The following is a 56517-nucleotide window of genomic DNA, read 5'->3' as shown; positions in this document are numbered from 1 at the left end:
AGGTTTTCAATGCCCGTTTTGCCCGAGAAACCCACGACAGCACTCCCTTGATTGGCAATGTCGAGGGGCTTAAAGCCATCTTCAGTGGCTGGAACGCGGTACCACAAGTCGATGTGATGTCGCTGCAACAGCTGCTGGCGTTCTACAGGGAAAAAACTGCCGAGTATGGCTATACCTTTCCGTTGTCGGCACATCAATTCAATGTATACGGCCTAAAGGCCGCCTATGAGGGCCAAACTGCCTGGGGCGTTGCCATATTGGAGCAAGGAGTAGAGAAATTCGCTCGCTCGGAAATCCTTTGGGACAGCCTGGCAACGGCCTATACGCTTAACCAACAGCTCGATAAGGCTATGGCGGCGTCTATCAAGGCGCTGCAATTGGCCAGGCTGCATGGTTCGGTTTTTCTCGAAGAGATTATGGCTCAGAACCGGGCGCTTGAGCAAAAACTGAGTCAGCCCTAACTCAGGTCTTTTACCTACCAAGCCCGGGATTTCCCGGAGAAAATTTACACCTGTTATGAGAGGAATGCCGTGTTTCGTGGATTAAATGAGATAAAACAACATATTGAAGAAGGCAATCTGGACTATTTGCGCCAGCACATGCCGAAAGCCTGGTCCCAATATATGTTCAAGATAGAGAAAGACCCGGCCTGGCTTGAGATCATCTCTTATCTCAGAGCGAACGCCGTTATCAAGGACTATCAAATCTATTACCTTATGTATTGCCGTGTGGCGTATTATTCCGAGCCGAAGCAGTTTACGCCGCTATTTGACATCATCAAAGTCAACGGCCCGGATGGCAGCTTGGTCGAAGACGACCCTGAACATCTTTACCGGCTGTGTCACGATGTTTATCTCGGTTTTATTAGCGCGTTTATTTCAGTGGGTGGCCGCCTGGACCATAACCGGTTGTTGGAATTGGTCTTTGCAGGAGAGTCTGACGCTTACGCCATTTTTAATTTTCTACTGCCCAGATACGCCTTCTCCCATAAGGCACTGGCTACGGCGGCGGCCTGTTTGTTTTACAATGAATACCATTTGAATGGAGCCGGTGAACAGGCTTTGGCTGCCTTGCTAAGTCGGGGCATAGCGTTGGATTACTGCTTTGATGATGACAGTGAATTCGGCGAATATGCTTGCTTGGCGGCATTGATCTTCGGTCACAACCCAAAAAGGTTTAACCAGCTGTATGCCGATGGTGTCGAGCAGGCGCTTGTCGACAGTTTCGATTGGTCGCTCTTGCTTACCGAGCATGAACTGACTCTTGAGCATATTGAAGCCCTTAAGCTGTTGTCCCGCAGCGCTGCGTTACCCATAGATGAGATTGGCGAGTGCCTGTTAGAAAGAGAAGATGAAGCACTGCTGGCTGCTTTTGACTCCCTGCGCTGATGTCTTGGGCTGAAGAACTTTATCAATCACGGCGCGAATGGCCGTTGAGGCTGTGAGCGGGAAACTCTGGGTGTTGCAAGAAACTGCCGACTTTCAAGGAGCGAAAAAGTATGAATCTACTGCTGCTCAGTAATCACCAAAGCGCAACCGGCCATAAGGCGCTAGCGTTTGTTATTGAGGCTTTGGGGCTTAAAGGACAAGCGGGTGGTTACATAGGTTCAGAGCCTGACCCCGAGGGGGATTTCTACCGGGCAACACAGGCGTTTTATCAAGGCCTTGGCATAGGTCTCAACACCTACCTGGATTTTGAGCAGGGTTTTAACGACACTGTGATGCAGACGTTACTGGATAAGCCTTTAGTGCATCTCTCGGGCGGGGAGACTTACCGTTTTTTGCGCGGCTTGCATAGTCGCAATCAACAGCAGAAACTCAAGAGCTATGCTGCATCCGGACATCTCTTGGTTGGTGTCAGTGCCGGCGCCATGCTGCTGACCGCCAACATAGAAACCGCGGCGCTTTGTGGTGACAGCAATACAGTGGGCCTTGAAAACCTGAAGGCGCTGTGCTTGGCCGACCTTTTATTTGTGCCCCATGTGGTTCATTCGCAGAGCCGAGACCAATCCCATGGCCTCAGCCAAAAACAGCGTGCAAAGCAATTGGCTAAGCGGCATGGTTTGCCCGTTTATCTCTGCTCGGATGAAGACGCTTTGGCCATTATTGATGGCTATCTTCACTGTTTTGGCGCGCCGGAGCTCATCCTGCCAGAGGCTATCGCCTGAGTTTTGCAGTGCAGCAGTGCCCGTTCATCGGGATGACAAACCTCATCTATTGAGGTAGTTTGAACATTATTGATGGCTTATGCCAACAAGGCCTTAAGGAAGCAAGGCATTACCCAAGAGGAAGCAAGGATGGCAGCAGAACTGATCAAATCGTCAATGACTACAGTGCAGAATGGAGTGGCCAAAGCCGATGGCAAAATCTCCTTGACCGGCAATGAACTTAAGTTTGTGCCTTTCAATCAGCAACTGGGGCTGGGGCCCTACACACTCAAGCGTGATGATATCTGCGCGGTAGAAAAGTGTCTGGCTACTGGCGGCGGTATTTTCCCTATATCGGCAGATGCGCTGCGGGTCATTCTCAATGATGGCAAACGCTATGAGTTTATTCTGGCAGATACCTCAGAGTGGCTTACGCTGCTGTAATTTTATGCCTCTTTCGGTAAAAGCGGCATAGTCGGGAGCTGGGTATGAAAGTATTGGCAATGTCTCAAGCGCAATGGTACCTGTTGGAGCATGAAGGACAACTATATCTGGATGTGCTTTGCCGACATAACAACCGCTTTATGATCCAGCTCAATGGGCAAGAAATGGCGGAATATCGCCGTTCCGGCAATCTATTTCTCGAGCGACTGGCCCGTGATATTCAATATGCGGTACCTATCCTCAAGGGGGCTCGTTCCAGTTTCCAGGGGCGGGATCAGCGTCGTCAATTGGGGGAATTGGCCACCACAGCCGAATGTGAGTGGCTGGCGGCCAAAGAAGCTGAGCAGTGACCAGCTGAGAAACAGCCTCAAAAAAGAATTTTATAAGGAAAACCGTGCAAGCAGTATTTAAGCAAACCGAGGGCGATTACCTCGAAGCCGTTATTGAAGTGGCGGGGCAGTCGCTTACTGTGATGGATGAATTCGGTGGTGACAGCCTGACTTATGGTGAGCTCATTGATATTGAGCTGAGCATCGGTATCGCCTGTGAACAGGAGGATCAAAACACCATGTTGGCCGGCAACCCGGAGGGATTAAGGCAGCTGCAGCATATTCAGGGATGGAGCTACCGCGCATTTGGCACCATAACCGATATTACCCAAGGTGCTGTCATAGATGTCGGCCTGTGTCGGCTGGAGGCACCTTTCGATAGCAATATTAGCGGCGAAAGCATCGCCTTCACCATTTTACGGCTCGATGCTAGGGTTGTACCACAATAAGCTCAGACTGATACCTTAAAGCTTGTCGCCGAGAGTTTTGCGATCGAATAGATATTGCGGACAAATATCGATACTGTCTCAGCGATTTTTGGGCTTTGTGTATAGCCGGTGCGTCTCTCGGGATTGCAATCATGCTATCAAAGGCCGCATAATCGGCAACGGGCTTATCCTCGCCCCATGTCTAAGTGCCTGCTAAGGCTTTCAAATCAAGGTCACGGAAAACCCAAGGTTTTGTGACAGTTATTCTGATAGGAAAAGGAATTTTACCTCAATGCTTCTGCAATCTTTTATCGACCATCTGCCACCCGGTGCAGATATTAAATCAGTATCGGCGCCAACTCTTGCCAAATATCAGGACCATTTGCCCGAGTGCTTGTTGGAACTGTGGCAACAACATGGCTTTGGCCACTATGGTGATGGTTTAATCCAACTTATTGATCCGGATGAATACCTGGACAATCTCTGGGGCTGGCTGATGTTGGATGAAGACATGAGTCGCATCCCGTTCGCTATCAGCTGTTTTGGCGACATTTTTTATTATCGGCTCCTGAGCGATGAAGGGGATGAAGATATCGCCTTTATCGATCCCCACACTTCGCAGACAGATGTGCTCACCTGGAGCATGGAAGATTTCTTCAACGACTGGTGTTGTGACGATGAAGTGCAAGCCAGCTTCTTCAGGAAGAAGGATCTTCAGCAAGTCAGTGATCTGCAAGGTAAGCTGCAGCAGAACCAGATCTATTTTTACACCCCGGCACTGCGTCTCGGTGGTGAACCTGCCATTGATAAGACTCAAAGAGGCGATGCCAGGGTTCAGCTGGACTTACTACTGCAATTGGCACTTGAAGCCTAACTTCGAGAACAGGAGGAGAAATTGAACCGGGCAGCAGTCATAGTCTACTGGTTGGTCTGTTTGTATACGCTTGGCAAGCTGGTTTTGTCGGCGCACTGGGCCATATTTATCGATTTCCCCTCCATGCTTGGCATTATTGCGCCCGCCCTGGCTTGTTGGTTTACCCCTTTGGCTGCGACAAGGCGCGCCAAATTACGGGGTGCCATCAAAGTATGCTGGTTGGCCGCCGGGCTTATGTTTATTTACGGTTTGCTGCGGGTTTTGATGCAAAGCTTAGGCGGCGCCGAAACCATCATGGCCGGTTTGGGCGTGGCCTTGTTGCCGCTGTTTTACAGCTTAATCATCAACTTATTTGCCGCGCCATATCTGTTCTTTGGTGCCGCTCGGCAAGTGGGCTCCAATTAGGCTCTGAGCACAAAGCGGCATATTGGAGAAGCGAGCCAAGCAGAGTGAGTTCTTATGTTTGCCCATCTGTTTCGAAAACGAAAGATAAGGCAATATGCCCGTAAGCTATCCAGGGATTTGCTAAAGCATTATGGCAAGAAGAGATATTACTCCAGAAATCAGCTGGAAAGGGCCTTAATCAGACAAAAGCTCAGGCGTCCTCCCAGAGCCGGTGACAGCAATGGCGGGATTTCGACCAACGAATATTATGCCTATGCCATGTACTGCTCACCGGCCGAGTTTTCCCGCATTTCGATGCAAACTTCCATCGTCCAAGGTTCCAGTGAGCCGGACTATGGGCAACTGAGAAGGGAAGCTGCGGAGGTTATCTTTGGCCGGCCACAGGATTTTTCTATCGCGAGCCTGCATGATGCCAGCACAGACCATAGTGCAGCGGAAACCGCCGCTGTGGAACTAGGGTGTGATTCTGGCAGTGATTAAGCTGAAAGTGAGCGAGCTGGTCGTGGGCGCTTGGCCTTTGCTTCTGCGATGACCACTCCTGGCTGACAGGAGAGCTCCGGTCAGCGCTGTAAATCGGGCAAACGGGTTAGAAGCTTATACTCAGGGAGAGGGCAATGCCGGAACTATTGATCCAGCTTGTGCTGGGTTTTGCGCTGCTGACGGGCGTTTTGGGCTGGTTTGCCTTGATGTTTGCCTCGCTTCCCGGTGCCGAGCTGCGTCGCAGTTTGTCTATGCGTCTGGTGCGAGGGTTGTTTTACAGCTATCCCCTTTGGGTGTTGGTGCCGGTATATCAGCTTAAATACACCTTGGTGGCAAGTTCTGTGGATTTGCTCTGGGGGATAGTCCCAATACTGCCTTTGTTGTTGGTCTGGTCGATATTCACCCTTCAGGGGCGGGAGCTTAAACGGCGGCAACAATCAAAAGTGGTATCAAAGCCCACGACCAAACAGGAGTAGAAGGGCAAACAAGGCTAAACCAGAGGCTGCCAATGTCCAAGTAATACCCATGCCCATTGATACCCGCAACGAGTGGCCTAACAATCAAGGAGGTTTAGATGGTGACTATCGCCGAGCTGCAAGCTTTTATTAACTATGAGCTGCCACATAGCGGCATTGTGATTGAACATCTGGGAGATAAGTCGGCCAGAGTGCGTAAGCCGATAACTCAGGCGCACCTGCGCCCCGGTGGTACTGTTTCAGGGCCGACCATGATGGAGCTGGCGGATATTGCCATCTATGTCGCCTTGCTGGGGGAAATAGGCATAGTGCCGCTGGCGGTAACCACTAACCTGAATATCAACTTCCTGCGTAAACCCAGTGCCGAGTGTGACATTGTCGCCGATTGTAGGCTGCTGAAACTGGGTAAATCACTGGCGATTGCCGAGGTGTCTGTGTTTTCGGACGGACACAGCGACCTGGTGGCCCATGCCGTGGGCACTTATTCCATTCCGCCGGCGAGCTAGCCTCTAACCCCATTCAAAAACAGTTGTTTTCCTCCGCGCTGATAGAGATGTCGCATCATGCATATTCCTCCTGAAATCAATCTATTATCACCTTTTGCTGCGGACGAGCAGCCCATGGGACCCTATCCTTCATTGGGCTTTCTGCCTCTGTTCGATGCCGAGCTCGGCAACGGTGATTATTTTGGGCTCTATTGGCCCTTGGGCCGGGAGACAGAGGCGCCGATTGTCTGTGACATGTGGCACGATGAGGCCAAGTTGGTACCGGCCTTTTCCGGCGCCGGTAAATTTGTTGCCTGGCTCGAAGCCAACGACTGGGAGCGCGGCGATGAAGAGCCGCAAGACGCAGACTTTGCGCCAATGTTGGTTCAGAGCGCCAAGGCGTTTTTTCGCGGAGCAGAGGAGGGGCCAGCCAAGCAGGACGATATTGAGGCAGGCATTGTTTTACTGCAGCAGGCCTGCGAGCAATTACCGGAAGTGGGTGACTATTGGTTTGCACTGGCATCGCAGTTAAGGCGTTTGGGGCGAAATGAACTGGCGGCTCATGCTGCTCTACGGGCGTTTCACAGTAATTGGGCCTTCGGCATCCCCTCCGATGGCGTAATGCGAATGCTCAGCCAGGTGCAGTTGCAAACTTATCTTGAAGATGATCCCTTCATCCGCCGGCTCGATGGCTTTAAGCCGGGATTCGGCGGTGAAAAGCATAACGACAACTATCCCATCATGCTGGCGGCATCCAGGGAGTATCTGCAGGCTGGCCAAGTGCTGCCCGGATTGATGCTGTATCAAAACTATGCCTATTCCATGTACTTTGAGACTCAGGCCTTTCAAGAGCGCTATGGGTTTGAGCTGACTCGTTGGCAAAGCGAGTTTTCCGCCTTGTGTTTAACGCACTTAGGGGATGATCGCCGCGTGAGACTCAGTCATGAAACGGCTTGGAAGCCGTAACTCTTGGTCAAAGGGGCTTCAATAAAATTAAAAAGGCTCCCTTGGGAGCCTTTTGGCTTATCTAAGGTTAAAACTGGTAGGTGACTGAGACCCCAAAGTTACGGGGATCGACTATCGCCGCATAGCCATCCGGGTAGTTACGGGCTGCCGGAGAGCGGCTCAACACGGCTTTCTCATCAAAGGCGTTGTTGACGAAGGCGTTGAAGATCCAGTTGTCTGTCTCATAATTGAGCGACATACGTGCCAGCACATAGTCACCGGCAACTCGTTCCTCTGTGTTCTCAAAGTCACCATAGTACTCACCGACATAGTTGGCGGAGACACTGAAGGTAAGCTGATCTGTCAGCCAATACTGGGCACCGAGATTGGCGGTCATTGAGGGGGCCGAATCCAGTTCATTGCCCTTGGCAGAGGCATAACCTTCTCCAGGCTCCTTGATTTCCGAACTCAACAGCCCAAGGCCGCCGTGCAGGCGCAGATCCCGGGTCACCATGGCTGAGGCTTCAAACTCGGCACCATAGGTAATCACCTTGTCCATGTTGATAACCCGTCTGGCAGAACCTGTGGCCTGATATCCGTCGTAGTCGTTGTAGAACAGGTTGGCGCTCAGGTTGATATTACCGCCATCCAGGCTGGTTCTCAGCCCAAGTTCATAGGCGTTAACGTACTCTTCATCGTAGAAGTAGAACTCATTCTCCGGAAAGCCTATCGCCGCACCGGCGGCGTTGTAACCACGGCGACCGCTTAAGGAGACTGTGGTCTCGGCATTGATATCGTATTGCAGCACCAGCTTGGGCAACTTGATGGTCTTGCTGTTGTCCAGGGTATCTTCTATGGGCGTTTGCGGCTGCTTCATCCAGAAATTACGCAGCTGCGATTCCCGTTCGACCCGGCCTCCGGCGGTGATCCTGAAGTCATCGGTGAAGTTATAAGTAAATTCGCCGAAAACCGCTTTGGAGTCACTATTGTCGTCGCCGCGATAAACCGAACCGCCGATACTGTTGAAGTCTTGATCGCGCTTGAAATAGTAGAGGCCGATAAAGCCGCTGTAGAGTTCGCTGTTAAGGCCAAAATGCAGCTTGGTTTCAGCCGTGGTGTTGGACTCCTCCATACTCACCACTTGCTCGGTAGCAGGATCCTTGTCATAGGTATCCATCACCCAGTTGTAGTTCATTCTGGCCAGCAAGAAGTCGACCGAGAAATTGTCACTGATCCTGTAGTCCAGCTTGATGCTGCCGGTATCTGATTCAGTGTCCATGTTTCTGGGATTGATGGGCTGATACTTCCAGGGATCGTCACCACTGAAGTACAGCCGTCCCGTGTTGCCGCGCTCATGGTTTTTGGCATAGCTGAGCATGGCCTTGAGGCCGTCAATGGCTGCGGGCTCCCACAGAAGTTTGGCTCTTATTCTATCTGTGTTGAGCTTATTCAAATCAAAGCCCGGCGGATTAGCTTCATGGATAACCGGGTTGGCGTAAGTTTCGCCATCGGTATGCTGCGCCGACAGGCGAAAGGCCAGTTCATCTTCAATCAAAGGGCCGGAGATAGCGGCGGCCGAGTCTATATATTGGCTCTCACTGCGGTAACCCACCCGAGCGGCACCCTGCCAGTCAAAAGTCGGATCCTTGGTCTTGATAAACATGGCGCCGCCTATGCTGTTGCGGCCATTGCTGGTGGACTGGGGACCACGGAACACTTCAATCTGCTCTATGTCCCACATGCCGGTATCGCCGGTCAAATCCGCCATAAAAGGTTCTGCCACTCCATCGGTTATGGTCGATACCCGGGTCTTGGCGCCGCCGGAAACCCCACTAAAGCCGGTGGCGGCGCCGTTACCGGAAACCCCGCGGATATTGGGCATCTGCCCCGACAGCACTACCAGGTTGGGGATTTCAGAGATGGCGTCGTGCACCGACAGGTATTGCAGTGTCTTAAGCTGCTCTTCCGTGATGACAGATACAGATGAACTCACGTCTTTCAATGATTTCTCTGTCTTTTCCCCCAAAACGACAATTTTTTCGATTGATTGATTTCCGCGCTCGACAGCATCATCGGCAAAGGCCGGTGATGCCAGCATAGCGAGCAGCAGGGCGTTGAGCTTAAACTTGTAGCTAGGCATGAGTATCTGTCCTGATTAACAAATGAAGCGATTGAGAAAATAAGCTTTAAGTGGGGGGCAAATTTATATTGTTACAAATATGAGTGCAAGTGATAATTGTTATCATTTAATAAATTGTGATCGAATGCAGGGAAATCTTTTGTAGAAGGGACAAATTGGATACACGAAATGAGTGGCCGCAGACGTTGGAATAGATGGGGCAAGTATCTGAGCGCTCACAAGGTGAGTTGTCAGAGTTAAGTTTGCTCTTTGAGGGAAGATACGAACAAAAGGCTTGCCGTCGCTTTGATAAACTGGCCTTTACAATTAACCGGGCGCAGTTGAAGTTTACGGCTACTTGAAGGCCACACTTCGGATAAGTGAGCATGGCTTACCTGAGGGGTTATAGTCGTTTGGCGCCCGAACTCCATTTCGGGGCAGGCCCAAGGAAAACAGACAGTTATTAAACCGTCTGCTCGGTCTTGGGCGCGCGTTTGTGCCGTTTATGCCTTGATTGTTTATCATTGGGAGGCCGATTCTTTGACGGTTTTCCCATTGGTCTGTTGGGTGAATGTGTCGCTTTTTTGCCTGTAGCTTGTCTTGGGCTTTTGCCGTCGGCATCCGGTTTTCTTCGTAATCGGCAATGTTTGGGAATTCTGGCTATCACTTCGGCAAACAGGTTTCTGTATTTCCCGGCGGCGCCAGGGCGACTCAGAAACTCGAGATCGCCGAAGAAGAGCAGGCTTTGCTTGGCGCGGGAGCAGGCCACATTGAGTCGTTTCCAGTCGAGAATAAAGCGCAGGTTGCCCCGGGTTCGCACTGTGGAATAACAGACTATCTCATCTTCGCTGCCTTGAAAGCTGTCCACTGTATTGATGCGGATATTGAACTGACCCAGGCGATATTCCCCACTTGCCGCGGGCGATGATAACTCGCTCATCAGGGCACGGATCAGTCGTTTTTGGGCGCCATAGGGGGTGATGACGGCGATGCCCAGAGGCGTGGCAGGCTGATGAGTCACCCGGCTCTCAGTGGTGTTTTCCTGGAGATTATTTTTGTCTGCCAGATTCTTGATAAAGGTGACTATCGCCTCGGCTTCTTCGCGATTGTACTTACTGGTGCCTTCTTGTTGCTGTTGACCGGCGACATCTTTCCAAATCAAGGTGTGCGGCAGGACGAAGTCTTGTTCATTCAGTTGTCGGCCGTTGAACAGTTTTCGCTCACCGTCCGGGCTGTAAAAGAGCTCGGCGACCAGATCGCCTATCTTTTCCGGCATTCTGAACTGTTCAGCCAAAAAGCTTTTGCTTGTGGGCGGCAATTGTTCATAAAGGCCTTCAAAGAAACTGGTTTCCAGGAAACATTCGTTCAAAAAGGGTAATTCGTCATTGGCTTCATCTGTTTGCAGTAGCGGCGCAACGCTGGGAGGCAGTTGGAAATGATCGCCAATCAGTATCACCTTGCGGGCTCTGAGCAGAGGAATCATGAGTTCGGGTACCGTGGAGCGACCGGCTTCATCAATGATCACGAGGTCGAACCTGAGCTGATCTATGCTTTGACGTCTGGAAGCCAGTCCAACGCAAGTCGCGCCAACCAGATTATGATCTGCCAGTAACATCCAGTTGAGCTCTTTATCAAGCCTTTGTTGTTCCTGCTCTGTGCCCAAAACGCCGTAAAGCCAACGGTGAGCTAGCTCAGGCAAAGGTTCGGCTTCGGTTGTACAGGCCAGGGCACTGCGGCGACTTCGCTGTTCAAAGTCATTCAGCTTTTGTTTAATGGTGTAGTCGCTGAGTTTGCCACTGACCTTGTCATCGGCCCCAATTCTCAATAGCCGTACCTCTTGCTGCTCCAGCAAGGCTTGGTGTAAATCAATAAAGCGTGCCAGGGCGTTGTCCACCGCCGCATGTTGCTGCGATACCAATAATACCCGGGTCTCTGGACTATGGTGGAAAATCTGGTGCAGCATCTCCACTATGCAGGTGGTCTTGGCGGTACCGGGTGGCCCCTGGATCAGAGCAAGATACTGCTCACTGAGTGCTGTGCGGATAACCTGCTTCTGGCGTTCGGTCAGTTGGGTATTTTGCCAGCAAAGATCTGCGCGCAATCTGTGTTGCCAGAATGGATCCTGTTGCGGCGTATAGCTGCCCGGTGCCAGAAGTATCTGCTTTAGCCTGGGCTCGACCAAGGCATCGTTACGAAATGCATCCAAAGCCGCTTGTTGTCGCTGAAGCGCATCGTCAAACAGCTTGAGACTGAGCCGCAGGCATGTTTTTGTTGAACCGACCTGAGTGGATTGCAGCTCTTGTGCCCATTTTTGCGGCAACCTCAGCTGCATACTACCGGAATCGATAGTCACTTCGAGGCGGTTTTGTTGCCGGGCGGGAAGGGGATTGAGCCAGACAAATTCGCCTGCGGCGGTTTCGCCCCAGTATTCGAGGGTGCAACGAGGCGAAAAACCACTGCTTTGCTGCGCTTTGAACCCGGCTTTGAAATCCGCCAGCAGCTGGTGCTGACTGCCATCGACGATAAAGTGCAGCAGTAAGTCCTGCTCTTGCTCCTGCAGCTTGTCGGCCCGTCCCACTAAGGTGATATCCAACTGCGCCTGCTGATAATCGAGCACGCTTTGCCACTGACACAGCATTTTCAGTTGCGCCATCCGCGTCTGGCTGTCGGCTTCACTGCTGCTCAAGTGGTTGATAAAGGCGACAAGGGCACTGATACCATCCGGATTGGCCAGCACACTGGACTCAAGAGCACTGTCTGCCGGGATCAACATAAAGGGCAGCTCATACCCCTGACCTCTGTCTTCAAAGTCTTCGACATCGCTGACCCGCAAACAGGCTTGCTTGGTATCAATTTGGCAGTTCAGCGCCAGAGTGTGGCGGGCCAGTCGCAAGTCACCGCTGTGCTGTTCCATATCGGAATGGAGCAAGCGCCAGGGCGTTGGATCATCCGCCCGCAGCGCCATGAGCTCCTGCTCAGAAAATAGCTCTGAAGGCAGGTAAAGATAGAGTGAGCCTTCATCTGTGCCGCCGAGTTCGGCCGTGTCCAGCATATTGAGTTGAATTCTTCCCCGGGATTGCTGCTGGCCAGGGCTTGCATCCAGCGTCAGGTTGTAAAGCTCTGGCCAGGCTTGTATCTGTTGGCCCGGTAGCAGTTCCAACATGGGGTTGGGGGTCATCTGCCTTGGCAGAAAGGCGGATATGGCCTTGCCTTGAGTATGGGCCAGATAACCTTTGGCTACCCGGCGTTCAATTTCGAATGCCATTGGCCTGGCAGACATTATCGCCTCTACCCAGGCGACACCTCTGGCGACACAGGCATAGAATAACCGGGTGCCATTCTTGCCGCTGCGTTGGTGAGTTACTTGCAGCGGAATGGCTTGTGGATCGTCATAGCTGAAAAACAGCTTGCGCTGCAGGTCGTTGCTCCAGCCCTGCAAGCCCAGGTTATTGCCAAGATGCAGCCTGCTGTTGAAGGGCAGGTCTGTATCCAGTTCATCTTGCTCTACCAGCACCACTTTCCCGACATAGAGCCATTCTGTGGGTAAGGTCGGGCTCGGTGGCGTAAGCTCATCCAGGTGTTTTTTGAGTTCAGATACCGAAGGCTCGGTGTCGAGCGTATCCCGCACGGCTTTGAGTTGTGCCAGATACCAGTCGAGATAGTCTTTGTAGGCAACCAGGCGGCTGCGGGCATCTTCTACCTGACAATAACTTTGCTGCAGCGCCCGGCGCCGATAGGGGCTCAGCCCCTCATCATTGAGCTCTGTGGCTATTTGCTCGGGTAACAGTTGGAGTTCGGCGTCTATCAGGCTGACTTTATTCAGCAGCTCATGATATTGAGCTTCCATTTTGGAGAAGAGTTGCTGCAACGATTGACTCAACTGTAGAGCTTGCTGCCTGTCGTGCTCTGCCGCCATGCGGCTATAACGCCGATTGAGAGCGTCTATGTCTCCGCGCAACTCGTCGTGGCGCTGATGCTCTTTAGCTGTGGCTCTATCGAACAACCAAGCGGTCGCAGTTGCTGTGACAGTAACCCCTATGCCTATGATGATGGCTGGCAGCACTCAATACACTCCTGGATTAAAGGTTTGGCAATTTATGCAACAGTTGCAGCAGCTGATATTCTTCATCGCTGGCTTCACCCAAACTCACCTTACGGCGCAAAATCTCAATCGTTTGCTCGCGACTTTGATGATTCTGTTGCCAGCGTTGATGGGCCTGTTCATTGAGTTGATGTTCATTGTCGGCTTTGAGCCTGTCGAGGGCGATTTCCTGACAGCGCTCCTGATGTTTGAGTTGCGCCTGACGTAATTCGTTGTCGGACAGCTCTATCTCTTTTAACGCTTCGGCTTTTACTCTTTCAGTTTCCGCTCTGGCAGTTTCCAGTTGGTTGTAACTCTGATAAGCACTGACCGCCTCTTTGGCTAGTGCAACGACTTCTGCGCCGCTTAGCTCCGGGGTTTTGCTTTGTGGTTTGGCCGGGGACTTGGTGCCAATTCGGCTGGGAGTTTTCATTTGTGTATGCCCTCTGAACTTCAATAGCCTTGATTTAGGTGAATTAGGGTTGACGATAATGAATCGTAAATCTTTAACTAAGCTTGGTGTTACTCAAAAGCGCTGATCAAGCACAAGAGTTGTGCCTTCATTAACTCATCGGTCAGTCTGCTGAGTCGTCTGAGCTCTGGGCACTCACGGCGAGCGGTACTTCTCAGATGCTGCAACTGTCCAAGAAATAGCTCCAGACTCTGGCGGCGACTCTGTAGTTCTGTGACAAGTAGAGTCGTCAGGTGATTGTCGTGCTGTAATCTGTGTTGCAGCAGTGTCATGCGATCCTCGGCCTCCATTTGCCAGAGCGTTTGCTCCAGTGCCATCTGTTTGCTGAGGTTTTTTAATTGATGCTGCAACGTACGTTTTTGTGCTTGCAACTGCTCGGTGACTTCTTTGGCACGCTGCAGCTTAAAATAGGAGTTGAGGCAGTCAAGTACCGAAATGGCGGCATCGACCCACACCAATACAGGGTTAACCCCTTTGGCGCCGCGCATCAGTTGGTAACCTATTCGGCCAGCCTGGTAGAGCCTCGCCTGCCGGGCACTGCCAATTTCCAGGGTCTTACTGGCAAACAGTGAAACAGTTTTCATTGGTTTGGCTCCAACGAGGTTTCAAATTGTGCCTTGAGTGCCGCCATCAGCTGCGGCTTGTCGAGTCGCAGTGGGCGCAGGCTCTGGTTCAGCGTGATGTGACGACTAATGCCGGTATCAAGGGGCTCATCTTTCGTGCCGATGACCTGCAACAGTTCGCTTATGGGCTTTTCAGCGCTCTTGGGCCAACTAGCGTTGCCTTCAACTCGCTCGCTGGTGTTGATAATGGCGCCGCTTAACTGGCACAAGTGGAGTCGACTGGGAGGGGGACTTGCCAGTGTTGAATCGAGCAGGGGCGGCACAGTGTAATTAGCTTGATATTCGAGTGTCGGGGCTTTTAATAGCAGTGTGCCGCGTTTTTCCGAAGTTAATGATGTTTCGCTATCAAGCTCGACCCAGGCATAACGAAGCTCTGTTTCATCGCCGATAATCTCAAGCAGTGGCTGCCAGGCAGTACGCTGCTCCTGGAGCATTCTGTGATACTTGGTCGGACAAAGCTGTTGCATCAGCTCTGTTAGCTCCCCTTGATTTTCCAGGCTGGAGGCCAATCGGCGGTTCAGTCTTTGCTGTTGCAGCACCGTCTGAATATTCCAGTCTGTTTCGTACTCTCTCAAGGTCATCCAGGGTTCGGAGGGGTTATTTTTCAATAATAGTTGTTCATCGTGGCACCAAACGGGATTGAGTTGCGGATCCATCACATCAAGCCACAGCACAAAGCTCAGCTCGGTCAGCTCACAAGCCAGCGCCATTTGACTCCCTTGTGGGGTCAATTGGCGCAGATCATCTTCCAGCCAGCCGAGCGCACATAAACGTTCGAGCAGTGGCGTCAGTTGTGAGCTTGTCAGTGCCGTAACTTGCTGGATCTGTTCCTGGGTTACACCGTATAAGGTAAAAGATTGCAGCAAAAAACGTGAGACATTACCCAGGATCTCCAACTGTTGATGACGAAAGCTCAACCGATAACGACGCATGGGCAGAAGAATATTCAAAGGGGCTGGAAGGCTATTTGTATGGGCCACTGTTGGATCTTACTTATCTGTTTGAGCTGGAGGTTTATGTCATGAGAGACGGCGCAAACCTTAACACGAAAGTTGAAATAAAAAACCAGATATTGAGTGTTTTTTGGAAAAAATATTAATATATGCAACAGCTTGCATAAAATTGATTCAATATGATTTCAAAGCTTGTCAGCGAGTGTGTTATTGCGCCGGCTTTGGATCTGCAGCGACAAGAGTTGCCAATGAGGCGTCAGGTAACGGGCGAACATTCTTTGTGCCAGGCGCTGCTTCAATCTTTGCCAAAGACCGGGATGAGTAGCGAGCTGCAACATAATACTCTCCTTGAGCCACTGCTCATCGAAACCGGCCCATTCGCCACAGACATCGAATAGATTGGGGCCACACACAGGGGCAACCTCGCGGTAGAGAATATGCTCCAGTTCCGGCAGGGAATAGGGTGAAAGTGCACATACTCGGGTGATGCCGGGGTAGTGCAGGGCGACATCTGTATCAAGAAACAAGTCCGACAGTGCGCTCCATACCGCCTGGCGGGTGTGGAGCGTTTCTGCGTCTTCAAGCATGATCTGTGCGGGGGATTCAGCCATAGGGTCCTTCCTTTGGGGCTGCAGTCTGTGCCGTGAGGTTAACCAAAGCGGCAATCGACATCAAGTGTTGGCTGCCTGTGGTTCGCGGCGCCAACTCAGACTCATGGCGAGGAGCAAAGCCATCAGCGCCAGCAAGGCCCCGGCCAACGGAAGCTCTTTCAGTCCTGTGCCCAATGCCAGCAGAGTCCCGGCAATCCAGGCACCGAGGGCATTCCCCAGATTAAAGGCACTTTGGTTAAAGGTTGACGCTAACAAAGGCGCCTTGGCGGCACTCTTGACCACTAACATCTGCAGCATGGGGCAAAGTGCAAAGCCGACAACTGACCACAGCATCAGCAGCGGCACGGTTAACAGCAAGCTGCCGAGGCAAAAATGCAACAGGGTTAGAATGCCAATCAACGCCAGACTCAGGAATGTGAGCGAGGGCAGAAGTTTTCTGTCGCCGAGAAAGCCGCCAAGCAAACTGCCAAGAGACAATCCCAACCCCAAGGCAAACAGTACCAAAGTGATCTCCTTGGGAGAGGCGCCGCTAACTTGTCCCAAGGTTGGGGCAATATAAGTGAAAACACTGAAGAGGCTGGCGTTGGCCACCACGGATAAGGCCAGGCCGCTGAGGACTTTGCGGTTCTTTAGTACCTTGAGTTCATCTTTAAACCTTACCGTTTGCTGAACCAGATTGGCTGGCAGGTAAAACCACAACGCAACGAGTGCCAACAATCCTATTGCGGCAACTCCCCAAAAGGCGCTGCGCCAACCCAGTGCCTGACCTATGGCTGTACCCAGGGGCACTCCCAGGATATTGGCCAGGGTAACGCCCATAAAGACCAACGCAATGGCTTGGGTCCGTTTTTCCGGCCGGGACAAATCGGCAGCCACTATGGAAGCCAAACCAAAAAACGTGCCATGACATAAAGCGCTCAGTACGCGAGCCAGCATCAAGGTTTCATAGCCATTGGCCAAGGCGCAGCAAAGGTTACCGCCAATAAACAGTAACATAAGCCCGAGTAGGGTGCGCTTACGTGGGATCCGGGCAGTAGCCATCGCCAGTACAGGGCCACCGAATACTACGCCAAGGGCGTAGAAAGTCACCAACAGGCCGGCCTGAGGCAAGCTGACATTGAGTGACCCGGCGACTTCGGGCATTAAACCCATAATGATAAATTCGCTGGTTCCGATGGCGAAACTGGCGAGAGTCAACGCAAGAATAGCCAGTGGCATCTTGACTCCTGTGGATAGTGGCAAGCGACGAAAGATAGTGCTGTAGTCATAGTTCGAAAATAATTCAGCAAATGCGATTTTACGACCCGTCTGTGCTGCCACGCTCATGAAAACTTGTTATGGGGCTATGCCATACGGGAATTGCTGGGTGGGGGCACCTTTGAAGCGACACAAGCGGGCTGCGCTTATGTCAGGGCCGGGGAATATTTTGATAAGGGTTAAAGCGATAAAAAAGGACCAGCATTGAGCCAGTCCTTATTAAGGGGGTTAACGGGTTATTTACGAACCCACTTGCCGGAAGCATCCTGCACTATATGGCCTTTGTCGGCGGCAGCAATCGCCTTGGCGCCAGCGAGTTTGGCAACATCATCCACGGAAATCCCGTTTTGACGGGCGATTTTTTCATAGTGTGCCCGACGTTTGGCATTGATATCCTTAACCAGTGCCGTCACCTCGGCGCTGGATTTGACCACGCCCAAATAGCCGTTTTGCTGTTCACCCACCAACCCTTGGCTCTTGGCGTCCTGCAAACCTATGGCAAAGACGCAGAAACTCATCAACAGGGCGGCAGTCAGGGTCATCAACTTGGTTTTCATCTGTGTTTTCCTTTCGCGAATTCTGGCACCTTAGAAGAGTTCATCATTGGTCAGCAGCTGATCCAACTCTTTATCGACCTTAATGCGAATTTCATGTTCGATTTTCACATTCAAGTTGATAACGATTGGTTTATCCGGTGGCTCAATCTTGACCGTTGGGGTACAACCCGACGCCAGCAGCAAGGCTGCAGCCAGCGGCAGCAGAAATTTAGTCTGTTTCACATTCATGTCCTTTTGTGTCCTCACTGCATGGAAGCTTCAATTTGGGTTTGAAGCTTGTCACCTATGGTCAGACTCCTGAGGAGCTGCAGCATGTTCTCCTCATGAGAGTAGTTCAAGTGGATAGGGCGTTCAATCCCCTCGGCCTTACCTTTTACTTCAACCTTGAGCCAGGCCTCACCATCCGTTGCCATATCGTAAGTGCTGGCCAGGGTAGAATATTGCAAGTGTTCTAGGGTGGAAAAGGCAAAGTCCAGATAGGGTTGCCCAGCACGCATTTGAGCTACAGCCGGATTATTGCCGACCTTGATAAGTCCGCCTGGGGCACGGGCCGCCAGGCGGCCGCCTTTGACCGACACCTGGCCGTCGGTAATAAATACCGGCAAGACACCATCGAAAATACCGTCGGCGTAGATGCCTTCCTGAGGCTGGATGGCCAACAGTTCTTCCAGGCTCAGGCCCTGCAACACCAAATAGGCATTGGATGGCGCGTTGAGCCGCAAGCGGAAGCTGGGCAGCAGCATTTGTCCCTTGAGTAACTCGCCTTGGCCGCGCACCTGAATATCGGCATCCCGAAACCCGGGCAACAGCTTGGCTTGAGTGCTTTGGTTGCTGTCGAGTTCAGGGGTCAGGCTGAGCTGGCCTTCCAGTCCCAGGTTGGTCAACAGCACTCCGGGGTTGAAGGCCTGTACCGAAGCTTTGAGCTGCTGACAGTTGAGTTCGGCCTCTGCCGGCGCCTTGGCTTCCTTGTCAAGGGTCAAACGGCACAATGCCGACAGGTTGGCGCCTTCAAATGGTAACTGACTGATACTGCCAGAGAGATCCGACAGCAGCGGGTTGAAATCCAGTTGCAATTGCAACGCTCGTCCAAGCCCTTCGAGCTTGAGGTCGGCAATCATATGGGTCTCGCCCCTGAGTACCAACTCAGGAGGCAAGGGCAGGTTCTTGGCCGCCAGCGCCTTGATATCTGCGAGATCCGTATCCAGGGTCCAGCGACTGTTCAAGCGATAGCCAAGCGGATCTTTGGCCCGCTTGGGCCAGATGGGCATAAAGTCGTGGCGGCTGTGAAGCGGGATATTATCCAGTTGCCAGTTTTCTTCACTGATAAGACGGTTATCCTGCCAGTCAATGGCCTGGCTGAAGCTGCCATAGCCCAGATTGAGCAGGGTTTCGGTGCGAGGTCCGAGCTTGGTATGCCGGGTTTGGCTTAAGTTGAGCCCATCGAAGGCCAGATTCAAACGACTGGCAAAACGCTCATCCAAGAGTTGGCTCAAGAGTGGCAAGTGCCGTTTTTGATTTTGGTTGGCATCCAGGGTTCGACTGAGCCCGGGGCTCAGGAGCGAGGTTTGGGCAATCGACAGTGCCAGCGGCCCGCTTTTAGCCTGCAATTCACCCAGCTGGCTGCTGACCGCGGGCAAAGACAGCTTAAGTTTGCCTTGGTTGAAGCTGCCACTGAGCGGGGCCAGCAGTGACAACTTAAAGCCCGAGAGTTGGATACTTTTATCCTCTATACCGGCTTGAATGGCGCCAGTGCTGAACCCGGGATTGGCCGCGAGGCTGAAGTTCAGTTGTTGCCCTTCGCTTGTCGGCTCCAGTGCCAGCTTACCGCTAAGCGCCATTGATGCGCCCTTATTGAGTGATGCGCCCTCATTGAGTTGCAATTCAGCAGCAGCCGACTGCCAGCGAAAACCGCTCGGCAGGGAGGCTTCAAGGCGCCAGTCTGTGCTTGCTTGTTCCAGTGGCAACTGATTTAGGCTGAGTTGCAGCCCTTGAATGGCCTGTTGCAGCGCCAGTTCGAGTCGCTGCTCGGCCGACAAGGGCTTTGAGTTTGGTGAGCTTGAGCCTGATGAGCCAGAGCTTGATAAACCAGAGCCCGGTGAATTTAATCCTTGAGGTTTGGCGCTTTGCGGCAAAGAAACAGAAGTGTCTTGCTGTGCTCCTTTGGCCTTTGGCAGTTGCAATTGCAGGTTTTCAAGGGTCAGCAGCAAACTCGGCCGCTCGCCACTACTGAGCGCTGCCGGGCTCAGTTTCGCAGCACTTGGCTGATTAATTGGCGTACCGAACGACGCTTGCTGCTTCTCTGTCATCAGGGCGGGCAGTAACGGCCGCACTGTCAGACTCGGCAGCGACACTCGCATGGATGTCTCATTGCCTTTTGTATCATTGTCCTTGGCGGGTTTGAGCTCGGCGTCGAGGCCCTGATCAAGTGTCAGCTCAATTGCGGCGATAAGGGGTTTTACTTGTTTTTTTTCAGCTGGCTCTTGCGCCAAGACTTGCTGCAGCTGCGCCAGTTGCAACTCGAGTTCCGCTGCCTTGGTTGCTGATGTTTGTGCGGATGTTGCTGCGAGCAAGGCAAGCAGCGCTTGGCGCTGAGCCGGAGTGGTTGAAAGCGTGAGTCTCAGCGGCGCCAGCTCAAAAAACTGCTCGCTGGTGGAGCCCGAGAAGCGAAAGCGCAACCCTGCGCCATGACTATCCTTAACCTCAGCCTTGGCATTTGCACTGGCCTTGGGATTGGCATTGAAACTGGCAGCAGCGCTGGAACTTGGGCACAGAGGGCTATCGGTCAATGAATTGTGTGCCTTAGCTCCCACAGGCAGTGACGTTATCTTAAGCGCCACTTGCTCGAGTCCCGGCATGGCAATAGTCGGCGCCGCCCAGCAATGGCGCGAGTCTATGTTGCCTTGGGTCAAATCCAGAGTCAGTTGCGAGAAGAGATCTCCGCCAAGGCTCGGCATCAGCTCGGCATGCAATATTTCATCAAGCTTAAAGGCGCTGATGAGGGGCGCTGCGGACGGGTCCTGCTCAACACTTGCCAGCGCCTGTTGCAGCGCTTTGAGATGCAGTTGACTGGTCAGTCGCCAGGCGGGGGCACCGTTGGCGAGTTTGGCTTTCAAATCGGCGGTTAATGCCAGCAGGGGCGTCTCTTGTCTTGTTTGAGTTCCTGAGTGAGCCTCTTGTTGCCCTCCTTGTAACCGGGTGGCCAGCTCAGTAACCAGTTGCCCGGAAGCGCTGAGCTGCAGCTTTTGCAGCAGCAGAGTAAAGCTTGGGGTATTACCTGCCTTATCCAAGGTCAGCGACGTATTGGGCGTATCGGATACGCCCGCCTCGGGTTGCAGGCTTATTTGGGTCGGGCCCAGGGCTATTTCGGGCACAGAGTTCAAGTCCAGCGCCAGACTCTGACCGCCATCATCACCGCCGGGCAAGAGTAGTTCAGGCGTCAAACTAAAGCCGGCGTCTCGATAGCTGACTTTTTGAAGTTGCGTCATCAACCAGTCGATGGAGCCAGGAGGCGGCGTCGATGCTTCGCCTGTCAGCAATTGCCAAATCCGTTTTGCATTGACAGGCGATTTGAGCTGAAGCCTGAGTTGATGAAACTCAAGCTCGCTGCCCTGGTAATCAAGCTTGAGATAATCGAAGCTCAGTCTGTCCCAGCCTTCAGGCGCCAGGCGCAACTCGTCGATACGAATATCTTGCGCAGCCAGATATTGATTAATATGCGGCAGCAGCCACTGCGGCCTTTCATACAGGGACCAAGCCAGCCCCATCAGCAGGGCACTCGGAAGCAGCACCAGCAGAAGCAACAGGCCAACAGCCCATACCGTTAGGCGTTTCTTGCTTGGGAGTCGATACCTCATTGGTGTTTCCCGGCCTTGGCCGCTCACTCCTGCCAGCGGATTTCTGTGGTCAGAGTGTGACTCTGTTTGGGGCCGAGCACCAGTTTATCTTCCAGCACATTGGCGGCTTCCAGGCAGACCATGGACAGGTAATCCTGCTCTTGGAAACGGGCCAGCCGCTTGGACTTGTCTATCCAGGGATTCCAAAGTACTGCCGAGTGGCTCTGCTCACGTCTGACAAGAATCGTGCCGTTGGGGGTATGCAGCTTTTGCAGCTCGGACAAGCCGGTGTAAACCCGGTCGGTCTCGCGCTCAAAGCGCACTTCGTCCTCGACTTGTGCATATGGGCCTTCACCAAACTCGATATATTGGCTGCCGGCAAAGCCTGTGGCGCGCAGCTGGTGGATATCGCCGATGGGGAAATAAGTGTGCAGCGCCTGGGTCAGCGTCACGCTTTGCTCTCCGAGGTTGCGGTTAATCAGGCTGACTCTGAGGCTGTCGCTGAGGACAAAGTCCAGCCGCACCTCGGTATCGTGGGGCCAGTAACCTTTGTCCTCGTCGCTGAGTTTAAGGGTAAAGCTCAGCTCTACCCGTTCATTGCTGATATGAGTTCGCTCAAGTTGCCACAGCCGGGTGCGGGCAAAGCCATGCTGGGGCCAGCTCTCATTGGCATGCATGCCAAACCAGGGCCAGCAGACGGGAATACCGCCGCGAATACCACTGCCCGGCAGATAGTCATCGGCAGGAGAAACCCACAGCAGCGGCGCCTTGCCCTTGGGCACAAAGCTGTCTATCTGGGCACCCTGTAAAAAAATACGGCCGTAGCAGAGTGGAGTATCGATTTCGATATAGTCCAGACCATTGGGGTGTTTGCGGGTGTTGACGCTGGCCATGCAGGATTCCTTTAGCGGGCGAACAGGATAATGCCCCTAGCTTACAAAGTTTTACAGCCCGAGATAAGGGGCTGTTCAAGCGAATTTACGCAGAGCGCTGTTCTTGTATTCAAAAAAAGTGATATAAAACTGGTCAGAGGTGCTGAGTTTTTACTCAGAATTGGCTAAGGTGAGACATCAATCACAGGGAAAAGGAAATAAGCATATGGCAAGTTATCAGCCGCCGATGCGGGATTACCGCTTTATTCTTGAACAGTTACTGGATATTTATCAGCAGCCAAAGCTGCAGGGGTTCGATGAAATTGACCCTGAGTTGGTCAATGCCATTCTCGAAGGCATGGCCGATTTCAGCACTGGGGTGATGCTGCCGCTTAATAGTGTCGGCGATCTGCAGGGCTGTCGACTGGAAGCCGACGGGGTGAAAACCGCCGAGGGCTTTATCGATGCCTATCGCCAGTATGTGGGCAACGGCTGGCCAACGCTGACCTGTGATCCTGAGTTCGGTGGTCAGGGCTTGCCGGAAGTGGTGGGTATTTTTGCCACCGAAATGCAGACCTCCTCCAATATGGCCTTTGCCATGTATCCCGGGCTGACCCACGGTGCTTACAGTGCCATTTTTGCCCATGGCTCCGAGGCGCTCAAGGCCAAATATCTACCCAAACTGGTGAGCGGCGAGTGGACCGGCACCATGAATCTGACCGAATCCCATGCCGGTACCGATCTGGCGCTGCTGCGCACCAAGGCCGAGCCCAGCACTGACGGTTGCTATCTTGTCAGCGGTGAGAAAATCTTTATCTCCAGTGGCGATCACGATCTGGCTGAAAACATAGTGCACCTGGTATTGGCCAGGTTGCCCGATGCCCCGGCCGGGGTGAAGGGGATCAGTTTGTTCGCCGTGCCCAAGTATTGGGTCAAGGAAGATGGCAGCCTGGGCGAGGCCAACAATGTCAAGGCCAGCGGCCTCGAGCATAAGATGGGCATTCACGGCAATTCCACTTGTGTGATGCTGTTCGATGGCGCCAAAGGCGAGCTGGTGGGCGAACCCCATCAAGGCCTCAGAGCCATGTTCACCATGATGAATCAGGCGCGCATGGGCGTTGGGGTTCAGGGGCTGGGCGTCTCTGAAATCGCTTACCAGAACGCGCTGGCCTACGCCAGAGAGCGGGTTCAGGGAAGGGCACTGTCCGGCACCAAGGCGCCGGAGCAAAATGCCGATCCTATTCTGGTGCACGGTGATGTGCGGCGGATGCTGTTGTCGCAAAAAGTCTTCAATGAGGGCGCCCGCGCCCTTATCGGCCAGCAGGCGCTGTGGCTCGATGAAGCCGAGCGGCATCAGGATGCCGAGCAAAAGGCCAGAGCCAAGGCGTTGGCGGCGTTGTTTACCCCTGTGGTCAAGGGCTTTATCACAGATAGAGGCTTCAGCGCCTGTGTCGATGCCCAGCAGGTGTTTGGCGGCCATGGTTATATCCATGAGTGGGGGATGGAGCAGTTTGTCCGTGATGCCCGTATCGCGATGATTTATGAAGGCACCAATGGTGTGCAAGCCCTGGATCTGGTGGGGCGCAAGCTGATGGGTGACAAGGGTGCGGCGCTGAAACTCTGGGCCGCAGAGGTGGAGGCCTTTATCGAAGGCGCCAAACCCAAGGCCGCTCAAGATCCCCGGTTTGCCAAAGTGCTCGAAGGTTTGGGCCAGGCGGCAACGGATCTGCAGCGCGGCACTCAGAGCCTGATGGAGTTGGCGATGAAGAATCCCGACAACCTGGGCGCGGCCTCCATGCCTTATATGCAGCTGTTTGGCACAGCTGCGCTGGCGTGGATCTGGGCGCGGATGGCCGAGCTGGCGCTCGATGGGCTGGCAGATGATGCCGACGGTTTCTATGCCGGCAAACTGGCCTCGGCGGGTTTCTTTATGGACTACTATGTCAGCAGCGCCAGTGGCTATCGGCGTCAAATCGCCGCGGCCAGTGAATCCATCATGGCCTTCGACGACAGTTACTTCGGCTAAGCTTCAATACCAAAGGGTCGGTGCAATCGGCCCTTTTTTGTGGTACACCAATAGCTTCCAAGCCAATCGGTTCGTCAGTATGGAGTGACAAGATGGATCTGAATTACGACAACAACAATATTTTCGCCCGCATTCTTCGCGGCGAGTTGCCCTGTATCAAACTCTATGAAGACGAGCATACTCTGTCTTTCATGGATATCATGCCGCAAACCAAGGGCCACTTATTGGTGTTGCCCAAGGAGTCGGCCGTGACCCTGTATCAGTTGTCTGATGAAGCTGCCGCGGCCTGCATGCGTACCGTCAAACTGATGGGCAAGGCGGTGGAAAAGGCCATGGGAATCCCGGGCTCCACTGTGTTCCAACACAACGGCAGCGCCGCTGGTCAGAGTGTGCCCCATGTACATTTTCATGTGTTGCCCGGCCCGCTCAAAGGCCTGATGGAGCACGCGGCTCATCAGGGGGATATGGATGAGCTGCACACCATAGCAGACAGAATTCGCGCCTGTATCGAATCTTGAGTTGTTCCCCCCAAACAACCGCCTCTTGGCGGTTGTTTGCTATTAGTGCCATCTTAAGCGGGATTGGTTTTAGCGGCATAAAATCTCAATCAGCTTAAAGTCAGTTTGCCGTTGATAAGCAAAGAGAGGTTTGATTGCATAATCGCATTGTATTTACCGGTGGGCCGGGTTCAGGCAAGACGTCTGTCATCGACTTTTTGCAAAGCCTGGGTTACCCGAGTGCGCCGGAAGTCGGCCGTAAGGTGATAAAGGCTCAACTGGCGCAAGCTGGAAGGGCGCTGCCCTGGGATGACAAGAGCGCTTTTCGTGATGCCATGGTTGATGAAGAGCTGACGCGTTATCAAGCCTTCGGCGGCGATGACGGCATTATCTTCTTTGACCGCAGTATGCTGGATTCCTACGGTTATAGCCTGCTTGAGAACTTAACTATTCCCGAGAGTTTGCTGAGTCATTGCCGTGAGCTTGTTTATCACCCCAGGGTATTCATCTTTCCGCCCTGGCAAGCCATTTACGCCAATGATATGGAACGTAAGCAGGACTTCAGTGAAGCGGTGGCAACTTATCATGAGATGCAAAAAGCCTATGAGGCTTTCGGTTATGAGTTAATTGAAGTGCCCAAATGGTCGGTTGCGAAGAGAGCCGGTTTCATTTTGGCCAAGGTGAGCGAGGCACTGCAAACGCCCTAAGCCGTCGCTGTGAGTTTTCTCAGCCATTCAACCAGAGGTTCCGGTTGAATCCCCGGCCCGACCCTACCAAACGCTCAGTTTGAATATTGCCAATATCACAGCAGAGGTCAGCAGTCCAAGACCGCCCAAAATACAAACCACTTTTTCAGGGTAGCGTGAACCCAGTTCGGGAAAGAGGATAGCGCCCAGGCTGAAGCTTGGGATCATCTCGTACAGTAACCCCATTCTCTGGTTGCTTGCCGGTGCAAATGGCGGCAGGTAGAAGTAACAGAGCAGATAAATAGCCAAGGTGACAATCGCGAGCCATTCATAGCCCTGAAAGGGCTCATCGGCCTTGAGCAGACGACGCAGCAGGACAATCATAATCGCCGCGATTAAAAGTAGCATGACACTTCCCTGTAAATAAAATGGCCGCCACAAACTACGGGATCCGAGATGAGCTGACAAGCGCAAAAGAGAAAAAGCGCCGCAGGGGCGACGCTTTTTGCCATCAATTACCAGCTCAGGTGGTAATTGATGGCAAAAGTGCGGCCACGGCCGTGATAGTCAAACATCTTCTCCGGGCCGTAAGTCGGGCTGTAGAAGTAAGCGGCTCGCTGGCCCCAAAGGGTGCTGTAGTCCTTGTCAAGCAGGTTTTCTATGCCATAGCTCAGGGTGCCGACCGGCAGTTCGACGGAGCCGAGCAGATCCAAAGTGGTATAGCTGTCTAACTCACTTCTCTGGCCATCATTTGCTTTGAAGCGATAGTCAGAGTCGGCGCTGAAGCTGTGCTCGGCCTGCAATCTTAACTGTTGGCTGTCACCGCGCCAGGCGATAAAGGCCGTGGCCTTGGAAGGTGAAGCATAGGTGACTGTCTCATCAATCCAGTCGGCGCCATTTTTGATTTCACTGCGAACCAGATGCAGGTTGCTGCCCACCTGCCAGGCGCTGCTGATATCGAAGTTCAGCTGGGCTTCTAGGCCATAGGTGCGTTTATCGTTGTCCTTGACTTCTATGGTCAGATCGCTGCGATTGACCTCAATCACCTTATCCGAGATGGCGTAATACAGACTGGCCTGGGCCTGCCAACGGTCGGCCAGATAGCGCCAGCCCAGCTCAAAGGAGTCGGTCTTGATGCCATCGAGGCGGGAATCATTGATATTAATGCTGTTGGTCAGCTGCAGATAACCATCGGCATTGGCCTGATAGCTGCCGCGACCATAGTATTTGGACAGATCCGGCAGCTCAAAGCCCTGTGAGTAGGCAAGCCACAGTTGCTGATCCCGACTCAGTTTAGCCACCAATCCCAGGTTAACCAGGCCGACATGGTAGTCTGTGCTGCCGCCCTTGATAACATCGGCGCCCGGCGCCTTACCCTGGGCAATCGCCACCTGTTGGTTATAGCCGATAAAGTCATCGACGCTGTTGTCCATCTGCTGATAACGATAACCTGCGTTGAGCACCAGATAGTCGTTGATATCCCAGCTGCCCTGCAGGAAGGCTGCGATGGACTCGACACTGAAGTCGACATATCGGCCTGTGGTAAACAGCTCCTTCATGGTCAAACCGCCACTCTGGTTGGCGGCGTCGAGATCAAAACTCATCTGATCCGAGTCGAAGCTCTCCTTGTCCCAGTCGATGCCCCAGGTGAGTTTGAGGCTGTCGCTGGGCTTGGATTCCAACACGGCTTTCAGGCCATAAATGCCGGTGTTTTGTGACGAGGCCGAGAAGTTGTAAACCCCGAGGGTTTCACTGACGTAAGGGAAGGGGTGAAAGTCGAGATCTTCCTTGCGATAAAAGCCTTGCAGGTACAAGGTTTGGCCGAGAAAATCAGCCTGGGTATAGCTGAGGTTAAGTAAGGTACGATCGGTTTTGGGACTGCGATCGGCATTCAATCCCTTGCGGCTTTCGAGCAGGGAAGCATCTGAGGTGACACCGCTGAAGTTTTCCCCCATATAGAGGCCGTGGTCGCCATCGGACTCATTGTTGTAAAACTGCACCATGGCACTGAGGGTGGCATTGTTTGGTAGGCTCCAGTCCAGATTGGCCATCAGATCATAACCTTGGGTGTACTGCATGCCGGTTTGAGTGATATCCGGCATCACCTGATTGCCGCTGCCGTCGAACCATTGGCCATTTTCCTGCCAGGCGGCACTGAAACGTCCCTTGAGGGTATCGCTGCCTCCGGCCACGGCAAAGGCGGCGCGGTAATCCAAGTCATCACTGCCGTTAAAACCCGATTTGAAACCTGCTTCGGCTTCAAAGGTATCCTGGCTGTCGGCGGCTTTTTTGGTCACTATATTGATAGCGCCGCCCAAAGCACCACCGCCATAGAGGGCTGAGGCGCCGGCCAATACTTCAATGCGGGCGATGTTAAAGGGATCTATGCTGTCCAACTGGCGGCTGATCCCTCTGGAGGTGTTCATGGATACGCCGTCTATCAGCACCACCATGGCGCGGCCGCGCATGTTCTGACCAAAGTTGGTTCGGCCCTGGCTGGATACGTCCATGGAGGGAACCAGGGCGGCCAGCATCTCTTTCACGCCTTTGCCGCTGTCTATCTGCTCGCGGATGCTGTTTTCATCGATTAACCAAACCGTGCTGGAGAGCTCGCTTATCTGGGTAGGGGTACGGTTGGCACTGACCACCATGCGCTCCATCTGGGTTTCTTCGGCCATGGCGGCCCCCATCAGCAGCAATTGACTGCTGACAGCAGCGGCGACAAGGCTCATCCGAACCATGGATTTGGGCATAACATTCTCCTAAACAACTCAAGGGGTTAAATGAGGCACCAGACAGGGATCCAGCAGGCAAACACCAGGCTGAGCGTCTTCTTGCCGGGTTGGTATCCCAAGGCTAAAGACAGCACCAAGCCTGGTGCCAACAGCAGGATCAACAGCCGGGCATCCAGCCCAAAACTGGCCAATACCAGCATGATTGCCAGCAAGACCAATCCCTCACACCAAAGCAGTTGGTTACAGCGCAACAACAGCGGGGACGTTTCCATATTATTTGGCCTCCTGAAAGATGTTGCATTTTAATTGCAAACAAGAATGGTTCGCAATTGAATTTACACTGAGTGATGGAAAAGTGAGCTTATGGAGGTATGAATATTTCCATAATTAAATCATGGGTATGTGAAGATATCTTCGAATAATGCTTTGAAGGAGGACCGCAGGTGGGACACTTGGTTTTGACTGTCGGAAAAATAGGGGCTTGCTATTGGCCTGGAAAGTCTCGGCCGGGCTTTCATGGTTGATTTCAGCCGCTGATAGGGCATAGATTACGGCAAGGTAGAAAGGGAAATACTGAGAAAGGTTGTATTCAACACTATGGACAAGTTACTGGAAAATCTGTTTTCAAAGCGCGCTGATGAGCTGGATGCCTTGCTGGATAAAAGAGATGAAGCGGCATTTGATAATGCTTGGGTGCATTTAAATCAGCAAGTAGGCGAGGTTGATGCTCACTTGGATAACAAATTTGATAGCAAAGCGTTGTTTATAACATTGTCCGAAGCGACCAATTGCCACGAGATATGCTGTTATATCACAGATGACCTGGAGCTGATTGAGAAAGCTCGGACCATGGGTTTGGAGTCAAGGTTTCTGGATTATTTAAAGCAAAGCTATCGGCAAGGTCAGGTGCCATACGAATGGTTAGGCTAAAAAACAGACTCGCTCTTGCATATCGGCGGCGTTGCCGGCTTGAGCAGATTTCAGGAGACTTGCTTGATGAAAGTGAAACGAATCGTAGCCAATGTGGCCGCTGCCGACCTGGACGCAGGCCAAGTATTTTATGAATCGATTTTTGGTCTTGAGCTGGTTATGGACCATGGCTGGATTAAAACCCTTGGCTCAGCTGAAGAGATGAAAATTCAAATCAGTTTGGCAACCGAAGGCGGCTCAGGGACGCCGGTGCCAGATCTCTCTATTGAGGTGGACAATCTTGATTTGGTGCTTCATCGGCTGAGAGCGCAAAACATAGAGATTGAATACGGGCCAATCTCAGAGCCTTGGGGTGTGCGCCGCTTTTATATCAGAGATCCATTTGGGAAATTGCTCAATGTACTTCAACATGATCCGGATATACTCCTAACTTCAAATTGAATAGTGGATGATTTTACTTAAATAACCCATTGATTTCACTATGGCCACCCCAGGAGAATTGCTTTTACCCCGGGGCAGAGCGTCGGGACAATAAGGAATTAAGCAGATGCAGTTACCCATAGAATATTACTGGTTGAAAGCGCATAAATTTGCAGGACTCATGCCTTGGTGGTTTATCGATGAACCCGGCGGACCCGGGCTGAGAATGGAATACCAAAAAGAAACCGGGGAGGACTTCTATCCCATCGCCAGGCGGCAAGACAATGACAGCGTGGCCGGGTTTAAAGTGATTGACGGCGAAATACAAAAAGAGCTGGTCTCTGTCCATTTAACCTGGACAGGAAAGCGCGAACAGCAAGGTTTTCCGGCCAGGGCCGTGTACAAGGATATTTTTTCCTGGTTGTCAGAAGAAGTCCTTCCCGAAACGGCTGACTGGGTAAGTGAAGAATTCCTGGCGGAGCTTGAGGAGGAAAATAGATAGCTGCGCTGTGTTTAGTTGCCTTGTTCAATCGCCTTGTTCTATCAACTTTGCCCAATCAAGCTTAGTTAATCATGCCATTACCCACAGAGGGTTTGCAGCCGACAGATGACTTGGCTAGAATTACTGTAATTTTATCCAGTAATACTGTTCAGTGACAGCCAAAGGACGCAGTGGATGATCCTCTATATCGCCGAAAAGCCCAGCCTTGGGCGCGCCATCGCCGAGGTGCTCCCCAAACCCCATCGCAAACATGAGGGCTATATCGAGCTTGGCAACGGTGATTGTGTTTCCTGGTGTATAGGTCATCTGCTGGAGCAAGCTGAGCCGGATGCTTACGATCCCGCCTACAAGTCCTGGCAGTTGGAACATCTGCCGATTGTCCCGTCCGATTGGCAGATTAAACCCAAAGCCAGCAGTCGCGGCCAACTCAGTGTCTTGCGTAAATTGGTCAAGCAGGCCAGTGAGTTGGTCAATGCCGGCGATCCGGACCGGGAAGGGCAGTTGTTGGTGGATGAGGTGATTGCCCATCTTGGGGTCAAGGGCGATAAGTTGGCAGCGGTTAAACGCTTGTTGATAAGCGACCTCAACCCGCAGGCGGTAAAACGTGCCCTGGGGCAGATGCGCAGCAACCGCGAGTTTGTGCCATTGTCGACTTCGGCACTGGCGCGTAGCCGAGCCGATTGGCTCTACGGCATGAATATGACCCGTGCCTATACCCTGCAGGGGCGCAAGGTGGGCTATCAGGGCGTGCTGTCGGTCGGTCGGGTGCAAACCCCTGTGCTTGGTTTGGTTGTCCGGCGCGATCAGGAAATCGCTGCCTTTGTGCCCAAACCTTTTTATGAAGTACTGGCCCATCTTAGCACCCAAGAGGGGAGCTGTTTCAGCGCCCGCTGGCAGCCCAGTGAGGCCTGTCAACCTTGGATGGATGAGGAGGGGCGGGTGCTCTCCCGCGGTTTGGCGATGAATGTGGTCGGCAGGATCACCGGCCAACCCGGCCGGGTAGATGAGCTGGAGCGCAAGCAAAGACACCAGGCACCGCCTTTGCTCTACAGTCTGTCTGCGCTGCAGATTGATTGCGCTAAACGCTTCGGTATGAGCGCCAAAGAGGTGCTGGATACGGCGCAGTCTCTGTACGAACGGCATAAATTGATAACCTATCCGCGCTCCGATAGCCGTCACCTGCCCAAGGCGCAGTTACAGCTGGCCCCGGCAGTCTTGAATGCCATTACCCAAGGGGCGGCAGAGCTGCTGCAAGGCTGTGAAGCGCCCAATCCCGCCCTTAAGTCCAAGGCCTGGAATGATGCCAAGGTGGACGCCCATCACGCGATAGTGCCTACGGAAAAGACGGCTAACCTCGGTGTGTTATCACAGCGTGAGCGTCAGGTGTATTTGCAGATCGCTCGTCAGTATTTGGCGCAGTTTTACCCTAATGATGAGTACCTTGAAACCCGCGCCGTGATCGACATTGTTGGAGGTTGTTTCGTGGCCAAGGCCAAACAGCCATTGAAACAGGGTTGGAAGCAATTGTTTGGCAAACAAAAAGCCGACGATGAAGCGGAAGATATTCAAACCAGCTTACCTGAGTTGACTCAAGGGCAGATACTGGATTGCCTTAAAGGTGAATTAGTGGAAAAGATGACCCAGGCCCCCAAGCATTTTACCGATGCCACACTGCTGGCGGCGATGACAGGAATAAGCCGCTATGTGAAAGACCCTGAGATCCGCAAAATCCTCAAGGAAACCGATGGTCTGGGCACAGAAGCGACCCGCGCCGGGATCATTGAACTCTTGTTTAAACGTGGCTTTTTGAAACGTCAGGGCAAGAGTATTTTGGCTACCGAGGCCGGTAGCGGGCTTATTCAAAGCCTGCCTGAAGTGGCCACCACGCCGGATATGACGGCGCTGTGGGAAAGTAGCCTGGATGCGATTTGTCACCGTGAGCTTAAATATCAGGCCTTTATGCAGCCCTTGACGGCTAAACTGGGCGAGCTTATTGAGCAGGCCAAGGCACAACTGCCTACGGCCTTGAGTGGCGTGAAAAGTACAGGCTTCAAAGGACGTAAACGTCGCAGTGGCGCTTATGCCGGCAAGGCAAGTGCCCCCAAGGGCACAAGCACCAAGAAGAGCACTGGCGTTAAGACCGGCACCGGCAAGCGCAGCTATCGCTCAGCGACCAAGAGCAAAACCAAAGCCCAGTCCGCAACGTCCTGAGAACTTGGGGTTATTTCAAGCGTCGGTATTGGTTGGACAGGGCATGGTACTCGTATCCCAGCGCACTGAGCTTATGCTCGAGCTGGGCAGGTGACAGGTCAAGTTCGTAATAAAGTGCATCTCTGTCCGGGCAGTGCAGTCTCAGTTTCTCATTGACTATGCCCAGCAGTATTTCGGCGGGCAGATGTTGCAGGCTTTCCATATTCCCTCCAGGTGTCAGCGGTTGACTGTTTCATAATGCAATAGAGTTGGCTTGGGTTGCAAATCTTGCCTGAATATATTTAAAGTTTCATAAAATCAATATCTTAATAAAGCAATTTCATTTTCTATTCCCGGCGGTTTTGCCTTTGTTTTATCACCCCTTCTTTATCAACTCTTGTTACATCAAGCATTCGTGATGATTCGAACCGAGTCAGCTTTAACCGTATAAAAATCAAACCATTACTCTTGCCTGTGTGGCAGTAAACTCTGCTCTTGTCGATACGCATGCATCTCTTTTGCTGCATAAACTGCTCGCTTGTTACAACGATATTTAATTCTTCTCACGGCATTTAACGCCCGCCAACCACGATATTTCACGATTTGTCGATCCAGCTCAGGAAACCAGGGGTTGGGATTGGCTTTTTAACAGCTGGCACGCAAACTGCAGCCCTCGAGTAACACATAGAAATATGTCTAATAAATCAGCGTATTAAACGCGTTTTACTTATAAAAGGGTAATGAATATGAACAAGAAGATCCTGGCACTTATGATCCCGGCTATGCTGGCGAGTGGCGCTTCTCAGGCTGTGGAACTGTATAACGATCAGACCAACAGTGTGAACATGATAGGTTGGTTGGGTTTTGCCGCCTTCAATGATGGTCATGAAACCTCTGTTATTGATAACTTCTCTCGCGTAGGTTTCCGTTTTGACCGTCAGGAGCGTAATGGCTGGCGCGCCTTTGCCCACACAGAGTGGGGCATCAACATGGTGACCAGCGATGACGGCCTGATCTACACCCAAGGCCAGGGCGGCGGTCAGATGCGTGCCGAGAAGAACAGTGACTTCTTGTTCAACCGCTTGGGTTATGTGGGTATGGCTCACGATAAGTGGGGTACTCTGACTTTCGGTAAGCAGTGGGGTGCATACTATGATGTGGCTTACACTACCGACGTGCTCAATGCCTTCACAGGTTGGTCTGTAGGTGCCTACACCTTTGGTGACGGTGGCCTGACCGGTGCCGGTCGTGCCGATGCTGCCTTCCAGTATCGCAATACCTTCTTCGGCAAGCTGCATATCGCCCTGCAGTATGCTTCCAAGCAAAATGACGATGTTGCCCTGTTTGACGAAAACGGCGCCGCTCTGAACGATGGCTCTGAGCTGAGCTTTGACTCCAGCTATGGTGCCAGCGTGACTTACTATGTGACCGATAAGTTCAAGGTTCTGGCCGGTTTCAACCGTGGCGACTTTGAAGGCAACCTGGCCGGTGTCGCCGTTGATGATACCAACCAGATCGTCGGTATCGGTGCCCAGTACGGCAGCTTCTACCAGTATGCTCCAGGCCGTGACGCCGATGGTCTGTACGTGGGCTTCAACGCTCACAAGAGCAAGCAAAACGAACTGGTTGGCGGCAGCCTGTACGATTCCACCGGCGGCGAATTCATCCTTGCTTACCAGTATGACAACGGCTTTGTTCCTTCTCTGTTGCTGAGCTATCAGGATCTGGACACAGATGCCAACACCGCCATCCAAGGCGATTGGACCCGCCAGTTTGCGGTTCTGGGTCTGCACTACCGTTACAGCCGTGACACTGTGATGTATGCCGAAGCCAAGATTGACTTCAGCAGCATGGATGACAAGTCCTGGGAAGATCTGCAGGACAACAACTATGCGGTAGGTATCCGTTACTTCTTCTAAGGGGCTCCCTGTATTTCCCTGCACAGGCCACCTTAGGGTGGCCTTTTTTTTATTCACTTTATTCACGAGCTTATCCATTGCATTGGACAAGGGAAACTAGATGCCATCACGGACATGAGTCCAGGGTGTGAAGGAGACTCTGATTGAACAAGGAAAAGATGAAACTCAATAGTAAAATAGTCGGGTTAGCCGTTACCTTGCTTGGCGGTTTTGGCACGACTGATGCCGGCGCATCGACTCAAATAGAGGCCGGTTATCTGGGGTTTACGAGTGCCACCCGTGACGATAATCCCGGGGCTTTCAACCAAAGCTTTGCGGCGCTCAGTCATTTTAGTCGTGACGAGCGCAATACTTTTTATCAGATGCTCAAGGTGGAAAACCCCGGTAAATGGGTGGCGGATAAACGGGTCGCCTTCAAGTCATTGACAGTTTGGCATTATCGGCTCAACGAAGAGCGTACCGCCCTGTGGCTGCAAAACTTTCTCGGCACCCATAAGCACCTGACCGAGGACAATTTTTATCTCGGCTTGAAGCAGCATTTTGACTGCGGCGCGCTGCGTTTCAACCTGGGGTTGGCAGGGCATTATACTGTGAGTCAGTCCAATCTGACCGATAAAGATTACTCAGGATTATCCGGCGTGGTGCTCAATGGCAACAGTTACTACGATTTGCCAGTGCTCCCCAAGGGCTGGAAACTGAACCTGGATTATACTGCGGCTTTTGGGCGTGACCACGAGCATGCGGCTGTCTTTGGTTATGACGACGATTATGGTCATCAATTGTTTGCCGCTGTTTCCGGCCCATTGGCGCAAGACTTGAGTCTCAAGCTGCAGCTGACGCACTACAAGAGTTGGGGCACTGCACCCAACGATGGCCTTGAGTACAGCTTCTCGCTGCGCTACGCTTTTTAACGCCACTGGTATATGCGCTTTCAAGTCCGTCGATGCGAAAAGATGCAACAGCCAGACCCGGCAGCAAGGTGCAATAAAAAGGCCGAAAGTGATGACTTTCGGCCTTTTATGTTATTTTTCCCCGCCGGAATTAGCTTGCTCCTGCCCAGAGTCGTTTGCTATGTCCTGTTTCTAAACGATCCCCAGTTTTTTCATCTTGCTGCGCAAAGTATTGGGGTTAATATCCAACAGCTCGGCAGCGCCGCCGGGGCCGTAGAGCTTGCCGCCGGTCACTTTAAGGGCGTGCTCTATGTATTTACGGGTCATGGTTTCCAGCGGTACCAGTTGATTGCCCGCATGGCTGGGGTCGACCACTATGGTCTGGCCGCTGGCGGTGGCCACGGCTTCGGTTTGCGGCGCCAGGAAACTGAAGTCCAGTGGTCCGGCCGGGTTTTGAATGATGGCCCGCTCCAGCACATTGATCAGCTCCCTGACATTGCCGGGCCAATTGTACTGACTGAGAATGGCCAACTGCTCAGGGCGGATACAGGGCAGTTTGATCAACTGGAATCGGGCGCTCAGCTGTTCAATAAAATGCTGCACCAACAGAGGGATATCTGTGCGCCGCTGGCGTAAAGAGGGGATGTCTATCGGGAATACCGCCAGCCGATACCAGAGATCCTCACGAAAATCCCCCTGATGCACCATGGCTTGCAGGTGCCTGTGGGTTGCCGCTATCACTCTGATGTTCAGGTGTACCTGTTCATGGCCACCGACTCGGGTAATGGTGCTGTTTTGCAGTACCCGCAGCAGTCTCACTTGAGCCGAGAGTGGCAGTTCACCAATCTCATCGAGGAAGATGGTGCCGCCGTTGGCCTGTTCAAAATAACCGGCCTTGCGCGATTCGGCGCCGGTAAAGGCGCCTTTCTCATAGCCGAACAGCTCTGAGTCGATAAGGGTCTCGGGAATGGCGCCGCAGTTGACTTTGACAAAGGGTTTGCCGGCCCTGGCCGAGAGTTCATGAATGGCGTTGGCAATCACCTCTTTTCCGCAACCGGTTTCCCCCAGCATCAGTACTGTGGTGTTGAGATGGGCGATGGATTGCACTTGTTGCATCACCTGTTTCAGCCCCGAGTTGGCACCGACCACACCGTTTTGCACATCCAGCGTGCGTTTGAGGCTAACGTTTTGTTTGGCCAGCGCCTGATTTTCCAGCAGCAGATTACGACCTCTGAGGTTGAGGGCAGTGATCAGGGCAAAGGTGCTCATCTGCGGCGCCAACATATCTGCGTGTCGGGGGCGGAAGGTACCGGCACTCTTGGAGTAAAAACCTACTATGCCCAAATGGGTATCTTCCATCGACATACGTAAAATGATCAGCGAGCGGATCCCGGGGATCACCTTGGGGGCAACCTGGGATGTCACGGGATCATGATCAATGTCGTTAACAATCCTCACCCTCGGCCTATCGGGATCTTCCAGCGTTTTGGCCAGTCCCTCTGGGAGGGAAACCTGGACATCAAGCGTGCTTGCCTGCGTTTCGCTGGCCTGGGCGATAAATTGTATATCATTGAATTCTTTTCGATAAATATTAATGAACAGGCCATCGAGTGGCACTGAGTCACGTACATAGTCGAAGTAGTGTTTAAGCGAGGTTTCCAACTGCAGGCTACTACAGAGCCGCCTGGTACACTCGTAATAAAAGTGTTTTTCCATTGATATTTCAAATAAACCGCGAAGTTTCGTGATTGTAGATCTTTATATTTCGTGATTCTGTGGCCGTAATCATAAATCTCCCCCTGAGCACCTCTTTTTGGTTAGTTGGCATGGGCAGTGCAACTGGTTGACTGAGTTCTTTCCCTGCATGAAAGGAAAATAAGTACATGACAGAAAAACAGAAAATAGACAGTGGTCGTCGTCAGTTGCTCAAGGGCGGCGCCGCTCTGGCAGTGACCGGGGTGGGGATGGCTGTCAGCAGTGGTGCCATGGCCCAGTGCCGCGAACAGGCGCCGGAATCCTTTGATGAACTGGTAGACGTATTGGTAGTCGGCAGTGGCTTTGCCGGTATGGCAGCAGCCCTGCAGGCCCGTGAAGCCGGTGTCAGCGTAATGGTTATCGACAAGATGCCGGTTTTTGGTGGCAACTCAACCATTAATGGTGGTGCCATGGCGGTTGCCGGTTCTCCGTTGCAAAAGCAGGCCGGTATTGAAGATTCAGTAGATGCCATGGTGGCCGACATGTTGCGCGCAGGTCGTGGCATGAATGATGTTGAAATGCTCAAGCTGGTATGTAACGGCACGGCAGAGTCCTGCCAGTGGCTGATTGACTATGGCGTTAAGTGGAAGCCTTTCGTACAGCATTTCGGTGGTCACAGTGTGCAGCGGGTACTGCAGACAGTAGAAAGCTCCGGCGCCGGTATCATACGTCCGCTGGTCAAGGCTGCCCGTGCCAAAGGCGTGATCATGAAAAATCAAACCAAGCTCGAATCTTTTATCCGTGATGCTGAAGGCCGCGTGATCGGGGTCGAGGTTCGTGAAGGTTATTATTTCCCACGGGAGCGGACAGGTAAGATACGCACCATAGGAGCCCGCAAAGGGGTGATCATGGCGACCGGCGGCTTTGGCCGGGATATCGAATATCGCATGATGCAGCTGCCTGAGTTGAACAATGACCTGGACTCAACAAACCATCCGGGGGCGACCTCTGAAGCACTGAAGCAGATGATGCTTCTGGGGGCCAACCCTATCCATCTGGATCAAATTCAGCTGGGCCCATGGGCATCACCCGATGAGAAAGGTTTTGGTACTGCATCCCAGTTCAACACCATTGCCACTTATCCTCACGGCATAGTGGTGGATGTGCGCACCGGTGAGCGTTTCTTCAATGAGCTGGCCGACCGTAAGGCGCGTGCCGATGCCATCATGACCCGCAGAGATGAGCACAACAACCCTGTGTATCCCATTGGCTTTACCAATGCCGAAGGTGCCAAGAATGCCCAGACGCTGGATTGGGGTATCAAGTACAAGGTGATCACCAAGGCCGACACCCTGGATGAACTGGCCAAGGCCTATGGTATGCCGGCCGACAAGCTCAAGGCGCAGGTGGCCCGCTGGAACGAAGCGGTCAAGAGCGGAGAAGACAAAGAGTTTGGTCGTCCAATGCAGGAAGCCATAGTGCTGGACAAGGGCCCATGGTACGCGGTGCGTATGTGGCCGAAAGTTCACTACTGCATGGGTGGTGTCAAGGTTAATACCAATTCTGAAGTCCTGCATCTGGTCAGTAACCAGCCGATTGCAGGCCTGTATGCGGCCGGCGAATCCACCGGCGGTATTCACGGTGCCAGCCGCCTCGGTGCCTGTGCTGTGGCTGAAGGTATTGTCACCGGCCGTAATGCCGGCCGTAATTGTGCCGCTGCCAAGCCGGTAGCACTGAAGCAAGCGTAACAAATTCAATAACAAGGAGTAAGATGATGAACAAATCTCTAATGCTGGCGTCGCTGACGCTGGGCCTGATGTCAGGTAGTGCTCTGGCAATGGAACAAGTGGTTCTGGATGGCAAGCACATGACTCAGGAACAAGCCTGGGCCATTGCCGATGGCGCCAAAGTCAAAGTAGCCTCTCAGGCACGCACCAAACTGGTTAAGTCTCACGAGTTGCTGATGGAAGCTGCGCGTCTGGGTAAACCTGTCTATGGTCTGACTGTAGGTGTGGGCCTGAACAAAGACCACAAGCTGTTTGATGCCAATGGTGAGCTGAGTGCCGCCGTTATGGATGCTTCCCGTAGCTTCAACTACAGCACGCTGCGCGCTCACAGTGCCGGTGTCGGTGAGCCTATGCCAGTGCGTCTGACCCGTGTGGCTCTGGCCGTGCGTCTGAACACTATTCTGGCCGGTCAAACCGGGGTTCAGCCTGTGGTTGCCGACCTTTACGAAGCCTACCTGAACAAGGGTATTACTCCTGTCATTCCTTCACAGGGTACTGTGGGTGAAGCCGACATCCTGCTGGCCTCTCATGTAGGTCTGGCGATGATTGGTGAGTGGGAAGTGTTCTACAAGGGCAAGCGTGTCAGCAGCCGTGAAGCCATGGCCGATGCCGGAGTTCCTTTGCTGGAGCCTATGGGTAAAGATGCCCTGTCTATCCTGTCCAACAACGCAGTGGCTGTAGCCTATGCGATGAAGGGCTATCAGGATGCCAAGCACCTGCTGGAAGTGTCTCCAACCGTATTCGGTTTGAGCCTTGAAGGTTTGAACGGTAACGTGGCGCCTTTCCTGCCACAAACCAATGATATCCGTCCTTTCCCTTATATTCAGGCAACCACCAAGGATATTCTGGCGCAGCTGGATGGCAGCTATCTGTGGCAACTGAATGATGAGCGTCCGCTGCAGGATCCTCTGAGCTATCGCACTACAGCCTACACTCTGGCCAGTGCCAAGAAAGCCCTGGTGGATCTGGGCGAAGTGATCGACATTCAGATCAACCACTCAGACGATAACCCAGCCGTAGTACTGGGCGCATCCAAGGACTACAGCCAGTTCCCTCAGGTAGCCAAATACATGGTTGAAGGCAAGGGTGGTGTGTTCCCAACCACCAACTTCGAGCCTCTGCCTGTTGCCTTGGCGGTACAGAACCTGAGCACTGCCCTGACTCACGTGTCTCATAACAGTGTAATGCGCACTATCCACCTGTCTGATGCCCACTTTACCCGTCTGAGCCGCTTCCTGGCCGGTCCGGAAAACAATGGTCATGCTTTCGGTGCTATCCAGAAAGCCTTCGTTGACATGCAGGTGCGTAACAAGCAACTGGCTAGCCCGGTTTCATTCGATGGTATCCAAATTGCCGGTAACATCGAAGACACGTTCACCAACCTGAAACTGGCTTCTGACAACCTGATCCAGATTGTTGACAACACCAACACCATCTATGGCCTGGAGCTGTTGCACTCTACTCAAGCTATCGATCTGCGCAAGATGCACGACAAGAGCCTGAAGCAGGGTAAAGCCACAGGTGCCATGTATGAAGATTATCGTCAGAAAGTGCCTTTCGTAAGCAAAGATCGTCCTTTCACTCCTGACATTCAGGCGTCACACGACTTTATTGCCAACTACTGATAGAAGAGCGGGGCAGGCAACTGCCCCGCAACAGGAAGCCCAAGATGTTGAAGATGATATCCACTGTTCTTGTAGCCTGCGCCTTGTTGCTGCCTGGAGCGGCCAACGCCATGAAGATCAAGGACTACCACAAAGAAGTCATGACGGCTGAAAATGGTCGTGTCGATTGCGCCGCCTGCCATGGTGATGCCAAGCGCAAGACCATTCCCGATGCGACAGCCTGTGAAGCCTGCCACGGCACTCCTGAAGATGTTGCCAAGCAGACAGCACGTCCGGCCAACGCCGGTCATGATGTTGAACCCAACCCCCATGACAGCCTGCACTATGGCACGGACTTGCCATGTACTTACTGCCATCAGGAGCACAAAGAGAGCAAGGTTTATTGCAATCAGTGCCATGAGTTCACCTATCCAGCAATGAAGCGCTAAGTCGGCGGTTCGAGTCTCCCTGTATTCTTTGGATTGGACCCAGTCCGTTATTTCCACCGCAGCCTTGGCTGCGGTTTTTTTTGGATAAAAAAAGGTCTGCCAAAAGGGCAGACCGGGACGACACCGAAACAAGCGTTTAAGCAAAGCGTCAATGGATGTGGAACCAAGTTCAGTGTGCGCTTTTAAAATTAACCCAAACTGAATTCACCTGAGCGCCTGGCCGCGATTGAGCGCAATCAGCTTATCGAGGATCCGCTCACCATCCATGCGTATGCCATTGTGCTCATATTCAGAGGTCAACCAATACTTGAGGTTGCCGACTCTTGCGGCGGTTTCCAGGCTGTAGGCCTGCTCGACATACATATCTTCGCTGTAGATGGCCGCGGCGACAGGTACCCGGTTATTGGCGAGAATGTTCGGGTCATAGAGTGAAGGCCAATCGGCTTTGGCGGCCAGCAATTCGGCGCAGGCTTTCAGCGGCTTGAGGTTGGCAAACTGTTCGAACATCCAGGGGTAAATCATCTCACCGCTGAAAAGCAGCTCTTCGGCGTCTGGGGCAAAAGCCGGATATTCGCCCCGCACCCTGTGGGCGGCCCAGTTTGCGGCTTGCTGCTGGCAGTAGATGGACTCGTGCATTATGGCAAACAGCGGGTTGGTATTGTAATCCAGCATTTGGCAGAACTGCGCCTCAAACAGGGGATTGAGCGCCTTGCCACTTGGGGTATCTATCAAGGCTTGCTCCAGCAGATAGTAGACGGCTTCCGGCCCTTGCTCCATGCCTAAGTTGACCCCTAAAAGTTGCAGCATTTCCTGGGTCAGCCGTTCTCCTGTGGCCAGGCGCGCCTCATGGCTATTGATAAAGCCTCTGAGCTCGGCCAATAGGGCTTTGGCATCTTTGAAGCGGGCAAAGAAATCCTGATTTTTGGCCAGCAGGCGTTGATAAGTTGCCCGGTAAACCTCGGTAGCGGGGCGCTCAAGGGAAGGGATACCGCCGGTAATAAAGGCTTCCTTGAGCCCTTGCGGCGCGGCGCTCAGGTATCTGAGTACGCAAAAGCCACCGAAACTCTGACCGAGAATGCTCCAGGGAGTATCAGGGCTCAGTTGCACCCGAATCGCCTCGGCATCGCGGATGATGTTGTCGGCGCGGAAATGGCTCAGGTGCTCAGCCTGCTCGTCAGGCGTCATGCCGTCCAGTGTCTTGAAGCTGACCGGGCTTGAAAGACCAGTACCACGCTGATCCAGCAAGAGTACCCTATACTCCTTGAGCGCTCTTTTAATCCAGCCGCCATTGGCATGGGGGCGGGCGGCACCAAAGCCCGGGCCACCCTGAAAAAACACCAGGAGTGGCAGGGTCGCGGCGTTATCCTGGGTGCCGATAAGCTCCCTGGCAAAAATTTGCAGTTGTTCCCCGGTGGGATGCTGATAATCCAGTGGCAGAGAGAAGAAGTGTTTGCGGCTCAGGATGCCAGCAAGACGGCTGTCTGTTATCATGTAGGGCCTTGGGCTTGAAGGTTGGATGGCTCAAAATTGTATACAAAAATCCCTGCGCTGCAAACCGGCGCCAGAAAAGCCGCTTATCTGTCGCTTTCCTGCCCGGGATCAATTTTTCTGTTGCCGGGTTGGTGGATCATGCATCGAGACGATCTATCGATCATGGAACGATAACAGCCTGCGAGTGTGTGTAATGAAATACCAGATCATCCCAGTGACCCCTTTCCAGCAGAATTGCAGCCTCATCTGGTGTGAGAAGAGTGGCAAAGCCGCTGTGATAGATCCAGGCGGTAACCATGAGCGCATCATGGATGCCCTGGCGCAGCACGGCCTGCAGTTGCAATATATTCTTTTGACTCACGGACACATAGATCATGTTGGTGCCGCCAAGGCTTTGGCCACCGAGTGTGACGTGCAGATTATTGGCCCGCATATCGACGATAAATTCTGGCTGGAGAACCTGCCACGCCAAAGCCAGAACTTTGGTTTCCCGGCCTGTGAAGCCTTCGAGGCAGACCGTTATCTCGAAGATGGTGACGAGGTTACATTGGGAGAGCAGGCATTGCAGGTGTTTCACTGTCCGGGGCATACACCCGGGCATGTGATCTTCTTTGACCGCGAAGAGAACCTGGCCTGGGTGGGAGATGTCCTCTTCCGTGGCTCTATAGGCCGTACTGACTTTCCCGGCTCCAACTATCAGCAGTTGATTGACTCCATTCGTTACAAACTCTGGCCCTTGGGCGAGCAGGTCAACTTCATTCCCGGCCACGGCCCTATGTCGAGCTTTGGTGAAGAGCGGCGAAACAACCCTTTCGTTGCCGATCAGCTACTGGCCGATTGAGGCTATCCCTGTTGCAACTGACCCGGGTATGCCCGGGTTTTTATTTGGCTGAAATTCACTCCATTATTGTTTTTTTACTACTAAATGTTTGCAAAGTGAGCCAGGTCTCGGCATTAATAGGCCCTTTTTTGGTGTAGATCCGGTTTTTGTTATCAAAAACGGGGTAATTTAACCAATAGTTACATTTTGTGGAGATACTCCTATGCAACAGCGTTGGCATGCAGCAATATCTGCCGGCCTCTTGGCCACTGTCTGGTGTGGGGTTGCCGACACCTTTGGTCTGATCACCTGGATAGGGTTTCTGGGGTGCAGTACTTTCTTTGCTCAAGGACGCAGTGGGTTCGCCGGTTTGCTTCAGGCCTGGTGCACCAATACATCGGGAGTATTCTGGGCCTGGCTTATCATCAGCGGCAGCAGTTTCTTTGTCTCGCCGGTATTTGGCTGGATCTTCACCGGCATAGCCACCAGTGCCATGTGCCTGCAGGCCTGCTTCGGTAAACTTAACTTTATTCCCGGTGCCTTTATTGGTTGTTGCATCACCTTTGCCATGTCGGCGGATATTGCGGCTATTATGCCGCCGCTGCTGATTGGCGCCGTATTCGGTTATGCCATGAGTCGCTTGACCGATCTCATGGGCTATTGCCAAACCAGCCGCAGTCGTCAAACTCAAACAAAACCTCTGCCGGCCGAAAGAGTGGTGGAGTAATAGATTATACTGCCAGGGTCCTGTCCCGGCTTTTAGCTTCGCGCTGAGGAGCACTGATGAAGCAGATCCAGTTTAGAAAAGTTGATGCCATGCTGATTAAGTTCAGTCTCAACGGTAAATTCTGGCTTGTGTGTTCGCTGGTTACCGCCATAACCGCCGCTATCGCACTGGCCAACTGGTGGCAGTTGGATGCCAGTGTAACCCAGGGCGCTGAGGCGCGTTTACAAGCCAAAGCCGAGACCCTGCTCCAGCTGGCGCCCGAACAGGGGCGCGATCTTTGGCTACAGCAGCAAGGTCTTAGCCGCAATGAACCGCTCGCCGAGGTAAAAGTCATGCTCAGCAGCAGCGACGGCAACTACTGGCTCGGTGACAGCTTAATACTGCAGGAGCAAGAGATGCTCAGCCGGGCAAACTGGATGCTGCTGTGGGCTTTTGTCGGGCTGTTGCCACTGTTTCAACTCAGCTATTGGATCTCCACCTCTCTTGGCGGCGGGCTCTGGGATATGTATATGGCAATCAAACGCCTGGCTGACGGCGATTTGAGCTTCAGGCTCAATTTCTTCGGCACAGATGATTTCAGCCTGATAGCCCGCGAGATTGATCGCTGCGCCGATAACATGAGCGAAATGGTCACCGCCATCAGCAGCAATGCCGAAACCTTGTCGATGGCGGCTTCCGAATTTGCCGAGCAAGCCGCCGCCGGTGATGAGATGGGCAAAATTCAGTGGCAGTTTCTCGATACTGTGGCCACGGCGATGGAGCAGATGAGCAATGCCATTACCGAAGTGTCCCACAACGCCGCCGAAACCTCTTCCCAGACCCGGGACAACGCCTCTCAGATGGGCCAGGGCGCCAGACACATAGCAGAAACGGTTGCCAGTATAGGTGAGTTGTCGGGCCGGATTGCCGAGGCTTTCTCTTCGGTATCGCAACTGTCGCGGGATGCCACCGAGATTGGCGCCGTGGTGACCACTATTGATGGTATTTCCGAGCAGACCAATCTGCTGGCGCTCAATGCCGCCATCGAGGCTGCCAGAGCCGGAGAACAGGGGCGCGGCTTTGCCGTGGTTGCCGACGAGGTGCGGACCCTGGCGGGGCGAACCCAGGAAGCGACAGTGGAAATTCAACGTATGATTGAGGGTTTGCAGGCGGGCAGCCGCAATTTGTCTCAGTTGACCGAGGCGATAGTGTCGCAGGCCGACGAAAGCCGCCAGGCGATCATTCAGGTGGGGACGGATGTCGAGGGGATGCGTGGCTCAGTGGATGCGGTATTTGATCGCAGCAGCCAAATCGCAGCCTCGGCCGAAGAGCAAAGCGTGTCGGCCCGGGAGATCAGCTCGCAGCTTGGCGATATCCGCAGCCACTCGGATCAGATGCGCCAAGCCAGCGAAAGGGCGATAGAGCTGAGCCAAAAACTGGCCCAGGCTTCTGCCGCTCTGACCCGGCTGTTGGCACAGTATAAAACCAGTTGAACGGCTAGCATAAAAAACGCCGGCATCATCAGATGTCGGCGTTTTGCGTTATAGCGTTTCTTGAGCTTTGTTTTTTGCTTCAGGCGTGCCGCTTGCTGTGGTCAGCATCCGCAGCGCCATCCAGCGCTAGCGACAATGTCAGCGAAAACAGCTCCAGATAGGCGCGTGATCCGAGGGCTTGTCGATGCCGCGAAGCGCGTAATCCACATCGGCCTCACTCAAGCGGCTTGCCAGCGACTCGGTTGCCAGGATCACATCGATACGCAGGCCGCGGTTATCATCAAAGCCACGGCTGCGATAATCAAACCAGGAGTAGCGTTCGCTGCGCTGCGGGTGCAACTGGCGGAAGGTATCCACTAAACCCCAATCCAGCAGGGTTTGCAACCATTCACGCTCTTCCGGTTGGAAGCTGCATTTACCCGTCTTCAGCCAACGTTTGGCATTGGCATCGCCGATGCCGATATCCAGATCCAGCGGCGAGATATTGATATCCCCTATGATGGCAATATCCTGATCCGGGCTGAATGAGTTTTGCAGATACTGCATCAGATCGGCGTAAAACTTACGCTTGGCCGGGTACTTGGTCTCGTGATTGATATTCTCTCCCTGGGGGAAGTAGCCGTTGATCACTGTCAGCACCCGGCCGTTGTCCTGGATGAACTTTCCGGCGATAAGCCGGCGCTGGGCATCTTCATCGTCGGTGGGAAAGCCTTTTTGAACCTCAATGGGGGCCTGTTTGGATAACAGAGCCACACCATAGTGGGCCTTGCCACCGTGGAAATGTACCTGATACCCCATGGCTTCCACTTCGGCCAGAGGGAAGGCTTCGTCGTGCACCTTGGTTTCCTGCAGCCCTATGATGTCCGGCTGGTGACTGTCGATCAACTGTTGCAGTTGATGCAGACGAGCTCTCAGTCCATTGATATTGAAGGAAACGATTTTCATCAGGGCAGCACTCGTTTGAAGGGTTTAACGATAACACTCAGATAAACGCCGGCGGCAACATAAGGATCGGCATTGGCCCAGGCCTGGGCGGCTTCCAGCGACTCAAACTCGGCCACCACCAAAGAGCCGCTGAATCCGGCGTCCCCCGGGTTTTCACTGTCCACGGCGGGATGTGGACCGGCCAGCATCAATCGTCCTTCATCGGCCAGCAATTGCAGGCGCTGCAGATGGGCCGGACGAGCGGCAAGACGTTTTTCCAGGCTGTTTTCAACATCTTGGGATGAGATCATATACCACATTATTTGAGTTCCTTGCGTTGCTCTTCGGGGATGTGTTTAAAGAGATAAACCACGGTTGCTATGGTGTTCAGCAGCGTCACTGCGGTCAAGCCAAAGACCTTGAAGTTGACCCAGGTTTCCTGACTCAGGCTGAAGGCGACATAGATATTGATAAGGCCGCAGATAATAAAGAAACTGACCCAGTACCAGGTGACTCTGGCCCATATCTTGTCGGCGACCTTGAGTTCCTGCCCCAGCATGCCCTTGAGTACAGGCTTATTCAGCAATTGGCTGACACCCAGACCCAAGGCGAACAGGGCATAGACTATAGTGACTTTCCATTTGATAAAGGCATCGTCGTGAAACACCAAGGTCAGGGTACCGAATACGGCCACCATGGCAAAGGTGATGAGATGCATTTTCTCAAGCTTGCGGTACAGCAGGTAGGTCACCACGAGTTGCAGAGCCGTTGCGGCTATCAAGGCGCCACTGGCGACATAGATATCGTAAAACTTATAAACGGCAAAGAAGATGACCAGCGGCAGGAAATCCAACAGTTGTTTCATAGTAATCAGACTGAGTGAAAATTGCCTGTGAGTTTAGCACGGCGGGCTTTGAGGGATAAACCTCTTCGGCCCTTGCGTGGGGCAGTGCACAATTATTACAGGGAACCTGAGTTGATCTTGCCGGTTTCCGGGAGAATTTCCACTATCACCCAGGCCCGGCCCCGTTTATGCAGGCGAATGGTTCTGTCATCGACCCAGGGGCGGCCACCTCTACGGCCGGTAAATTTGACCACGACAGTCACGTCATCGGTGAACTTGCGAAAGAAGTCGATATCTATCTCTTCAATCTCCAGGGTGACATCTGTCATCTGTAGATTGAGCATATGGCGCTGTACAGAAGCGGCTATATAGTAACTTTTCAGCACCTCCTTCATCGGATCATCGACATAATGGGTTGCCTTCTCGACATCCTTATCTACGTAGATGGCCTGAAAGAATCCCAGGGCGACTTGTTCCGGGCTGTCTATGGTGGCTTTACTCGGGTCATCATTGCAGCCAAATAGTCCTAGCAGACAAAGAAAAAGTAAATATCTCATAGTGTTGACCCTGATGATTGGTGCCAAACAGTATCGGTTTTTTTAGTATTGATCGCAAGCCGATGCCGCACGCTTGACGGGATCGGCGATCCTGTGGCATATAAAGAGGATAGCGCAGAGATTCTTATCCACAGAATCTGTGGACAAGTGTGTTGAAGACTCGATAGATACTTCCTAAGCGATTGATATCGTCGTTAAATTGTCGCTGGTTATTTTTTGACGCTTGGCACTTTTCCCTATCCGTTTCTCTCCTGATGACTCATTCCTGGCTGAATCATAACTGGCGTAAAGGATCCTTTGCGTTGATTTTGTACAGCTTTTGCTGATAAAAGCCGCAGTCAGTATCCAATATCAGTTCTTATAGAGGTTTGAGCTGCCAGCTCCAAAGGGTAGGTTGAAAAGGCGCGCATGTGCGCAGGCCGGCATCGATTTATCCCGATAAACCTTTCATTAACCAATCTGTTCTTCAGCTTTTGATGCTCGCTGAGTGAGTACACTCCTATGTGAAATAGACCACAAAAAAGCGCCTGCCGGAGCAGACGCTTTTCTTGAATTGGCTATCTGGCCATTAATTACTCTGAGTGGCCTGAATGGCGGTCAGGGCGATGGTGTAGACTATGTCATCCACCAAGGCGCCACGGGACAGATCGTTCACCGGCTTACGCATACCTTGCAGCATAGGGCCTATGCTGATCAGATCGGCGCTTCGTTGAACGGCCTTATAAGTGGTGTTACCCGTGTTGAGATCCGGGAACACAAACACAGTTGCCTTACCGGCAACCGGACTGTCCGGCGCCTTGGAGCGAGCCACGTTGGGCATTACTGCGGCGTCGTACTGCAGTGGGCCGTCAATCACCAGATCCGGACGCTTCTCTTTGGCAATCCGGGTGGCTTCACGCACCTTATCCACATCCGAGCCTGTCCCTGAGTCACCGGTTGAGTAGCTGATCATCGCCACTCTGGGCTCAATGCCGAAGGCTTTGGCCGACTCGGCCGATTGAATGGCGATATCGGCCAACTGTTCGGCATTGGGATCCGGGTTGATGGCGCAGTCACCATATACCAGCACTTGATCCGGCATCAGCATGAAGAAGATGGAAGAGACCAGGCTGGAGCCGGGCGCTGTTTTAATCAGCTGTAGTGGCGGACGAATGGTGTTGGCCGTGGTGTTGACCGCACCGGAAACGATACCGTCCACTTCATTCTGGGCCAGCATCATGGTGCCCAGCACCATGTTGTCTTCCAACTGTTCACGGGCAACCACTTCGGTCAGGCCCTTGTGACGGCGAAGATCCAGCATAGGTTCGACATAGCGCTCACGCACTTCATCGGGATCGATAATCTCGACATCCTCTCCCAGAATGACATCCTGCTGGGCTGCGATACGCAGAATCTCGTCGCGTTTGCCTAGCAGTACGCAGCGGGCAATACCGCGCTCGGCGCAGATGGCGGCGGCTTTGATGGTGCGCGGCTCATCGCCTTCAGGCAGCACCACAGTCTTACGGGCGGCGCGGGCCAGCTCGGTAAGTTTGTAGCGGAAAGCCGGTGGCGACAGGCGGTGCTCGCGGGGCGAGTTTTCGGTGACGCTTTCAATCCAGCTCTGATCGATATGACCGGCAACATATTCCTGTACCAGTTCAATACGCACTGCATCGTCCACAGGTACTTCGTGGTCAAAGCGTTGAATATTGAGCGAGGTTTGCCAGGTATTGGTATCGATAAGGAACACAGGCAGGCCGGTTTCAAAGGCCTGTTCACACAAGGCCATGATCTCAGGCTCAGGTTCATAACCGCCGCTCAGCAGCAAGGCACCAATCTTGACGCCGTTCATCGCTGCCAGACAGGCAGAAACGATAACATCGGAGCGATCGCCAGAGGTGACCAGCAGCGAGTCTGTCTTAATGTGTTGCACCATGTTGGGAATAGAGCGGGCACAGAAGGTTACCTTGCGCAGACGGCGAGTGTTCATCTCACCGGCATTGATGATGCGGGCACGCAGGTGTTTGGCCAAATCGGATGCTCTGGGGGACACCAGATCCAGGTTGTAAGGCACGCTGCCGAGGATCCTCAGTGGGCTCTTGCCCGGCAACTGGAACATACCGGCAGTATCGCTGCGCTGAACGTCCTGATGGTCGAATACTTCAGACAGATCCGGACGGGCACGGCCTTCGTCGTCCACCGGCGCGCCAATCTTGTTGATGATGGCACCGATAAGACGTTTGTTCTTGTTGCCACCCCAAGAGTTAAAGGCGATTTCGAGGCGGTTCATCAGCCCGGTCGGGCTGTCGTTGCCTGGGGTTGCCACAAAGATCACATCGGCGTCGAGCGCCTTGGCAATGGCATAATTGACATCATCGGCAAACGGATGGCTACGGGTGTGCACCAGGCCTTCGATGATCAGGGTTTCAGTGTTATCGGCAATTTCACTGGCGCGGGCGATGATTTGCTCCATCAGCACATCCGTCTGATCGGCGCGGATCAGCGCTTCGGCGTGGGCCATTTCAAACGGCTCAAGCGGGTTGACCGTGGGGGACTTGCTGAGGATGGTGGTTGAGCGCTCAGGGCCGTGATCCTGCGGGCGCAACTGGGAAATGGGTTTAAAGAATTGCACTTTAACGCCGTGGCGTTCCAATGCACGAACCATCCCCAGGCTGATAGACGTCAGACCGACGCCAGTGCCTATGGGGATCAACATAATGTTACGGGACATAAAAACCTCTTCGGAGTCGATGGTTTTCCGGTGAATCTTGTAAAGTCAAAAAACATGAAAGCCGCCAGGCTAACCAGGCGGCTGATTGGTCATATTATTCTTCTATCAAACTAATAGCGTCTTCGGCGATAACCCACTCTTCATTGGTGGGAATGACCATGGCCAGAGTGCCTTCATCTTTAGTGATAATTCCGCCATTGCCGAAGCGGGCGGCCAGGTTGCGTTCATCATCGACCTGGAAGTTGAAGATGGACAGTAGTTCCAGCACTTTCTTGCGGATAATGTCGGAGTTTTCACCTATGCCGCCGGTAAAGACCACGGCATCCAGACGGCCCAATGGCACAGTGTAGGAGGCGATATATTTTGCCAGACGATAGCAGAAGATTTCCAGTGCCAGTGTGGCACCTTTATGACCTTCGGCGTATCCTTCCTCAATACCACGGCAATCATTGGTCAGTTCGCTGATCCCCAAAAGGCCGCTCTGCTTGTTCAGCAGGTTGTTGACCTCCTCCAGGGTGTAACCCAGTTGGTGCACCAGATGATAGATGATGGAGGGGTCGATATCGCCGCAGCGGGTTCCCATCACCAAGCCTTCCAGTGGTGTCAGGCCCATGGAAGTATCCATGCTCTTGCCGCCTTTAACCGCCGTGACCGAAGCACCGTTGCCCAGGTGAGCACAGATTACATTGGTGTCGGCCAGCTCTTTACCCAGCACCTTGGCCGCTTCACGGCTGACAAACAGATGGCTGGTGCCGTGCATGCCGTAACGACGAATGCCATGCTCACGGTAAAGCTTGTAGGGCAGGGCATAGACAAAGGCGTGCTCAGGCATACTCTGGTGGAAGGCGGTGTCAAACACGGCAACCTGAGGCAGGCTTGGGAACGAGGCCATGGCAGCGCGAATACCTATCAGGTGCGCCGGATTGTGCAGCGGTGCCAGTGAGGCACAGTCTTCGATACCTTTGATCACCTGGTCGTCAATGATAACCGAGCGGGTGAATTTTTCGCCGCCATGCACGATACGGTGACCCACCGCTAGGATCTGTGACGCCAGTTCAGGCAGGGGAGCCAGGATCTGGTTTACAATAAATTCCACGGCTTCACGGTGCGCGGTAAATGCGCCCAGTGCGGCTTCATGCTTTTCGCCATTGTGTTTCCATTTGATGCGGGAGTTTTCCAGACCAAAGCACTCGGCCAGACCTGAGATCTGATCATCGCCCGTGAGTGCATCCATGACTGCAAATTTCAAAGAAGAACTGCCGCAATTTAGAACCAATACCAGTTTTTTAGACATGTTAAAAACCTTTCGCCGTTTTTAATTAATGAGTTACGGGTGAACTGGACTCGCCTGTAACCTGTTTCACTGCGTTCCTGCCGTCAAGCCGTTGTTGGGGCCGAATAGGGAACTGTGCTAAGGTAAAAGCAATATTATGCTTGTTTCAGGTGCCTTGATTGAGCCTTAACTTTCTCAAAACCGTGAGGGAAGGTCATCGTTATATGAAGACCTGGCCCATGGTCAGACAACTGGGTTTCTTTTTTCCTGAGTTTCGCGTTATTCGTGCCACTCAGTTGGCGTTGCAGTTGATGCCTGTGTTGGCCATGCTATCGGCTGCCGCGCCACTCTATTTCTATGGTTGGGACTATCTTCCCCAGGCCATAGCTATCTTTCTGTTCTTTCTCAGCCTGCCTTTGCAGGGCTATCTGTGGCTGGGTTGGCGTGCTCGCCATCCCTTGCCGCTGTCCTTGCTCGATTGGGGAAATCAACTCAATGCCAAGCTTTCCGGGCTTGGGGTGAGCAGTCGCCCTTTAGGGGCCAAGGCCTGCTATATGGATATGGCGCAGATCCTTAAATTGGCCTTTGAACGTCTCGATGCCGGATTTTGGGAAGAGCTCTGAATCAGTAACCGGCATTGATCCCTTTCTGGATAAATATAGCCTTTATTCGCTCCATGGTTTCGCGATCCGGCGGCGACACGCCGTCGAGTTCATAGTGTTCACCCATGGCTTCCCACTTGTGTTTGCCCAGTTCGTGGTAGGGCAGTAACTCCACTTTTTCCACATTGGTCATTGGCTTGATAAATTCAGCCAGTTTTTCGGCCGAGGCTTCATCGTCTGTATAGCCGCCGACAACCACGTAACGGATCCAGGTTTTCTGGCCTCGTTTTGCCAGATATTCGGCAAACTGCAATGTTCGCTGGTTGCTGACCTTGGTGAGATCTATGTGCTTGGCATCATCCATCTGTTTGATGTCCAGCAGTACCAGATCTGTGTTGTCCAGCAACTGGTCGATCACCTCTGTGTATTTACGGACAAAGCCGTTGGTGTCCAAACAGGTGTGAATGCCTTCGGCCTTGCAGGCCTTGAATAGCTCGGCAACGAATTCAGCCTGTAACACAGCTTCACCACCGCTGGCGGTCACGCCACCACAGCTGGCTTCCAAAAAAGGTCGGTAGCTGACTATCTGTTCCATCAGCTCCGCGACCGTAACTTCCTTGCCGCCATCCAGATCCCAGGTGTCGCGGTTGTGACAGTATTTACAGCGCATCAGGCAACCCTGCATAAAGGCGATAAAGCGAATGCCGGGACCATCTACTGTGCCAAAGGATTCCACCGAGTGGATCCGTCCTTTTACTGTCATGTGCTCTCCTTGGAATGGCTGCAGCGGCGGCCGCTGCAGCCTGGTTTCAAACGCGGATTACAGTGCTTTGGTGAAAGTACGGGTAATCACGTCTTGCTGTTGCTCAGGGGTCAGTGAGTTGAAGCGCACTGCATAGCCTGAAACACGTATGGTCAGCTGTGGATACTTGTCAGGGTTGACGACAGCATCTTCCAGCATTTCACGGTTCATCACGTTGACGTTCAGGTGCTGACCACCTTCATGGCCTGGCTTGTGGGAGAAGTATCCATCCATCAGCGCAGCCAGGTTGGTGCGGCGGGCATCTTCATCTTTACCCAGTGCATTGGGCACAATGGAGAAGGTGTAAGAGATACCGTCCTGAGCGTGAGCGAAGGGCAGCTTGGCCACTGAGGTCAATGAAGCGATAGCGCCTTTTTCGTCACGGCCGTGCATTGGGTTGGCACCCGGGGCAAATGGTGCACCGGCGCGGCGACCATCCGGAGTGTTACCTGTCTTCTTACCATACACCACGTTGGAAGTAATGGTCAGGATTGACTGGGTTGGGATGGCGTTGCGGTACATCTTCTTGTCACGAATTTTGGCCATAAAGCCTTCAACCAGCATACAGGCGATGTCGTCAACACGGGCGTCGTTGTTACCGAACTTGGGATAATCACCCTCGATTTCGAAGTCTACGGCAATACCGTTTTCATCGCGAACCGGTTTCACCTTGGCATACTTGATGGCAGACAGTGAGTCGGCAGCAATAGACAGACCGGCGATACCACAGGCCATGGTGCGACGTACGTCTCTGTCGTGCAGCGCCATCAGCGCGGCTTCGTAAGAGTACTTGTCGTGCATGTAGTGGATGGTGTTCAACGCAGTGACATACTGAGTTGCCAACCAGTCCATCAGGCCATCGAGACGGCTCATGACGTCATCATAGTTGAGCACTTCGTCTGTGATAGGATCTGCCTTGGGAGCAACCTGAATTTTCAGCTTTTCATCCACACCACCGTTGATGGCGTACAGCATGGTCTTGGCCAGGTTGGCACGGGCACCAAAGAACTGCATGTGCTTGCCCACAACCATGGGGCTCACGCAGCAGGCGATGGCGTAGTCATCGGACTCGAAGTCAGGGCGCATCAGGTCATCGTTTTCATACTGGATGGAGCTGGTGTCGATAGACACTTTGGCGCAGTATTTTTTGAATGGCTGAGGCAGCTGCTCGGACCAAAGCACAGTGATGTTTGGCTCTGGGCTTGGGCCCATGTTGTACAGGGTGTGCAGGAAGCGGAAGCTGGTCTTGCTCACCAGTGGACGACCGTCCAGACCCATACCACCGATAGATTCGGTAGCCCAGATTGGGTCGCCGGAGAACAGCTCATCGTATTCAGGAGTACGCAGGAAGCGCACCATACGCAGTTTCATCACGAAATGGTCGATCATTTCCTGAGCCTGCTCTTCGGTGAGCACGCCGTTTTTCAGATCGCGTTCGATATAAACGTCGATGAAGGTTGAAGTACGACCCAGAGACATGGCGGCGCCGTTTTGGCTCTTCACCGCGGCCAGATAGCCGAAGTAGGTCCATTGGATGGCTTCTTTGGCATTCTTGGCTGGGCCGGAGATGTCATAACCGTATTTGGCTGCCATCTTCTTCATCTTGCCCAGCGCTCTGTGCTGCTCGGCAATCTCTTCACGCAACTGGATAACGTTGCTCAGATCTTCACCGGCTTCCATCTGAGCCTGCAGTGAAGTGAACTGGGCCACCTTGTCTTTCATCAGGTAGTCGATACCGTAGAGGGCTACGCGACGGTAGTCACCAATGATACGGCCACGACCGTAGGCATCGGGCAAACCTGTCAGTACACCTGACTTGCGGCAAGCGAGAATTTCCGGAGTGTAAACATCGAACACACCCTGGTTATGGGTCTTACGCAGTTCGGAGTAGACATATTTGATTTCAGGATCCAGCTCGCGATCATAGGCGGCGCAGGAGCCTTCAACCATGCGGATACCACCGTTGGGCAGCATGGCGCGTTTGAGTGGCGCATCGGTCTGCAAACCAACAATGGTTTCCAGTTCCTGATTGATGTAGCCGGCATCATGGGAATCTATGGTAGAGACTTTGTCTGTATCAAAGTCGACCGGAGCGTGGGTGCGGTTTTCCTGCTTGATGCCTTCCATGACTTTGTCCCACAGGGCTGTGGTCGCAGTGGTGGGGCCAGCCAGGAAAGACTCATCACCTTCATAGGGGGTGTAGTTCTTCTGGATAAAGTCACGTACATTGACTTCGGTCTTCCAATCGCCGGGAACAAAGCCTTCCCATGCGCTTGCAAACAGCTCAGTTTTCTCGGTCATAGTACTCATACCTTCTAGTTGAGATAAAGTTACTTGCTGGCCTCGCTGCCTTGCTTGGCCAGCAAGGGACGGCGATACACAAACCAGTAAGTCAACCCTACAAATAAAGCTCCCCCCACGATATTACCCAGAGTGACGGGAACCAGATTATGGAACACGAATTGGCTCCATGTGAGATCGGCAAACTGCTCGGGGCTGACCCCGGCGCTTGTCCAGAATTCAGTGCCGGCCATATTTTTGCTGATAATGGCCATAGGAATAAGGAACATGTTGGCGATGCAGTGCTCAAAGCCTGCGGCGACAAACATGGCAACCGGCAACACCACGGCCAGCAGCTTGTCAGTGACCGAGCGACCGGCATAGGCCATCCATACCGCCAGACACACCATGATGTTACACATGATCCCGAGGGCGATGGCCTGGAAAAAGTCATGGTGCAGTTTGGCTTGAGCTGTCTTCATGTAACCAAGGCCTATCAAACCGTGGCCGGCATCATAGTGTTTGGCGGTGATCATCAGACCTACCAGTAGCATGGCGCCGATAAAGTTGCCCAGATAGACCAGCCCCCAGTTGCGCAGTAAGGCCTTGGTGGTGACCCGTTTGCTGGCTCTGGCAGTAATGGTTAATACAGTAGAGGTGAAGAGTTCGCCGCCCAGAACCACCACCAACATCAGGCCCAGGCTGAAGCACAGGCCGCCGATGAGTTTGTTGAGACCGTAGGGAAGGGCGCTGCCACCGGCAGTGGCGACGACATAGAAGATAAACGCGAGGCCAATAAACACCCCCGCAGTCATGGCCAGCAACAGGGTCGACTGGGTATCGCGGCCGATTTTGACGACGGCCGCATCCTCGACCTTCTGCGCAGTATTGGCAGGGGTTGATGCATCAAATGGGCTAGGACTGTTGTTCATAGCTGCCTTCTTTCGCTCATTTGGTGGCTGGCCACCGGTTTAGGTTATGAAATTCATTTATCGCTTGTTCTGTGTGATGACCCTTGAGCCATCGAATTCGTTAACTATAAGCAAAATGTAATTAAATTACGTGATTCAGATCAATTTAATCGCCGTATAATCTGAATTATGAAATTAAACTACCTTCCGCCATTCCTTTTTTGCCTGAAAAACAGTCTTGAAACAATTCACCACAATCTTAATTATCTTGCAGTGTTATCTACCGCAGCCTGTGCTTTCTATTTGGTGTTTGACCCAAGCATAAGCTTGTAACACGTTATAAAAGTCCAATCTGTGCTGTTGCTCGCGATGAATGGCTGCAAA

Annotated in this window: 54 protein-coding genes (1 of these 54 cut by a window edge); 28 read left to right on the top strand and 26 right to left on the bottom strand. The window is 52.9% G+C overall.

All coding sequences use genetic code 11. The features are described 5' to 3' along the window. From ACF8D4_RS04105 to ACF8D4_RS04050, 12 genes are all read left to right on the top strand, one after another. Nucleotides 1–461 carry the 3' portion of an alpha/beta hydrolase gene (locus tag ACF8D4_RS04105; RefSeq protein ID WP_071238399.1) on the top strand. Its footprint begins 673 nt before the window's first position, so 461 of the gene's 1134 nt are visible here — the last part of the coding sequence; its start codon lies beyond the left edge, outside the window; its stop codon occupies nt 459–461. 69 nt (nt 462–530) lie between these two features. Further along, nucleotides 531–1388 (top strand): hypothetical protein, encoded by an 858-nt coding sequence (locus tag ACF8D4_RS04100; protein ID WP_107004664.1) that lies wholly within the window; start codon nt 531–533, stop codon nt 1386–1388. Between the two features lie 110 nt (nt 1389–1498). Then, on the top strand, nt 1499–2167 hold the full coding sequence (locus ACF8D4_RS04095; protein ID WP_144191583.1) for a Type 1 glutamine amidotransferase-like domain-containing protein: 669 nt from the start codon (nt 1499–1501) through the stop codon (nt 2165–2167). A 129-nt stretch (nt 2168–2296) separates the two neighbouring features. Further along, a complete protein-coding gene (locus tag ACF8D4_RS04090; protein WP_025889069.1) occupies nt 2297–2590 on the top strand; it encodes a hypothetical protein in 294 nt (97 codons plus the stop codon). Between the two features lie 44 nt (nt 2591–2634). Further along, nucleotides 2635–2940: a hypothetical protein gene (locus ACF8D4_RS04085; protein WP_045283390.1), complete on the top strand. Its 306-nt coding sequence runs from the start codon at nt 2635–2637 to the stop codon at nt 2938–2940. 44 nt (nt 2941–2984) lie between these two features. Then, on the top strand, nt 2985–3368 hold the full coding sequence (locus ACF8D4_RS04080; protein ID WP_144191584.1) for a hypothetical protein: 384 nt from the start codon (nt 2985–2987) through the stop codon (nt 3366–3368). Nucleotides 3369–3639: 271 nt separating this feature from the next. Further along, nucleotides 3640–4221, top strand: coding sequence for a GAD-like domain-containing protein (locus tag ACF8D4_RS04075; RefSeq protein ID WP_025010481.1), 582 nt, complete (start codon nt 3640–3642; stop codon nt 4219–4221). Nucleotides 4222–4242: 21 nt separating this feature from the next. Beyond that, complete coding sequence (locus ACF8D4_RS04070) at nt 4243–4626, top strand: hypothetical protein (protein WP_144191585.1); 384 nt, start codon at nt 4243–4245, stop codon at nt 4624–4626. 54 nt (nt 4627–4680) lie between these two features. After that, nucleotides 4681–5106, top strand: a complete 426-nt coding sequence (locus ACF8D4_RS04065; RefSeq protein ID WP_144191586.1) for a DUF6559 family protein — start codon at nt 4681–4683, stop codon at nt 5104–5106. A gap of 134 nt (nt 5107–5240) precedes the next feature. Next, nucleotides 5241–5582, top strand: a complete 342-nt coding sequence (locus ACF8D4_RS04060) for a hypothetical protein (RefSeq protein ID WP_025889078.1) — start codon at nt 5241–5243, stop codon at nt 5580–5582. Nucleotides 5583–5680: 98 nt separating this feature from the next. Next, nucleotides 5681–6088 carry a PaaI family thioesterase gene (locus ACF8D4_RS04055; RefSeq protein ID WP_025010485.1) on the top strand — a complete coding sequence of 136 codons (408 nt, stop codon included), beginning with the start codon at nt 5681–5683 and terminating at the stop codon, nt 6086–6088. Nucleotides 6089–6202: 114 nt separating this feature from the next. Beyond that, entirely contained in the window at nt 6203–7033 is an 831-nt protein-coding gene (locus ACF8D4_RS04050; RefSeq protein WP_144196775.1) for a tetratricopeptide repeat-containing protein, read from the top strand. Nucleotides 7034–7100: 67 nt separating this feature from the next. On the opposite strand, the gene ACF8D4_RS04045 is transcribed toward ACF8D4_RS04050, so the two are convergent. From ACF8D4_RS04045 to ACF8D4_RS03995, 11 genes are all read right to left on the bottom strand, one after another. After that, a complete protein-coding gene (locus ACF8D4_RS04045; RefSeq protein WP_096141225.1) occupies nt 7101–9152 on the bottom strand; it encodes a TonB-dependent receptor in 2052 nt (683 codons plus the stop codon). Nucleotides 9153–9594: 442 nt separating this feature from the next. After that, a complete protein-coding gene (locus ACF8D4_RS04040) occupies nt 9595–13194 on the bottom strand; it encodes a DEAD/DEAH box helicase (protein ID WP_392468387.1) in 3600 nt (1199 codons plus the stop codon). A gap of 16 nt (nt 13195–13210) precedes the next feature. After that, entirely contained in the window at nt 13211–13645 is a 435-nt protein-coding gene (locus tag ACF8D4_RS04035; protein ID WP_028781064.1) for a hypothetical protein, read from the bottom strand. Between the two features lie 89 nt (nt 13646–13734). After that, complete coding sequence (locus ACF8D4_RS04030; RefSeq protein WP_392468384.1) at nt 13735–14268, bottom strand: hypothetical protein; 534 nt, start codon at nt 14266–14268, stop codon at nt 13735–13737. After that, the gene (locus ACF8D4_RS04025) at nt 14265–15287 is read right to left on the bottom strand and encodes a hypothetical protein (protein WP_392468381.1); all 1023 of its coding nucleotides are present in this window, start codon (nt 15285–15287) and stop codon (nt 14265–14267) included. Before ACF8D4_RS04025 ends, ACF8D4_RS04030 begins: the two co-directional genes overlap by 4 nt. Before the next feature lie 158 nt (nt 15288–15445). Further along, complete coding sequence (locus ACF8D4_RS04020) at nt 15446–15871, bottom strand: hypothetical protein (protein WP_144134660.1); 426 nt, start codon at nt 15869–15871, stop codon at nt 15446–15448. A 60-nt stretch (nt 15872–15931) separates the two neighbouring features. Beyond that, nucleotides 15932–17089, bottom strand: a complete 1158-nt coding sequence (locus ACF8D4_RS04015) for an MFS transporter (RefSeq protein WP_156019856.1) — start codon at nt 17087–17089, stop codon at nt 15932–15934. 275 nt (nt 17090–17364) lie between these two features. After that, nucleotides 17365–17685: a YdbL family protein gene (locus tag ACF8D4_RS04010; RefSeq protein WP_025890142.1), complete on the bottom strand. Its 321-nt coding sequence runs from the start codon at nt 17683–17685 to the stop codon at nt 17365–17367. A 30-nt stretch (nt 17686–17715) separates the two neighbouring features. After that, nucleotides 17716–17907, bottom strand: coding sequence for a YnbE family lipoprotein (locus ACF8D4_RS04005; RefSeq protein WP_232786038.1), 192 nt, complete (start codon nt 17905–17907; stop codon nt 17716–17718). A 20-nt stretch (nt 17908–17927) separates the two neighbouring features. Next, complete coding sequence (locus ACF8D4_RS04000; protein ID WP_392468378.1) at nt 17928–21539, bottom strand: YdbH domain-containing protein; 3612 nt, start codon at nt 21537–21539, stop codon at nt 17928–17930. Nucleotides 21540–21562: 23 nt separating this feature from the next. Then, nucleotides 21563–22411 (bottom strand): D-hexose-6-phosphate mutarotase, encoded by an 849-nt coding sequence (locus ACF8D4_RS03995; RefSeq protein WP_044734312.1) that lies wholly within the window; start codon nt 22409–22411, stop codon nt 21563–21565. A gap of 205 nt (nt 22412–22616) precedes the next feature. Here ACF8D4_RS03995 and ACF8D4_RS03990 point away from each other — a divergent pair, with 205 nt between their 5' ends. The 3 genes from ACF8D4_RS03990 (at nt 22617) to ACF8D4_RS03980 (ending at nt 25620) form a co-directional block, all read left to right on the top strand. Beyond that, nucleotides 22617–24416, top strand: a complete 1800-nt coding sequence (locus ACF8D4_RS03990; RefSeq protein WP_392464686.1) for an acyl-CoA dehydrogenase C-terminal domain-containing protein — start codon at nt 22617–22619, stop codon at nt 24414–24416. A 92-nt stretch (nt 24417–24508) separates the two neighbouring features. Beyond that, entirely contained in the window at nt 24509–24934 is a 426-nt protein-coding gene (locus tag ACF8D4_RS03985) for an HIT family protein (RefSeq protein WP_181317035.1), read from the top strand. Nucleotides 24935–25068: 134 nt separating this feature from the next. Next, nucleotides 25069–25620, top strand: coding sequence for an AAA family ATPase (locus ACF8D4_RS03980; protein ID WP_392464684.1), 552 nt, complete (start codon nt 25069–25071; stop codon nt 25618–25620). Nucleotides 25621–25683: 63 nt separating this feature from the next. On the opposite strand, the gene ACF8D4_RS03975 is transcribed toward ACF8D4_RS03980, so the two are convergent. The 3 genes from ACF8D4_RS03975 to ACF8D4_RS03965 form a co-directional block, all read right to left on the bottom strand. Beyond that, a complete protein-coding gene (locus ACF8D4_RS03975; RefSeq protein ID WP_156019851.1) occupies nt 25684–26007 on the bottom strand; it encodes a hypothetical protein in 324 nt (107 codons plus the stop codon). A gap of 107 nt (nt 26008–26114) precedes the next feature. Continuing rightward, nucleotides 26115–28352: a TonB-dependent receptor gene (locus tag ACF8D4_RS03970; protein WP_156019850.1), complete on the bottom strand. Its 2238-nt coding sequence runs from the start codon at nt 28350–28352 to the stop codon at nt 26115–26117. Nucleotides 28353–28378: 26 nt separating this feature from the next. Beyond that, nucleotides 28379–28606: a hypothetical protein gene (locus tag ACF8D4_RS03965; protein WP_025010500.1), complete on the bottom strand. Its 228-nt coding sequence runs from the start codon at nt 28604–28606 to the stop codon at nt 28379–28381. A 325-nt stretch (nt 28607–28931) separates the two neighbouring features. Here ACF8D4_RS03965 and ACF8D4_RS03960 point away from each other — a divergent pair, with 325 nt between their 5' ends. The 4 genes from ACF8D4_RS03960 (at nt 28932) to ACF8D4_RS03945 (ending at nt 32397) form a co-directional block, all read left to right on the top strand. After that, a complete protein-coding gene (locus tag ACF8D4_RS03960) occupies nt 28932–29264 on the top strand; it encodes a hypothetical protein (protein ID WP_156019849.1) in 333 nt (110 codons plus the stop codon). Nucleotides 29265–29330: 66 nt separating this feature from the next. Further along, complete coding sequence (locus ACF8D4_RS03955; RefSeq protein WP_025889506.1) at nt 29331–29705, top strand: VOC family protein; 375 nt, start codon at nt 29331–29333, stop codon at nt 29703–29705. A gap of 106 nt (nt 29706–29811) precedes the next feature. Continuing rightward, entirely contained in the window at nt 29812–30186 is a 375-nt protein-coding gene (locus tag ACF8D4_RS03950; RefSeq protein WP_025010502.1) for a hypothetical protein, read from the top strand. A 174-nt stretch (nt 30187–30360) separates the two neighbouring features. Continuing rightward, nucleotides 30361–32397 (top strand): DNA topoisomerase III, encoded by a 2037-nt coding sequence (locus ACF8D4_RS03945; protein ID WP_156019847.1) that lies wholly within the window; start codon nt 30361–30363, stop codon nt 32395–32397. A gap of 10 nt (nt 32398–32407) precedes the next feature. On the opposite strand, the gene ACF8D4_RS03940 is transcribed toward ACF8D4_RS03945, so the two are convergent. Continuing rightward, complete coding sequence (locus ACF8D4_RS03940) at nt 32408–32599, bottom strand: DUF4250 domain-containing protein (protein ID WP_025889513.1); 192 nt, start codon at nt 32597–32599, stop codon at nt 32408–32410. Nucleotides 32600–33122: 523 nt separating this feature from the next. Here ACF8D4_RS03940 and ACF8D4_RS03935 point away from each other — a divergent pair. Next, on the top strand, nt 33123–34295 hold the full coding sequence (locus ACF8D4_RS03935; RefSeq protein ID WP_025010504.1) for a porin: 1173 nt from the start codon (nt 33123–33125) through the stop codon (nt 34293–34295). Nucleotides 34296–34453: 158 nt separating this feature from the next. Next, nucleotides 34454–35206: a hypothetical protein gene (locus tag ACF8D4_RS03930; RefSeq protein WP_141250882.1), complete on the top strand. Its 753-nt coding sequence runs from the start codon at nt 34454–34456 to the stop codon at nt 35204–35206. A gap of 171 nt (nt 35207–35377) precedes the next feature. On the opposite strand, the gene ACF8D4_RS03925 is transcribed toward ACF8D4_RS03930, so the two are convergent. Beyond that, nucleotides 35378–36901: a sigma-54-dependent Fis family transcriptional regulator gene (locus tag ACF8D4_RS03925; protein WP_025010506.1), complete on the bottom strand. Its 1524-nt coding sequence runs from the start codon at nt 36899–36901 to the stop codon at nt 35378–35380. Nucleotides 36902–37068: 167 nt separating this feature from the next. Here ACF8D4_RS03925 and ACF8D4_RS03920 point away from each other — a divergent pair, with 167 nt between their 5' ends. Genes ACF8D4_RS03920 through ACF8D4_RS03910 form a run of 3 tightly spaced genes read left to right on the top strand, consistent with a single transcriptional unit; the run spans nt 37069 to nt 40720 of the window. After that, nucleotides 37069–38628, top strand: coding sequence for a flavocytochrome c (locus ACF8D4_RS03920; protein ID WP_025010507.1), 1560 nt, complete (start codon nt 37069–37071; stop codon nt 38626–38628). Between the two features lie 26 nt (nt 38629–38654). Next, on the top strand, nt 38655–40292 hold the full coding sequence (hutH, locus tag ACF8D4_RS03915; protein ID WP_208190345.1) for a histidine ammonia-lyase: 1638 nt from the start codon (nt 38655–38657) through the stop codon (nt 40290–40292). Between the two features lie 44 nt (nt 40293–40336). After that, nucleotides 40337–40720, top strand: a complete 384-nt coding sequence (locus ACF8D4_RS03910; protein WP_025010509.1) for a cytochrome c3 family protein — start codon at nt 40337–40339, stop codon at nt 40718–40720. A gap of 204 nt (nt 40721–40924) precedes the next feature. Here ACF8D4_RS03910 and ACF8D4_RS03905 read toward each other — a convergent pair whose 3' ends face one another. After that, nucleotides 40925–42211, bottom strand: a complete 1287-nt coding sequence (locus tag ACF8D4_RS03905) for an alpha/beta fold hydrolase (protein ID WP_208146850.1) — start codon at nt 42209–42211, stop codon at nt 40925–40927. Nucleotides 42212–42404: 193 nt separating this feature from the next. Between ACF8D4_RS03905 and ACF8D4_RS03900 the strand changes: the two genes are divergently transcribed. The 3 genes from ACF8D4_RS03900 (at nt 42405) to ACF8D4_RS03890 (ending at nt 45230) form a co-directional block, all read left to right on the top strand. Beyond that, complete coding sequence (locus tag ACF8D4_RS03900) at nt 42405–43052, top strand: MBL fold metallo-hydrolase (RefSeq protein ID WP_045283405.1); 648 nt, start codon at nt 42405–42407, stop codon at nt 43050–43052. Nucleotides 43053–43254: 202 nt separating this feature from the next. Next, on the top strand, nt 43255–43758 hold the full coding sequence (locus tag ACF8D4_RS03895) for a DUF1097 domain-containing protein (RefSeq protein ID WP_025011772.1): 504 nt from the start codon (nt 43255–43257) through the stop codon (nt 43756–43758). Nucleotides 43759–43814: 56 nt separating this feature from the next. Further along, nucleotides 43815–45230 (top strand): methyl-accepting chemotaxis protein, encoded by a 1416-nt coding sequence (locus ACF8D4_RS03890; protein WP_144225661.1) that lies wholly within the window; start codon nt 43815–43817, stop codon nt 45228–45230. 138 nt (nt 45231–45368) lie between these two features. On the opposite strand, the gene xthA is transcribed toward ACF8D4_RS03890, so the two are convergent. The 6 genes from xthA to ackA form a co-directional block, all read right to left on the bottom strand. Continuing rightward, nucleotides 45369–46175: an exodeoxyribonuclease III gene (xthA, locus tag ACF8D4_RS03885; protein WP_025011773.1), complete on the bottom strand. Its 807-nt coding sequence runs from the start codon at nt 46173–46175 to the stop codon at nt 45369–45371. Beyond that, nucleotides 46175–46474 (bottom strand): YciI family protein, encoded by a 300-nt coding sequence (locus ACF8D4_RS03880; protein WP_025011774.1) that lies wholly within the window; start codon nt 46472–46474, stop codon nt 46175–46177. Before ACF8D4_RS03880 ends, xthA begins: the two co-directional genes overlap by 1 nt. Then, nucleotides 46474–47019, bottom strand: a complete 546-nt coding sequence (locus tag ACF8D4_RS03875; protein ID WP_025011775.1) for a septation protein A — start codon at nt 47017–47019, stop codon at nt 46474–46476. Before ACF8D4_RS03875 ends, ACF8D4_RS03880 begins: the two co-directional genes overlap by 1 nt. Before the next feature lie 95 nt (nt 47020–47114). After that, complete coding sequence (locus ACF8D4_RS03870; protein ID WP_025011776.1) at nt 47115–47555, bottom strand: hypothetical protein; 441 nt, start codon at nt 47553–47555, stop codon at nt 47115–47117. Between the two features lie 568 nt (nt 47556–48123). Continuing rightward, the gene (gene pta / locus ACF8D4_RS03865) at nt 48124–50265 is read right to left on the bottom strand and encodes a phosphate acetyltransferase (RefSeq protein WP_107004683.1); all 2142 of its coding nucleotides are present in this window, start codon (nt 50263–50265) and stop codon (nt 48124–48126) included. Between the two features lie 94 nt (nt 50266–50359). Beyond that, on the bottom strand, nt 50360–51559 hold the full coding sequence (gene ackA / locus ACF8D4_RS03860; RefSeq protein WP_025011777.1) for an acetate kinase: 1200 nt from the start codon (nt 51557–51559) through the stop codon (nt 50360–50362). A gap of 158 nt (nt 51560–51717) precedes the next feature. Here ackA and yfbV point away from each other — a divergent pair, with 158 nt between their 5' ends. After that, entirely contained in the window at nt 51718–52161 is a 444-nt protein-coding gene (gene yfbV, locus ACF8D4_RS03855; protein ID WP_028779375.1) for a terminus macrodomain insulation protein YfbV, read from the top strand. Between the two features lies 1 nt (nt 52162). On the opposite strand, the gene pflA is transcribed toward yfbV, so the two are convergent. Genes pflA through focA form a run of 3 tightly spaced genes read right to left on the bottom strand, consistent with a single transcriptional unit; the run spans nt 52163 to nt 56154 of the window. Then, entirely contained in the window at nt 52163–52903 is a 741-nt protein-coding gene (gene pflA, locus ACF8D4_RS03850) for a pyruvate formate lyase 1-activating protein (protein WP_025011778.1), read from the bottom strand. A 57-nt stretch (nt 52904–52960) separates the two neighbouring features. Beyond that, nucleotides 52961–55243: a formate C-acetyltransferase gene (pflB, locus tag ACF8D4_RS03845; protein WP_028779374.1), complete on the bottom strand. Its 2283-nt coding sequence runs from the start codon at nt 55241–55243 to the stop codon at nt 52961–52963. A gap of 29 nt (nt 55244–55272) precedes the next feature. Next, on the bottom strand, nt 55273–56154 hold the full coding sequence (gene focA / locus ACF8D4_RS03840) for a formate transporter FocA (RefSeq protein WP_025889524.1): 882 nt from the start codon (nt 56152–56154) through the stop codon (nt 55273–55275). Nucleotides 56155–56517 lie beyond the last annotated feature (363 nt).

The sequence above is a fragment of the Shewanella sp. YQ_9 genome (genome assembly GCF_043103185.1).
In the GTDB taxonomy this organism is placed as follows: domain Bacteria; phylum Pseudomonadota; class Gammaproteobacteria; order Enterobacterales; family Shewanellaceae; genus Shewanella; species Shewanella algae.
Note: the sequence above shows the minus strand (reverse complement) of the source record. Positions and strands in the feature narration are given on the sequence as shown.

What these genes read in the sequence shown, in the direction of transcription:
- ACF8D4_RS04095 (WP_144191583.1), top strand. Translation starts at nt 1,499, where the DNA reads ATGAATCTACTGCTGCTCAGTAATCACCAAAGCGCAACCGGCCATAAG.
- ACF8D4_RS04090 (WP_025889069.1), top strand. Translation starts at nt 2,297, where the DNA reads ATGGCAGCAGAACTGATCAAATCGTCAATGACTACAGTGCAGAATGGA.
- ACF8D4_RS04085 (WP_045283390.1), top strand. Translation starts at nt 2,635, where the DNA reads ATGAAAGTATTGGCAATGTCTCAAGCGCAATGGTACCTGTTGGAGCAT.
- ACF8D4_RS04075 (WP_025010481.1), top strand. Translation starts at nt 3,640, where the DNA reads ATGCTTCTGCAATCTTTTATCGACCATCTGCCACCCGGTGCAGATATT.
- ACF8D4_RS04065 (WP_144191586.1), top strand. Translation starts at nt 4,681, where the DNA reads ATGTTTGCCCATCTGTTTCGAAAACGAAAGATAAGGCAATATGCCCGT.
- ACF8D4_RS04060 (WP_025889078.1), top strand. Translation starts at nt 5,241, where the DNA reads ATGCCGGAACTATTGATCCAGCTTGTGCTGGGTTTTGCGCTGCTGACG.
- ACF8D4_RS04055 (WP_025010485.1), top strand. Translation starts at nt 5,681, where the DNA reads ATGGTGACTATCGCCGAGCTGCAAGCTTTTATTAACTATGAGCTGCCA.
- ACF8D4_RS04050 (WP_144196775.1), top strand. Translation starts at nt 6,203, where the DNA reads ATGGGACCCTATCCTTCATTGGGCTTTCTGCCTCTGTTCGATGCCGAG.
- ACF8D4_RS04045 (WP_096141225.1), bottom strand. Translation starts at nt 9,152, where the DNA reads ATGCCTAGCTACAAGTTTAAGCTCAACGCCCTGCTGCTCGCTATGCTG.
- ACF8D4_RS04035 (WP_028781064.1), bottom strand. Translation starts at nt 13,645, where the DNA reads ATGAAAACTCCCAGCCGAATTGGCACCAAGTCCCCGGCCAAACCACAA.
- ACF8D4_RS04030 (WP_392468384.1), bottom strand. Translation starts at nt 14,268, where the DNA reads ATGAAAACTGTTTCACTGTTTGCCAGTAAGACCCTGGAAATTGGCAGT.
- ACF8D4_RS04020 (WP_144134660.1), bottom strand. Translation starts at nt 15,871, where the DNA reads ATGGCTGAATCCCCCGCACAGATCATGCTTGAAGACGCAGAAACGCTC.
- ACF8D4_RS04015 (WP_156019856.1), bottom strand. Translation starts at nt 17,089, where the DNA reads ATGCCACTGGCTATTCTTGCGTTGACTCTCGCCAGTTTCGCCATCGGA.
- ACF8D4_RS04010 (WP_025890142.1), bottom strand. Translation starts at nt 17,685, where the DNA reads ATGAAAACCAAGTTGATGACCCTGACTGCCGCCCTGTTGATGAGTTTC.
- ACF8D4_RS04000 (WP_392468378.1), bottom strand. Translation starts at nt 21,539, where the DNA reads ATGAGGTATCGACTCCCAAGCAAGAAACGCCTAACGGTATGGGCTGTT.
- ACF8D4_RS03995 (WP_044734312.1), bottom strand. Translation starts at nt 22,411, where the DNA reads ATGGCCAGCGTCAACACCCGCAAACACCCCAATGGTCTGGACTATATC.
- ACF8D4_RS03990 (WP_392464686.1), top strand. Translation starts at nt 22,617, where the DNA reads ATGGCAAGTTATCAGCCGCCGATGCGGGATTACCGCTTTATTCTTGAA.
- ACF8D4_RS03985 (WP_181317035.1), top strand. Translation starts at nt 24,509, where the DNA reads ATGGATCTGAATTACGACAACAACAATATTTTCGCCCGCATTCTTCGC.
- ACF8D4_RS03975 (WP_156019851.1), bottom strand. Translation starts at nt 26,007, where the DNA reads ATGCTACTTTTAATCGCGGCGATTATGATTGTCCTGCTGCGTCGTCTG.
- ACF8D4_RS03970 (WP_156019850.1), bottom strand. Translation starts at nt 28,352, where the DNA reads ATGCCCAAATCCATGGTTCGGATGAGCCTTGTCGCCGCTGCTGTCAGC.
- ACF8D4_RS03965 (WP_025010500.1), bottom strand. Translation starts at nt 28,606, where the DNA reads ATGGAAACGTCCCCGCTGTTGTTGCGCTGTAACCAACTGCTTTGGTGT.
- ACF8D4_RS03960 (WP_156019849.1), top strand. Translation starts at nt 28,932, where the DNA reads ATGGACAAGTTACTGGAAAATCTGTTTTCAAAGCGCGCTGATGAGCTG.
- ACF8D4_RS03955 (WP_025889506.1), top strand. Translation starts at nt 29,331, where the DNA reads ATGAAAGTGAAACGAATCGTAGCCAATGTGGCCGCTGCCGACCTGGAC.
- ACF8D4_RS03950 (WP_025010502.1), top strand. Translation starts at nt 29,812, where the DNA reads ATGCAGTTACCCATAGAATATTACTGGTTGAAAGCGCATAAATTTGCA.
- ACF8D4_RS03945 (WP_156019847.1), top strand. Translation starts at nt 30,361, where the DNA reads ATGATCCTCTATATCGCCGAAAAGCCCAGCCTTGGGCGCGCCATCGCC.
- ACF8D4_RS03940 (WP_025889513.1), bottom strand. Translation starts at nt 32,599, where the DNA reads ATGGAAAGCCTGCAACATCTGCCCGCCGAAATACTGCTGGGCATAGTC.
- ACF8D4_RS03935 (WP_025010504.1), top strand. Translation starts at nt 33,123, where the DNA reads ATGAACAAGAAGATCCTGGCACTTATGATCCCGGCTATGCTGGCGAGT.
- ACF8D4_RS03930 (WP_141250882.1), top strand. Translation starts at nt 34,454, where the DNA reads ATGAAACTCAATAGTAAAATAGTCGGGTTAGCCGTTACCTTGCTTGGC.
- ACF8D4_RS03925 (WP_025010506.1), bottom strand. Translation starts at nt 36,901, where the DNA reads ATGGAAAAACACTTTTATTACGAGTGTACCAGGCGGCTCTGTAGTAGC.
- ACF8D4_RS03920 (WP_025010507.1), top strand. Translation starts at nt 37,069, where the DNA reads ATGACAGAAAAACAGAAAATAGACAGTGGTCGTCGTCAGTTGCTCAAG.
- hutH (WP_208190345.1), top strand. Translation starts at nt 38,655, where the DNA reads ATGAACAAATCTCTAATGCTGGCGTCGCTGACGCTGGGCCTGATGTCA.
- ACF8D4_RS03910 (WP_025010509.1), top strand. Translation starts at nt 40,337, where the DNA reads ATGTTGAAGATGATATCCACTGTTCTTGTAGCCTGCGCCTTGTTGCTG.
- ACF8D4_RS03905 (WP_208146850.1), bottom strand. Translation starts at nt 42,211, where the DNA reads ATGATAACAGACAGCCGTCTTGCTGGCATCCTGAGCCGCAAACACTTC.
- ACF8D4_RS03900 (WP_045283405.1), top strand. Translation starts at nt 42,405, where the DNA reads ATGAAATACCAGATCATCCCAGTGACCCCTTTCCAGCAGAATTGCAGC.
- ACF8D4_RS03895 (WP_025011772.1), top strand. Translation starts at nt 43,255, where the DNA reads ATGCAACAGCGTTGGCATGCAGCAATATCTGCCGGCCTCTTGGCCACT.
- ACF8D4_RS03890 (WP_144225661.1), top strand. Translation starts at nt 43,815, where the DNA reads ATGAAGCAGATCCAGTTTAGAAAAGTTGATGCCATGCTGATTAAGTTC.
- xthA (WP_025011773.1), bottom strand. Translation starts at nt 46,175, where the DNA reads ATGAAAATCGTTTCCTTCAATATCAATGGACTGAGAGCTCGTCTGCAT.
- ACF8D4_RS03880 (WP_025011774.1), bottom strand. Translation starts at nt 46,474, where the DNA reads ATGTGGTATATGATCTCATCCCAAGATGTTGAAAACAGCCTGGAAAAA.
- ACF8D4_RS03875 (WP_025011775.1), bottom strand. Translation starts at nt 47,019, where the DNA reads ATGAAACAACTGTTGGATTTCCTGCCGCTGGTCATCTTCTTTGCCGTT.
- ACF8D4_RS03870 (WP_025011776.1), bottom strand. Translation starts at nt 47,555, where the DNA reads ATGAGATATTTACTTTTTCTTTGTCTGCTAGGACTATTTGGCTGCAAT.
- pta (WP_107004683.1), bottom strand. Translation starts at nt 50,265, where the DNA reads ATGTCCCGTAACATTATGTTGATCCCCATAGGCACTGGCGTCGGTCTG.
- ackA (WP_025011777.1), bottom strand. Translation starts at nt 51,559, where the DNA reads ATGTCTAAAAAACTGGTATTGGTTCTAAATTGCGGCAGTTCTTCTTTG.
- pflA (WP_025011778.1), bottom strand. Translation starts at nt 52,903, where the DNA reads ATGACAGTAAAAGGACGGATCCACTCGGTGGAATCCTTTGGCACAGTA.
- pflB (WP_028779374.1), bottom strand. Translation starts at nt 55,243, where the DNA reads ATGACCGAGAAAACTGAGCTGTTTGCAAGCGCATGGGAAGGCTTTGTT.
- focA (WP_025889524.1), bottom strand. Translation starts at nt 56,154, where the DNA reads ATGAACAACAGTCCTAGCCCATTTGATGCATCAACCCCTGCCAATACT.